The sequence below is a fragment of the Bacteroidota bacterium genome (genome assembly GCA_016721765.1).
Taxonomy (GTDB): domain Bacteria; phylum Bacteroidota; class Bacteroidia; order UBA4408; family UBA4408; genus UBA4408.
Genome location: JADKHO010000001.1, coordinates 1 through 57,671, shown reverse-complemented (window position 1 = coordinate 57,671; position 57,671 = coordinate 1). Strand labels below are relative to the sequence as shown.

The following is a 57,671-nucleotide window of genomic DNA, read 5'->3' as shown; positions in this document are numbered from 1 at the left end:
GCCGTTAGAATGGATGCCGAAATGAAAGATACCATTTTGTTTGATGGTAGAACATTTGTAAATCCTGATCCGGCAAAATCACGCAGTACACACGAGTTGGCGAATGCGCTTTTAGGAGGTAAACTTTCATATCCTACATTAGTGTATTTAGATGAAACTCTGAATATGTTGAGCCAAGTACCAGGCTATATGTCGGCTGAAAGTTTATTACCGGTACTGACTTATTTTGGTGAGAATAATCAAGGAAAAATAGCTTGGGAAGAATACCAAAAAAACTATTCGAAGAGTAAATGAACGAGTAAAAAAGATTCAAATTTTCGAACTACTGTTTTGGAAAACAACATCTAATGAGGTAAGAAAATTTGCAGCTCAAAAATATTAAATATCAATTTATGGCAAAGTTTGGTAAATGGTTGGGGGGCGGTTTGGGATGGGCTGTTGGTGGGCCTATTGGAGCAATTATAGGCTTCGCATTAGGTTCTGTATTAGACGACACAAAAGTAGTTGTAAATAGCGGAAATTTTCAGAATTCTACCCAAGTGGGTGATTTTAGTGCAAGTTTGCTTGTGCTTGCTGCAGCTGTGATGAAAGCGGATGGGGCGGTATTAAAAGCTGAATTGGAATATGTAAAGAAATTTTTTGTAAAGAACTTTGGTCTAGCACACACCCAAGAGCAAATGCTTGTGCTTCGTGAGCTGTTGAAGCAAGATATTCCTGTAAAGGAAGTGTGCACACAAATTCGTCAAAACATGGAGCACGCAGCGCGTTTGCAATTGGTGCATTTTTTATTTGGTGTATCCTCAGCTGATGGAGCTGTGCATAAAAGGGAAGTAGACGTGATTGCCGAAATTGCCGGGTATTTGGGTGTTAATTCCGCCGACTTTAATTCGTTAAAAGCAATGTTTTTTAGGGATGCAGAAAGCGATTATAAAATTCTTGAAATAGAAAAAACGGCAACAGACGAAGAGGTAAAAAAGGCGTATCGAAGAATGGCTGTAAAGTTTCATCCCGATAAGGTAAGTCACTTAGGCGAGGATATTCAAAAGGATGCGAAAGAGAAATTTCAAAAAGTGCAAGCTGCATATGAGCATGTAAAAAAGGAGCGCGGCATGAATTAGTAAATTTCGCTTAGCGCATTTTCAAGAATTTGGAATTGTACTGTTTGTTTTTTTGTGGTACTTGAATCGTTATAAAATAAAGCCCCGGTGTGTATTCGTTTAGTTCTTGTTGCAAGCTATTTTCACCTTCTTGTAATAGAATTTGTTTTGTGGTGAGCATTTTTCCATATAAATCATAAATCAAAAATTCGGCAGTAATTTCCTTTTGCGCGAAAATATTGATGTTGATTAAATTTTCGGCAGGGTTGGGAAATACGGATGTAATTTGAAGCACATTGTTACTTTCGGAGTTCACCGAAATAACATCTGAATAATGATATTCTCCATTAAAATCGGTTTGTCGCAAACGATAATAATTTACGCCATCAATGGGATCAAAATCTTTAATGGAATAATTTATCTCATAGTTTGTATTTCCTCCACCGTTAATCCTAAAAAGTGGCTCAAAGTCTTGTGCATTTGAACTGCGTTCAACCGTAAAATAATCGTTATTTATTTCTGTCTTTGTGGTCCAAGTAATTAAATTGTAATCGCCTTTATTCACCCCTTTAAATTGAAGTAATTCAATAGGAAGTGTTACAGACCCAGTTAGTGTTAAGTCCCATGTACATTTGTCAATGGACGATCCATCAAAAAGCAAATAGTAAAATGTGTTTGGGAGCAATGCTGTAAAACTTAGTGAAAAGGGTTTAGGGTCCGATTCTTTATCGTTCGATAAATCCTTTAATGAGTTGTAGCACGGACTAAGCGCTTTGCCCCAATTGGCACCACCTGCACAAGGAACAGTAGGTTTAAAGAGTGCCACTTGTAAACCAAAATCTTTCATGCATACTTGGTTGTAAACATTTAATACAACATTTCCTCCGGCAGCATTCGTAAGAAAGCGATAATACACTACATTGTCTATTGTAGGATTGCTGCTCAATGGAGTAGTGCAGTACATTGGTGCAATAGGGTCTTGGGTATCAACCGGAAATAATGGATTTGCAACCTGTGTAATTCTTGATTGCGTATTGTCGCCGCAAAATGTTCCTAAACCAATGGTGGGTGCAAAGGTGCAAGTATCTGCTGCATTAAAGGAGCAGTATTTTCGCTCCGAAACACAAATACCAAAAGTGCCGGAGAGGGGAACAGTATTGGCCCATAGCCGAACAAAATAAGTTACTCCCACAATAAAATCATTCCTTACAATTCGAGGCATTTTACCATTGTTGCTGAGGTTATCGTCGAAAGGGTTGGGATTGGGAAAAGTGGTTGGTGTAAGCGCATCAAGTGATAAGCAATCCGCTCCTCGGTAGATTGCAATTGCTCCATCCAGCATGGTTAAGTCTTTGGTGTCCACAATTAAGTAATTGGATGTTGCAATAAATTTAAACCACACATCGAGCGAAGAAGCTGAATAACCTGATGCAATAGTAGGAATCGGAGTAGTTGTGGAATTCGTGGACCCAACAGATGTGGTATAAAAATAGTTACAGGTATAGTTGGGCGTCAACAGCGTAGCACCATTGCACTCATCGTTAGTAGATTTAACGCAAATTTGAAAGTTGCCGGTTGTTAATGCATCACCTTCCACACGGATGTAATAACCGGTTGCAGCAGCTGGCAATCCTGCTAAAGTTAGTACTGCATTTTGAGTGTTTAAATTTCCTCCGGTGGAGGCACAACCAACGAGCGAAAGAGCAGCACAGGTTCCACTGTAAACAGCTAATTCAGTGGAAAATGGACTACAGCTGGAAACAATATTATCGACACTCACCAACATTGTAGTTTGCCCTGCAGGTTTTGTTACAAAATACCACACATCGTTTTCGCTGCTTGCCGGCGACCAACAAGCAGGTGCAGCGGGGCTACCTGTTGCTGTAGCACCAATTAAAGTTCCGGAAGTAGTGGTACAAAAAGCAATATTGTAAGGAATAACTCTTGCGCTGGCACACAAGTCGTTGGTTGGAAGCATGTTTACAATTGGTGAAAATGTGTAAACTTGAGCGGATTGAGGCTTTATATCAATTAAATTATTTTCATTTGTTTTTAAAACAATTGGATTAAGACTAACATCATCGAGGGCATAGTAATCTTCGAGACACGACCCGCTAATACCTATAGATGCTGATCCTTTAATGGGATTAAATCCTTCAGACCGATAGATAAACTCGATATAATTTCCATTTTCATAAAGTTTTACTTGCATCGAAATAACATCTTGATTGGAGGTATGGTTCCAATTCATCAATTTCCACTCGAGCGAAAAAATATTCTTGCCCACTGCATTTGGATCTGGAACCAACTGATAATTTACATTTCCAATGGTGCTGGTTCTCAAATCGTCCCATAGTGGCGCTAACACAGTACGCACAGGAGCACTTGATAAATCGTTGAGTGGATAAGTTAAAGTATTTGCTAAATCAAACGTCATCCAACCGTTAGAAGAAACTCTTAATTGCGTATAATTTGTTCCACCATACACAAATGTAAACCCAATTGGAACAGGCGCAGACAAAGCTTCATCCACCAGCGGACCCATAATTTGGGTGGGTGCGTTGTTGTAGGTATAAGAGCCAAGAGACGAGGCAATAAAGCTATAATTGAGTTGCCCTTTTGCTTTGGAATTACAAAACAAAATGAAAAGTACTAAAAAAGAAATTCTTACACTTGTTTTCACTTCAACTAAATCGAATTTTGGGCAGCCCTACTTCAAGTTACTTTAACATGGATTTGGTCAAAAAAGTTTCATATCGATAACAGTTGGATAAAGCTTGCCAATCCTACTATAAAAGTAGCAATTAAGTCATTCATCACAAGCATTTTTTGCGAAAAATATTAAATATTAGATGTTAAGTTAAAAAGTGACGATAAATGGATTGTCAAAAATAGCCGCTTGAATTGCAATAAATTAGCTGTAAAGTTGCGATTTGGTTTCGCACAATTTGTTAAAAATGCCTTGTTTGAAACTTAGTTAGAATTGATTCGTTTAGGATTGCGAAATCTCTTGTTTTGTGCTAATTTTGGAATTCATACAAACTTAAGATATCCTTAAAAAATTAAATATTTGAATATGAAAAATATGTTTTTGGCGCTAGGAATTAGCTTTTGCTGTGTTGCAAATGCCCAAGTTCAAACAGAATTTTATGCCAACGGTAATAAAAAAAGTGAAGGGGAGTATGCCAGTTCATCGGTAGGTGTAAATTTGGTAGTTGCTTCGGATGGTAGTACAAGACAAGCGCCTACACAACAAAAAAATGGTACCTGGAATTTTTGGTATGAAACCGGTTTAAAAAGTGCAGAGGAAAACTATTCAAATGGTGTCACCGCTGGAGTTTGGAAATCATGGTATCCTGATGGTGCAAAAAGTGCTGAAATTAATTATAGTACCGGTAAAGCCACCTTTTGGCATCCAAATGGAAAAAAGCAAAGTGAGGGTGAAATGTTGCAAAATAGAACCTTTAACGGCAAGTGGGTGGGATGGACAGAAGCAGGTGTAAAAAGCTATGAAGGGAATTATTTAATGGGCAAAAAAGAAGGAGATTGGCTTTGGTATGATGAAAGCGGCAAATTAGCATCAAAACAAATTTATGCAAAGGATGTTTTGATTGATACCCAAAAGTAAGAAGCCTAAAATTAACTATAACACAATAGCCTTATACCCTTATAAGGCTATTTTATTTTCCCAGCATTGGAGAAGCCTGTATTAAGTAAATCAACATTTTTAAGAGGTTTACAGTGTGAAAAGTCATTGTATCTCTACAAGAATAATTATGTTCAAAGAGATGCACTTAGTGCAACACAAGAAGCAATTTATTCGCGTGGAAATGCAGTTGGCCTTTTGGCACACAAGCTTTTCCCTGGCGGCATTGATGCTAGTCCTTTAAATAAGTTTAATTATGAGGATGCTATTGAAAAAACGGCAACGCTTATTCAAGCAAAAACTCCAATTATTTATGAAGCCGCTTTTCACGCTTCGGGAGTTTATGCTGCATTGGATATTTTGGAATTTACCAATGATGAATTTGTAGCTTATGAGGTAAAAAGTTCTGCAAAAATAAGTGCTGCATATATTATGGATGCTGCCTTACAGTATTATGTTATTACACAAAGTGGAATAAAGCTAAAAGATATTTTCATAGTGCATGTGAATACTAGCTACAAGCGAGCAAAGGGAATTAAACCTACGGAGTTTTTTATTAAAAAATCGGTTTTAAAAAAAATTCTTCCCTTGCAAGAACAAATCAAAGCGAAAGTTGAAAAGCTGAAGGAGGTGATAATTGCTTCTACTGTTCCGAACATCGCTATTGGCGAGCATTGCCATGTACCTTATTCCTGCGATTTTTTAGGCACATGCAGGGGGAGTATGGAGATGGATTCTGTTTTTTATTTAGGTGGGGCGAGCAAGCAAATCCTTTATGAATTATTTACTGCCGGGGTGAAGCGTATTCAGGATATTGGGGAGGATTTTAATTTTACTTCCGAACAGCAAATACAGTATGATTGTGCTAAATCAGGTAAGCCATATATCAACACAATCGCGATTAAGGACTTTGTAGAAACAATTAAGTACCCAATAAGTTTTTTGGATTTTGAATTGTTTATGCCTGCTATTCCTTTGTATGAAGGCACTTCGCCTTATCAACACATACCTTTTTTATATTCGATTCACCGAAAGGAGCATAAAAATGCATCGGAAGAACATCGTTGTTTTTTAGCTGAATCCGATAAGGAGCCTACTCGTGATTTTATTGATCAGTTGCTTGTGGACCTTGAGGATGAAGGTGACATATTAATTTTTGATGCGACGCATGAGATCAAAACTCTTCATAAGGCAATTCAACTTTTCCCGGATATAAGGATACCAATAGAAGCAATACTAAAGCGGATAAAGGACATATCGTATCCTTTTCAAAAAAAGCATTATTACACCACAGCAATGAAGGGTTCATATAGCATGAAAGCATTGCTTCCTGCCATTGCTCCGGAGCTTAGTTTTTCCAATTTGAAAATTCAAAATGGCGTTTCTGCACTTGCTGCCTTTGAAAATTTAAATAAGCAAGAGGATTTGTTTAAAGTGTTGGAAATTCGGGAAGCTTTGATTGAATATTGTAAATTGGATACTTTGGGATTGGTGAAAATATTTTCAAAACTGGAGGAATTGGCAGCCCTTGAGCGGATTGATTAATATAAAAAATAAGCATCACATAAATTGTAGCAAATGGTTAGCTATACAAAAATAACATCAGAGCACCTTCATTTTTTCAAAAAAGCAATTGGAGAACAATATGTATTTGAAGATGAGGAAAGTTTAACGAATTATTCGAAAGACGAAACAGAGGATTTACGCTATTTGCCCGAAGTTGTGCTAAAGCCAAGAAGTGTAGAAGAAATTTCTATTGTGCTCAAATATTGCAACGATAAAGTTATTGCAGTTACACCGCGAGGTGCAGGCACAGGGTTGAGCGGAGGGGCCTTGCCTATATTTGGTGGGGTAATTTTAAGTATGGAGCGCTTTAATTCGATACTCGATATTGATACCCGTAACCTTCAAGCAACCGTCGAGCCAGGCGTAATAAATCAAGTGTTTCAAGAGGCGGTGAAAGAAAAAAAATTGTTTTATCCGCCCGATCCGGCAAGCTTTGGCAGTTGTTTTTTAGGAGGCAATATTGCACACTGCAGTGGTGGACCCAAAGCAGTAAAATATGGAGTTACACGCGATTATGTGCTCAACCTTGAAGTGGTTTTTGCAAATGGTGAAATTGCTTGGACAGGCGCCAATGTTTTAAAAAATTCAACAGGATATAACCTCACACAATTGATTGTAGGAAGTGAAGGAACGCTTGGAATTGTTACCAAAATTGTATTTAAATTAATTCCACTGCCACAGCAATCTGTTGTAATGCTTGTTCCATTTTTTTCGGCCGAGAGTGCTTGCGCCGCAGTTTCGGAAGTGTTCAAGGCGGGTATTGTTCCTTCAGGGATGGAGTTTATGGAGCGTGATGCAATTGATTGGGTGCTTAAATTTATGGAGCAAGCTCCGGTAGAAATTAAAGCGGAGCATCAAGCACATTTACTTATTGAGTTGGATGGAAATAGTATGGAAATTTTGATGCAAGAGGCAGAAAAAGTAAGTGAATTGTTGCAACAATTTAACTGTGATGAAATTTATTTTGCCGATACGGAACAGCAAAAGCAAAAGCTTTGGATGATGCGCAGAAAAGTGGCTGAATCAGTGAAGGCAAATTCAGTTTACAAAGAGGAGGATACAGTTGTTCCGCGTGCTGAACTTCCACAATTATTGAAAGGAGTAAAGGAAATAGGAAGTCGCTATGGTTTTAAATCAGTGTGTTATGGACATGCCGGCGACGGAAACTTACATGTGAATATTATAAAGGGAGACATGTCGGATATAGATTGGAACTCTAAACTTACTGCAGGAATACGAGAAATATTTCAACTTTGTGTTAAGCTAGGAGGAACTATTAGCGGTGAGCATGGTATAGGCTTAGTTCAAAAAGGTTACATGGATATAGCCCTGAATTCAACCCGCATGAATTTTCAGCGGGGCATAAAAAAATTATTTGATCCCAATCATATCCTTAATCCGGGAAAAATATTGGATTAATTTATCTTACGAGCGTTACAAAACCTTTCTCTGTTTTAGCATCACCACTCGCTTCAAAATATTTTGCAATCCAATAATAGGTGCCATTTTCACAATCACGCCCATTGTTTTTTCCATCCCAACCCAGTAATAAATCACCCGATTTAAAAACTACTTTTCCCCAGCGATCGGTTATAGTTAGTTCGATGGGAGAATTAAATTCCTGGATGGGAGAAATGGGAATAAATAAATCATTTTCGGCATCACCATTTGGTGAAAAAACATTGGTGATGGTTGTTTCAATTTCCGGTTTCACTTCGGTGGTAAAAAATGCTTTGAGGCAAACATCTTTGTTGATGTTTATATAAATGGACGAATCCAAAGCCGAGTTATGGAGCGTATCTGAAGGCGAAACTTCCCAATGATCAAAGCGATAGTTTGGATTGGGAAGAGCTGAAAAATAAGTTTTTAATCCACCATAATACGTTCCGGTATCCGGCAACACCGAATAGGTTAGCGTGTTTACTTTTATTGCACCTGCTCCTTGTGGTTCCACATCCATGCAAACGGTATAAGGACCATCTAAATTATAGCAATTGTTCATACCCGTTTGAACGCCAACACAACGGCTGCTGATAAAGTTTTTTAAAGCTTGAACGTTTGCTTCCCATTGCGTTTGAGTTCCTCCCCAACGTGCAATTTGAGCAGGCATTTCGGGAGCAATAATGGCAATCATGCTATCGAGCAAACTCAACATATATTGGCAACTGAGCACACCATTTGTTAAATCGATGTAGCGACTCACATAGTATTGTTTGAAATCCGGATTGTCCAACAATTTTTTCATAATTTGTGTATGCCCTTGACCTCCCGGATTAGGCAAGTTTTCGGCATTGCAAGGATCTGCGTTTGGAGTTTGGCTCGGCACATTGGTGTAATTTACATAATGTTGAAAAGTAGCATCATTGTCCCATAATGCATATCTCCATTTTTTGGCTTCCCCATCCGGACTTTTTCCTCTCCACCACGATGTATTCCAATTGAGCCAATCCGTGCAAACAGTGTATGAATTTATGATAAAATAATCGGTTAAACTTTTTACGTTATATACGCTGTCTACATAATTGTAATTAGCGGGTACGGCCATGTTATTGGAATTAACAAAGCTTCTAAAAGCAGCCCAATCGGTAGTGGATTGCGTTCCGCCATATTCACTCCAAGTTCCTCCCCAGGTTTTTAAAAATTGTAAGGTCTTTTCGGGTTGATTGTAGTAATAATCGGTATAGTCGGAATCGTCGACTTTTTCGCGAATTTCGTAAACACCCCAATAATTACCATTCACATATACTATGCAGGATTCACTTGTGCGTGCATCAAGGTACATGTTACCGCGTTGTGCAAGTGTATGCACATAAGCATCGCGAATATGCGCACCACCTAACTCTCCTGAAAAATTACTATTCGGCGCACCTTCAAAGGGATAATTGTCGTTAGCTGCCGGTTTTAAAATTAAGCGTTGATAGGATTTGCGTTTTTTGAATGTAAACACTTTTGCATTTACACCATAGGTATATCCAAATTGATCGCGGGTGATGTAATCGATGCCTCGTTGTGGATACGCCCAAGAATCGTTTCCATGTTCATTGGAAGTACCGGTTGCTTCTGCTTTAAAGGCACCACTTCTGTCAAAATATTCCAAGGTAGTTACTGGGTTAATTTTAGTGCCGCTAAATAAGGTTGAAAGAGTAGAACCGCTCAATGAAATTACTGCAATGTCATGTACTTCATTAATGAAATAAGTATTCGTTTCAATAAAGCTGGGAGGGGCAGCACCAGCATTGTCAATTGATATGGCTTTTATTACTGTATTAGCAGAAACGGATATTGGGCCGGTGTAAGTTGTGCTAGATGGACTGGGATTGCTTCCGTCATCGGTATAATAAATGGTAGCATTAGGCGATGCGCAAGTCATGCTCACACTTATTGCAGCAGTGTAAAATCCGGCAATTAAACTCAGTACCGGTTTGGCAGTATATTCCAAATCGTCGCCAGCATTGCTGATTTTTGGAGTAGGTGAAGTGAACAAACTCCAAAGTGAATTACCATCTGTTTTTCTTCCACGAGAATGATTGGATTGAGCCGGTTTAGTAATAACCGAATCTAAAAAAGTACCGCTGGGGTCATAAAAAATGATAGGCTCATTTTTGGTTTGAGTTAATTTAAAATTTGCATGTACATTGGTTCCTACTATAGTGTCCATGCCGGATGCAAACACAATTAGATATCCTTGTGCAGGAATTGATACCGAGGGAAAAATCCATTTTAATGGAAGTGCAGCATCGTCGGTTAAACGATAGTTCGCTAAATTAACTGCCACATTTCCTTTGTTATAAAACTCAATCCAATCTTCATAATTCGTAAAATTATCTGCAAGAATTGAGGTGTTGGAACAAGAGTATTCATTAATTACAACTTGAGCAAAACAGTTGCAAATGCCTGAATAGAGGAACAGAATTATAAGGAGTATTTTTTGAAACTTCATTGGGTTGAGTTGAGAATATATACGATAAATATACTAAAATTATGAGCCCTTTTCCTTGTAAGCGTATTCTTTTAACAGAAGATGAATGTCACTAATAAGTTGTTCCACTTCCTTGGGATTAGTGCCATCGTAAAATCCGCGTATGTGTTTTTCCTTATCAATGAGTGCAAAGTTTTGAGTATGTATAAAATCATCCGGCCCACCATCACCTTGTTCAGCATTTAAATAATAGCCGGTACGTGCAATGTTATATAACTCTTTTTTATCACCGGTAACAAAATACCATTGGTGGGGATCAGCATGGTGTAAATCGGCATATTGAGCCAGAACGGGAACCGAATCGTTTTCGGGATTTACAGTATGGGAAAGGATTTTGACAGTAGGATTATTTTTAAATGCAAGGGCTACAGTTTCAAGTTGCGTGCTCATAATAGGGCAAATGCTTTGACAGGTTGTAAAGAAGAAATCAGTTACATAAATACAACCATCCATGTTTTTTTGAGTAATGTTTTTACCCTCTTGATTTATGAAACTAAAATCCTGAACCACATGAAAAACAGTGTCGTTAGTATACATACCACTTTTTAAAACCGTATCTACTTTTTGAACTCCATAAAAGGGAAGGTAACGAATGGGTTTTTTGCTGTTTGATTTTATATAACCAATTGTTAAGGCTGCCAATGCTGCAGTAATAAGAAGTGCAGGGACGAATTTATTTTTTATCATTTGAGAAATGTGGACTACAAAAGTATTGATTATTGTTGAGTTTTATAGATAGCATTAACCTGCTGAAATAAACACAGTAATGCTGCTTTGAATTTAAATAGTAACTTATTTTTTATATGAAAATACCCGTTTTGTTAGATGCAGAACGCCTTACTTTTTCATTTCCACCACCACTGGAGTAGGATTAGCGAATTCGATGGAATGCTTTTCGGCAATTTCCATAATTTTATAATTAACGATTTCGCGCATGTCGAGGTAAAAATCGTACTCAATGGTATCAATGAAATAAAGTACCATTAGGTCGATTGAGTTTTTATTTAGTTCATATAATCTCACTTGCCCTTCCTGCCTGGTTGGTGGGTTTTCAGCAATAAAAGTTTTAAGGTCGCTGATAAAATTTTTTAAGCTTGCCGCCGAATTCGAATAACTTAAACTCAGTACAAATTTTACCCGACGCAAGGTGCGGAGGCTAAGGTTATCCAATTCGGCTTCCACCATTTTTTTGTTCGGCACAGTAACATAACTTTTATCTAAAGTTCGAATTCGGGTACTACGGAATCCAATTTTTTCAACATTACCGGATATTCCTCCTATTTGCACCAAATCGCCAACAACAAAGGGTTTATCTAAAAAAATAGTAAAGGAACCCAATAAGTTTTCCAACGATTCTTTGGCAGCAAGTGCAAAGGCTAAACCTCCAATACCAAGTCCGGCGATTAAAGAAGCAATGTTAATGTTGCAAATACTACCTAAAATAAAAAAGAGCGAGAACAGCGCAATGATAACCTTAATGGATTCTTTTACAAAAGGCACCAATTGGTCGTCTACCTTTGACTCGGTGAGGGAGGCGCGGTGCAATAATATTACCCCGAAAAAATCAGTAATTCTTAATAAAATCCAAGTAATAGAAAGCACAATGGCACATTGGAAGGAGCGGAACATGAGCATGCGCACACCAAATTTTTCCTCCGTAACCAAGTGCCATTCCTGTGGAAATTCGAGGCGGTCGAAAGCAAAATAAAAGGAAATTAAAATTACAAACACTCCAAAAGGAGCTTTTAATAATTCCAGAAATTTATCGAAGCCAACCCCGGATGAATATTTTTTAACCAGTCGAAAAGTAAGCTGCGCCAGTACTTTTGATAGAAATCTTTTTACAATTATTCCCACCAGTAAAATGCCAATAAACCAACAATAGCTGCGCATACTATTGCCAAGAAAGTTATATTCTAAAAAAGAAATGTCCATATTAAACCAATTGCTTTAATGCAATTTCAAAAGCAGTTTCAGTGATTATTTTTTTGGTTGAATTTTTAATATATGTTTTGCGTAATGCATTGTAAATACAGGTGGAGGTATCTTGAAAAATGGCAGTGTCTGTAAGCGTTACATCATTTCCCATAAGGTAAGAAAAAACACGTGCCATTCCACAGTTTGCAATAAAATCGGGGATTAATGAAATTTTAGAATCGGCATATTCGGCAATAGGGCCAAAGAATATTTCAGAATCAGCAAAGGGAACATTTGCACCACAGGCAACCACTTCTAATTTGTTGCACATGAGGCGTTCCATTTGTTCAGCAGTAACAAGACGCGAAGCGGCAGCAGGGACGAATATTTCGGCTGGAAGGTCCCACACTCTTTTCTCCATTTCTTTTGCTGAAATTAATTTTTCGGCATGCAGTTGATTCCCTTTTTTGGTAACGAAAAGGTGACGAATTTCATCAAAAGTAAATCCTTCTTCCTTTATTAAACCACCTGATTTATCAGCTATTCCAATAATTTTAGCACCTTGTTGTGCCAAATAAAACGCAGCAGCAGAAGCCACATTGCCCCAACCTTGAATGACCACTGTTTTATCTTTAATTTCACCTCCATAAATAGAATAGAAGTGCCGAACCGACTCAGAAACACCATATCCGGTAATCATATCGGCTACTACATATTTTTTACTTACATCGGGCGAGAGGTTTTTATCTTGAATAACCAAACTAACACCAGTTCTCAGCTGTTGTATTTTTTTTGCTTTTTCTTTTTCATTGGCACGAAAGTGACCGTTAACTACACCTTCCTGTGGGTGTAGCAAGCCATATTTTTCGGTGATAGGAATAACTTCATGAATTTCATCCACATTTAAATCACCGCCGGTTCCATAGTAGTTTTTTAAAATGGGTGTTACTGCCTGGTACCAGCGATCGAGTACGCCTTTTTTACGACCATCGTTGGGATCAAAATTAATTCCGGATTTAGCTCCGCCAATAGCGGGTCCTGAAACTGTAAATTTTATTTCCATTGTTTTCGCAAGCGATTCCACCTCTCTTTTATCTAAGCCTTTGCGCATTCGGGTGCCCCCACCGGCAGCGCCACCACGCAATGAATTAATTACTACCCATCCTTCTGCTTCGGTCATAACATCCTTCCATTCGAATACAATTTGAGGTCGCTTATTTTCAAACTTTTTTAATAATTGCTTCATCGCTTTTTGAATTTTGTGCAAAGGTAGAAAACTCCTTCTTACAGCCTCCCTATTTTTAGTAGTGATTTTTTTTTACGAATTGAAACTTTTTTCTTTCAAAAATTGTATAATTGTCACAAATTTGTGATTCACATTTTTAATTCAAAATGAAAAAAACTGTTCCTGCAAAAAAAGCAAAAGTGAAAGGCGACAAAGATTTTGACGAATTAAGAAAGCCTGCTAAACTAAAACCGGTAAAATCAAAAGAACCCAAACGGACAAAAAATCCTAAACTCGATGATGAGGATTTGGATATGTTGGACGATGATTTGGGCTTGGATGATTATGAAGGTTCTTTAGACATTGATGATGACGATTTTTAGGATTGTCAGCATACATATATACAACCTCCTATATTGTCTGCAATTGCACCTGTAACTGATTTCAGACAATTTTTTTCCCCTGTACTTCTTAACACCCCCAAAAATGCAAAGAGTAAGGCCTCTTTGAATTCGATTAATTTTTTTTCAGGAACGACAACTGTTGCATGCGTGTGGTGTTGGATACGTTGTATCAAATAACGGTTATATGTTCCACCACCGGTGCAAATAATTTTTCCGGCATTTGACTTTATTGCCTTCGAAACTTGAATTGCTATGTGTTCGCAAAAGGTATTGAGTTTATCGGCTATTGGTAATTTGGAGCGATGTAAGAGCGGAAATATTTCATCCAACACCCATTCTTTTCCAAGTGATTTTGGGAATTGCTTTGCGTAAAAACTAAGCGCATTGAGTTCATTAAGTAGGTCTTTATTGAGCTTGCCCGATTTCGCGACTGAACCATTTTTGTCGAAGTTTTTACCCAGTTCAAGACTCAAGCTATTTAAAACAATATTTACCGGACAAATGTCAAATGCAATTCTATTGCGTTTTTGCTGAAAGGATATATTTGCAAAGCCTCCTAAATTAAGGCAGTAATCATATTCACCAAAAAGCAATTGATCGCCAATTGGAACCAATGGAGCACCTTGACCGCCGAGGGCAACATCCAATCTGCGAAAATCACAAATGGTTGTAAGTCCTGTAGCAGCGGCAATTGCAGCACCGTTTCCGATTTGTGAGGTGAATCCATTTTGTGGTTGATGAAAAATAGTATGCCCATGAGAGGCAATAAAATCAACCGTTAAGCCATGTTTGGCGATAAATGATTTTATTTTATTACCGGTAAAAAGGCCAAATTCAGTGTCTGCCTTCACAAATTCGAGAGCTGATTTTGTTTCTAATGCGGCCAAGCTATTTCTAAAGGGGGTGCTGTATTTAATACATTGCGTTTGTTGAATGGAATAGTTCCATCCCTTTTTTTTCTTTTCAAAAATGCAATACGCTAAATCTAGTCCGTCTAAAGAGGTTCCGCTCATAGCGCCAATTACATGAAATTTGTTTTTCATAGTCGTTCGAAATTGCTGGCTTGATTTAGTTTCAAAATGAAAGATAAAGTAAGCGGAATTATTACTGTTTTGTTGTGCTGAAGTGTTTTTTATTTAAGTTGTTTTCAAAGCTAAAATTTATAAGACTATAATTATTACTAAGCCAATCGCTTAAGATTTTTTTCGCAGTTAGCTAGAACAGTGCTGTATTCAGCTTCCTTAATCTCTAGCCAATGCAATTTAAAATCAAAAGTAAGGTCATAAATAAAATTCCGGTCAGGAAGAATTTTTGCCTTAATCAGGTGAATGGAATAGTGGTGTCCAATAATTTGTAATTCTTCAAATTCATCTTTAGAGAGCACTTTAAAGAAGGTTCGGTTGTGCTCGTATTTTCGGTAAACCGGATATTTTGCTTCCACATTTATTTTTTTTGTAAAATTACGAATTGTAATAAATCCCTGATGCAGCCCTTTTTAAAGAAACTAGCTACTTATATACATACTCATTATGCTCAGAATTTGAGCGAGGTATGTGTAGTGTTGCCGAGCCGAAGAGCCAAGGTATTTTTAAAAGAGCACTTGTCAAATGTATTTGATAAACCAGTATGGGCGCCGCAACTATATTCAATCGAAGATTTTATTTCAGAGCTTGCTGATGCTGAATCACTGGATAGTTTAAGTACGCTTTTTGAATTTTATACGGTGTATGTTGAAATTGAGAAAACGGAGGCTCAATCGCTCGATGATTTTTTACAATGGGCTCCCACCTTGTTGCAAGATTTTAATGAACTGGATCAATACCTTGTAAACGCTAAGGAATTGTTTGACTACTTAAGTGATGAAAAGGCTATTACCCTTTGGAATATAGATGGGAGCGCGTTAAGTGATTTTCAAAAAAAATATTTGAAATTTTGGAAATCATTATCTGAGTATTATCCAAAATTTATTGCCCACCTTAACTCCAAAAACCTTGTATACCCCGGACTTGCGTACCGGAAAGTTGCCGAGACTTCAGTGGAATTGGCACAAAGGAAGAATTGGCATAAAATAATTTTTGCAGGATTTAATGCACTCAATACGGCCGAAAGGAAAATTCTAAAATCGCTCGCAGAAGCTGAAATGGCTGATATAGTTTGGGACGCAGACGATTATTACCTGAACGATACGAATCAGGAAGCCGGCAAGTTTATGCGTGAATTCAAGGAGACATTGGGTAAATACAATAAGGAAAAAAAGTTTCTTTGGAATAGCAATTCGCTTTCTGAATCTCCAAAAAAAATTGTGATTGCCGGAGTGGCGCAACAAGTTAGTCAGGCAAAAGTAGCCGGAGATATCTTGGCCAAAATGAATACGGATGGAAATTATAAGCGCCATGCATTAGTGCTTGCAGATGAAAATTTGCTAATGCCGGTTTTGCATGCAATACCTGAATCGGTTGCAAAGTATAATGTTACAATGGGTTATCCGTTAAGCAATCTCTCCTTGCAGGGTTTGTTGGAAGCTATTTTTCAATTACACGAAAATGCCTTGGCGTATGCAAAAGAAGACGAGGGAATGGATGCTCGGTATTATTATCGAGATTTAAAAAAAATATTTTTGCACCCGAGTCTTTCTGCAATTTTTAAAACAGAGCAAGGACATTTTGTGGGTCAAGATTTTATACACTTTCTCGAAACGCAAAATTGGTTTTTTGTAAGTTATTCTCAAATTGAAACGTATTTCGCTTCATTTCAGTTTGCGGACCACAGCGCTTTAAAAGTATTGCTATCCCCATGGAATAATAAAGTGAGCAATTGTTTGGATGCACTGCTTCTATTGCTTACTCTCCTAAAAGAGCAAATCACACAAGGAAGCGATCCGCTTGATAGCGAAGTGTTATTTCATTATACAAAAACCATAAAGCGCATTCAGTCGCTTACCGAAACAGCTTCCATTGATGGGTTAAGGCAAATAAAAACAGTGCAAACCATCTTTAATCAATTGATAAAAGCACAACAAATTGCATTTGTTGGAGAACCGCTTGACGGACTGCAAATCATGGGAATGCTCGAAACCCGTACTTTGGATTTTGATACAGTTATTCTGCTTTCTGCGAATGAGGGGGTATTGCCGGTGGGCAAGAAGGAAAATTCCTTTATCCCATTAGAGTTGAAGAGTAAATTTGGTTTGCCCACTTATGCTGAAAAGGATGCAATTTTTGGATACCATTTTTACAGGTTACTTCAATGCGCACAAAGCATTTATTTGGTTTACAATACCGAAACAGATGAATTGGGAAATGGAGAGCGAAGTCGCTACATAAAGCAGTTGCAGCAGGAATTGCAAAAGGTTAACTCCCAAGTTCAAATTTCAGAACTACTTTACACAATTCCCTTGCTAGCTTCCACCGGTACTGAAAACATTGTGGTTGAAAAAAATGAGTTTGTTATGGAGCGCTTAGGAAACTTAATTTCGAGTGGTTTATCTCCTTCCTTGTTAAACACCTATCGCAATTGTTCCTTGCAATTTTATTTCCGTTACATAGCACGATTGAAAGAAAAAGAAGAACCGGAGGAAAGTCTTGATTCGGCTGCATTCGGGACAGTAATTCACAGTGTATTAGAACAGAATTATATTCCTCTTATCGGTAAAAATTTAAGTCAAGAATCGGTTCTGAAAGCGTTTCAAGATTCAGCGCAAAAGATTGAGAGTGCATTTAGGACTGAATTTAAATTGGGCGATTTAAAAAGCGGCAAAAATTTATTGAATTTAAAAGTGGCTGAGAAATATGTGGCTACTTTTTTAGCCGAGGAATTAAAATTTATTGAATGGTTGGACACCCAAAATCAACAACTAAAAATTTTGTCTTTAGAATCGGAGTATACCCATAACCTTGATATTGGGGAGCATTCTGTTTTACTAAAAGGCAAAATCGACAGGATTGATTCAATTGACAACCTAATAAGGATAATTGATTACAAAACAGGAGCGGTTAATGAAAGTAGTGATTTGAAGCTGAAGGCATGGGATGAGCTTCAGGAGGTGAAAAAAAATAAAAGTTTTCAGTTATTTATGTACGCCTATCTTTTTCATAAAGGCGATTTACACAAGGATAAACGAATAGTCAGCGGCATAATTTCATTGCGCAAATTGAGTGCGGGATTAATGCCTGCGTCCCTAAATCAAAAAGAGGAGTTGGATGCTCAACTATTACTGGAATTTGAGCAAGAGTTGAAAACGCTAATTGCTTCCATTTTAAGCCCGGAAACAAGTTTCAATCAAACCGTTGATTTGAAAGTATGTGATAACTGTGCTTATAGTCAAATTTGCAATAGATAAGTCAAGTATGAACTTAACTGAATTAATATCAACTAAAGCAATCAAAGCAAAGGAAAAGGTGGATACAATTGCATTGCTGCTAGTAAGTGGGCAACTCCATGCGAAGGAATTGCTTAAGGAAGCAAGTAAGTTAAAAGCTGCTGATAAGGCTAATTGTATTGAAGCTATGGAAGTGGCCACCAAAATAAATCCGGAATTAATTAGTGGAAAGTATTTTGATTTTGTTATTCATGCTTTAGCGGATGAGGAGCCACGTGTGAAATGGGAAGCAGCGCGGGTAATTGGAAATACTGCAGCTCAGTTTCCGAAAAAAATTTCGGATGCAATTCCACATTTGTTGCAGCAAAGCAATCATAAGGGTACTGTTGTGCGCTGGAGTGCGGCTTTCGCGCTAGGAGAAATATTAAAATTAAAAACCAAGCTAAATGCAACACTCATTCCTGAAATAGAATTGGCAATGGAAAAAGAAGAAAAAAATAGCATCAAAAAAATATATTTAGCTGCCTTAAGAAAAGCTAAAGTCAACGGGTAAATTTATATCCTACGCCGCGAATTGAGTGAAAATATTTTGGTTCTTTGGGATTGCTTTCAAAATATTTTCGAAAAGCCAAAATGTAATTGTCGATTGTTCGTGAAGTAGGTAGTGCCTCAACTTCCCATATTTTTTCGAGTATTTCGTCTCTGGAAACTACTTGGTTTTTTCGTTCAATCAAAAGCTTTAATAAAAGCAGTTCTTTTTTATTCAATAAAAATTTTTGCTCATTTAACCCAATTACTTCATAGGTTTTAAAATTTACATGAAATGCATCAAAACTAAATTCTGAAAGTTCTTTAGGGTTTTCTGAATAAGAGCCTGTTCGCCTTAACAGATTTTTTACACGGAGCAGCAGTTCTTCTAAATTAAAGGGCTTAGTCAAGTAATCATCCGCTCCCAATTTAAGTCCCTCCACCTTATCACTACTTGAATTGCGAGCGCTTAAAATTAAAATCGGAATGGTTTTGTTTTGGTCTCTAAATAAATCACAAAGTGTTAATCCATCAATTTCAGGAAGCATAATATCAAGGATTACTAAATCAAAATCAAAGGATTTAAATTTATGCAAGGCAATTTTACCGTCACCGGCATGTTGTACTTCATAGCCTTCAAACTCTAGATTTAATTGTATCGTTTGTGCGATGTGACTTTCGTCTTCTACTAAAAGTATGGTTGGTTTTGACACGAGGAATTAATTAGGCGAAATTGATTTTTACCAGGGTCAAAATTACTATAAAAGGTTTGTAGTTTACTAAGGATAAACTTACATTTGACAAATATTTATTGACGTTATATAACAAACCTATAAAATGAAAAAAATTTTACTTTATTCACTTGGAATAGTGGCTTTCTTGTCAAGCTCCGCTCAAGCGCCTAAAAGAAGTTGTGGTACAATGGAAAGCCTTAAAGCTGAAATTGCAAAAGACCCTTCCTTAGAATTGCGTATGCAACAGCTTGAACAACAAACGCAAAATTATATTCTTAATCAGGGTGGAAGTGCCAATAAAACGGCTGCTTTAGTAACAATTCCGGTGGTAGTGCACATTTTGTATAAAAACCCTTCGCAAAATCTTTCAGCAGCAAGAATACAAACACAAATTGATGTGTTGAATAAGGATTATTCCAAAACGAATAGCGATACCAATCTTGTTCCTTCACCTTTTAAAGCATTGATTGGGGATGCTCAAATTCAATTTGCACTGGCAGTGCGTGATCCGCAAGGATTGCCTACAACTGGTATTACAAGAACCCCAACAACAATAAGCTCATTCGATTTAACATTAAATCAAGCTAAATACACTTCTCTAGGCGGGCACGATGCTTGGGATCGTAACAGTTACTTAAATTTATGGGTGGTTCCAGATATTAATAATGCCGGAGTTTCAGGTATTTTGGGTTATGCACAACCACCGGGAGGAGCTGCAGCAACAGATGGAGTGGTAATTGGTTACCAGTATTTTGGAACAACCGGTGCAAGTGCGCCATTTAACAAAGGTCGAACATGCACACACGAGGTTGGGCATTGGTTAAATTTAAGGCACATTTGGGGAACAAATGGTCAAGCATGCGGTGCAAGTGATGATGATGCTGTAACAGATACACCAAAACAAACGGAAGAAAACTATGGGTGCCCAACTTTTCCATTAATTGTTGCAAATGTTCCTGCAGGTTTTGGAGGTCCATCTTGTTCGGGAACAACACCCGGGTCAATGTTTATGAATTATATGGATTATGTTGATGATGCGTGTATGCAAATGTTTTCGATTGGTCAGGTTACTCGCATGACTGCGGCCGTTAACGGTCCGCGTGCTACTTTATTTAATTCTCAAGGCTTAGTGCCGGTAGTACTTCAAACTGTTGATGCTGCGCTTAACTCTGTAACTTCTCCAACAACAGGTTCCTCTTGTTCTACCAGTATTATTCCTTCATTTACACTGAACAATTTTGGTACGGATACATTAAAATCAGTTACCATTAATTATGAATTAGATGGTGGAACAGCAGCAACGCAGTCTTGGACAGGAAGTCTTGTTTCGCTTGGATCTTCTGTAATTACCTTGCCGGCACTTACCCTTACCCCCGGTTTTCATAATTTTTTAATTTATACATCCAATCCGAACGGTGCTACCGATTTAAATACTTCCAATGATTCTGTAACTGTAATTTTTACAACGGTAAATCCACCAACATCCATTGCTATTACATCCGGCAATACTTATGTCGAAGGTTTTCAAAATGCTACCTTTCCTCCTACAGGATGGACACGAAACAATCCGAATAACAATAACACTTGGACGCGTGTTGGTCCGGGAGGCTTTGGAAATTCTACTTTTTCGGCACGAATGGATAATTACAGCGGCTCGAGTATTGCCGGCCAAATCGATGAATTGAATACACCAACATTTGATTTAAGTACCGGTGGCTCAAATTACTATTTAACATTTAGTGTTGCTTACGCGCAATACGATGCAAACAGTCCTGATTCGTTAATTATTTTTACTTCTACGGATTGCGATCAAACTTGGGTAAGAAGATATGGCAAAGGAAAAGGGAGTCTTGCTACCAATGGTGGAACTTTTGTAACGGCTGCAGGATTTGTACCAAGCGCTTCACAATGGAGAACTGAAACCGTAAACTTATCTTCCTTGCAAGGTGCATCACATGCAAAGATTCGTTTCCAAAATAAAAGTGGTTTTGGAAACTGGTTGTATGTGGATGATGTGAATGTTACAACCTCACCGTTGTCAGTATCTAACGGAATAGAAGCAGTAGAAGGCTTTGCAATTTATCCGAATCCTTCGAATGGAATCTTTACCCTAACTGGTAATTTTAAAAGCAATGGCAAAGTAAGTGTGAAAGTGTTTAATATGTTGGGCAAGGTTGTTTATAACGAAAGCAAATCAGAAGCTAATAATCAAAACTTGACTATTGATTTAAGTGCCCAAAGTAAGGGTGTTTATTTTGTAGAAATAAGCAATGGTAACGAAAATGTAACTAAACGCATAAGCATAATTGAATAAGCTTTTTTATTGAATAGCCTGAAAATACTGCTAGTACGAAAGTAACGCAGCTTATTTTCAGGCTATTTTTTGCTTGTTTTTTACCGCTTTTTTGTAAGTTTAGCACTGTATTTAATCACACTAAAATGTTGACCACCAAGAAATACATCTTACAGTTCCTCTTCACTCTGCTGGTAGGTAGATCCTTTGCGTATGAGGTTTTTGAAGATATTGTGTATGAACCGTCAAGTATAAATTACGAAGGACTTTCTACACCACAAATTGCAGAAAGTGCAAACCGAGCGTTTATTGCCATTAAGAATTACCATTCCAAAACGGCGCAAGAAATTTTTGATTCAATTCTCCTTATCGATAAACATAATGTGCTTGCGGTGTATGGCCTTGCCTATTGCAAATTTGCAGATGGAGACTATGAAAATTCTATTGAAATATTAACTCCATTAATAAATGTAAATACTAAAAATGGCGCATTGTATTCCTTGCGGGGAAGAAATTATATGGTGCTTGAAAATTTACCGGCAGCCATTGATGATTTTCGGAAAGCTTGTGAATATGGTAACGATGAAAAGGATCGTTTGAGTTTAAGTGAATGTTTGTTTTATTCGGGCGATTTTGCAGCTTCTACGACTGAGGCGGATAAATACATTCAAGTGCAAGCAGCCAAGCCGGATGGTTATTATGTAAAAGGACTTGCACAAAGCGAATTAAAGGACTTTGTGGCCGCTAACGAAACCTTAAAAAAAGCGGTTGATATGGATCCTGAGAACAGTGCATCCTACGTACAAATGAGTCGAAATTTTTTAGAATTGAAGGAAGCAAACAAGGCAATGAAAAACATTAATAAAGCCATAGAAGCTGATTCGAAAAACAGTCAGGCGCTTGATTTACGAGCCGAATTAAAATACATTAACCACGATTACGCCAATGCCATTATTGATTGCAATACGGTTATTAAATTGGATAACGAAATTAAATACGCTTATCTCACCAGAGGAAAATCCTATCTTAAATTGGGGTTAAAAAAGGATGCTTGTGCGGATTTAAAAAAGGCGGTTGAATTAGGGAATACCGACGCACAGGAATTGATTGTGAAGAATTGCAATTAAACTATTTATTTACCAGAACAGGTTGCTTTTTCGAAGACTATGAAGGTGCATTCCTTTTTTTGTGTTCAATAATTTTACTAATTGTTGTTCGGTTGATTCCTTAATGTCAATTTTAGCTTCCTCACTTACGGAAATGGCTTGCTTCATGTGCATATTTTCAAGAGTAATGCTAGACACTAAAACACTCAGATACTTCATATATTTTGAGTCGTACCACATGTAACTGTGATTACAATTCACAATTTTTTGAATTCCTTCAAGTGTATTTTCTTTTGGCAAAGCAGTGGTGTATCTATAGAAATTGAAATTAATAGTAGTGACATCATACTTTTTAAAAAGTTCCCAAAAGGTAGGATCTACGAGTATTATATCAATGTCACTATTAATGAAAAGTTTGTAACTCCTTGAAAATAATTCCATTCTTTTTAAGTTTCGAAATTCATTCAAGTTATTACTTTTTAAATCGTCCAAAATCATTGTATTATTAATTGAATCAATTCGGAATGAATTCCGAATAGTCCTATAAATAATTCCCGATTTATCATTGGAAACATTCCCTAAATTTATTCGGTTTGTTCCTTGCAGGGCACCCACCGAAAAACTGCTTATAACATGCAAATTCATCTGTCGCAAGGAGGTATAAAGTGAATCTTTACGCATTGCAGTAGCGAAGGTTCGATGGTTTATAGTACTGAAGGAAAGATATTTGTCCAGCAAGACATTGCGCTTGGATGTATCATTCGCGTAACTCAGCGCATTAGATAAAATACACTCCGGATTGTTACCTTTTAAACTTAAATTGTAAAAATGAGTAAATGCTTCGTTATAGGTTGTAAATGCTGGTGATTCTCGCCAATAGTATTTTGCTTTAATTTTCATACCATCATTCGGGTCAATTGGTAAAATATCTATATCAAAATTATCAAATAAAGAAGCAGCTATATGAATTTTAGTTGTTTTTCCCTTTTCAAAAATTGTGTCATAGTAACAATCTGTGATGAAATTTTGATTCCATTTTTTTTTATCGAAATAACAATACCGCCTAATCCCCTCTAAAAGGTAATAATAATAGCTGCCATTTTCGGGATCAAAAATATGATAGATGAATGCATTTTGAATGCAGGAAGCAAAATTATTTTGGGATAAATAATCATCCAACACTTCTAGTTTGCTTTCATTTTTAAATTGTTGAAAAAGAGAATCATTTAAGATAAAATTACTTCCTAATTTGTTGCTATTATTTTGAATGAAATGGGTAATTATTTCTTTTCTTTTTTCACTGCTCGGATGAGTGGTTTCACTAATTTTTATTTCTACAGGAGAATTTTTTAGGTAGTTTTTTTCGAGACGAGAAAGGATATCATTTACGTGTAATAGTCCTTCCACTGAATAACCGGCATCGCTCATCCATACCATACCAATCGAATCGGCTGCTAATTCACTTTCTATACTGTTTTTGCTAAATGCGTTCCTGTCTTGGAAAAACCATCCGTCATATTTATGATTCAAAAAATTTAAATAATAATTTATTGAATGTTTTAAATAATAATGGGCAACTTCATGTGCCAAAATTCCCGCAATTCCTGCTTCATTTCTTAGAAATGGCATTGTGCCCACATTAAAGAAAATTACACCTGTTGGACTAGAATAGGAATTAAAATCTCCGGCTTTACTAATATAAACATGAAGCATATTTTTCCCTTTAAGCTCTGCTGGCAAAATCTTTTCAAGAATGGAATTCAAGTAGTTTTCAAAATTATTCCAATCGGTATAAATTTGACCGCTTGCCAGAAAATAGGATATATCGATAGCATGCTCATTCGCAAACTTAAAACAATTATCGGCCTTCTTACTAAACTTGAGCTCTTCAGGAAATTGTGAAAAAATATGTTCCCTTAAGGGTACGTGGTCCAAATAAAATTTCTTTGGTAAGCTATCTATATAGCTTCTGTGAAATTCATTCGTGTTTTGAGCAAATCCAATTTTGACCACTATTAAGAGGAGGAAGAATGCCCACTTCATGAAATAAATTCAATGTTTTAGCTGTAAATTTAAAATAATTTTTAATCAATGAAAATGCATTGCTATCTTTGGAAGTAAACAATTTTATCTCATGCTAAAAATACTTTCTGCTACACAAATTCGAGAAGCAGATGCATGCACGATTGAGAATGAGCCAATTTCATCTGTCGAACTAATGGAACGTGCAGCCCAAAAATGCTATGATTGGCTGAAGCAAAAATTTTCTACTCAGTTCGAATTTCTTGTGTTTTGTGGTAAAGGAAACAATGGTGGCGATGGGCTTGCAATTGCGCGTATGCTGCGTGAGAATAACTATCAAGTAAAGGTTGTGTTACTTGCACCCCCAAACGAATTAAGTGTTGATTGCCGTAAAAATTATGACCTAATGGCAGCAAGGTATTCAGCTACACTTTTAGAATTTACTGAAATTTCAAAACTTAATCCGCTCAAAAAGAATACAATTATTTTGGATGCTATTTTCGGCACCGGATTAACAAAAGCAATTGAAGGTACTAATTTGGCGGTGATAGAATGGATTAACACATCTCGCGCAAATGTTGTATCTATTGATATTCCAAGCGGAATGTTTGCTGATTTAAATGAAGCAAGTACTCAAACCCTTTGCGTTCGAGCCGACTATACTTTAACTTTTCAATTTCCTAAATTAGCCTTTCTGTTCCCGCAAAGTGGCGCTGCGGTGGGGCAAATGATAGTGTTGGATATAGGCTTGGATGCTTCTTTTATTGAAAAAGCGCCTAGCTCATATTTTTATACAGAGCAAATAGATTGTGAGCAACTGCTGCGCAAACGAAGCGCATTTTCACACAAAGGTAATTATGGGCATGCACTTATAGTAGCGGGCGCAGAAGGTAAGGTGGGGGCTGCGGTGCTAAGTACACATGCTTGTTTGAGATGTGGGGCAGGATTAGTGAGTGCCTTAATTCCTGTGGAAGCAAAAAATGTACTTCAAGCAAGTTTGCCCGAAGCGATGCTGTTTTCAGGTGAAGATTTTGATAAACCAACGGCACTCTCAAAGTTTTCTTCCATTGGTATTGGTCCAGGAATTGGTTTGTGTGATCAAGCTGCAAAACGTGTTAAGTACTTAATTCAAAATTATGCTGCAACTATTGTTTTTGATGCTGATGCCATAACTATTTTGGCAGAGAATAAAACCTGGTTAGGATTTCTTTCAAAGCATACTGTTTTTACACCTCACCTTAAAGAGTTGGAACGATTGGTGGGAAAGGCTGATAATGATTTTCATCGCTTGGAACTTGCTAAATCTTTTGCCATAAAATATTCAACACATCTAATTATAAAAGGAAAATACAGCTGCATTGTTTGCCCAGATGGAAAATGTTATTTTAATTCAACGGGTAATGCCGGCATGGCTAAGGGGGGAAGTGGAGATGTTCTTACCGGCATACTTACAAGTTTATTGGCGCAAGGTTATTCGATAAAAGAAGCTTGCATCTTGGGAGTGTATATACATGGAAAAGCTGGCGACATAGCCGCCAGCCTTTTTTCCGAAACGGCAATGATTGCCGGTGATATAATTGGGAGTTTGCCCGAAACGTTTAAACTGCTTTCACGGAAAGATACCCAGTGATTGGTAAGCCACACCAAGTTTATTAATTCCACTTACAAAAGCCGCAGTTCTTAAATCAGAAATTTTTGGATTTTGCTTTTTAATGTTTCTAATTTCATTGTAGGCATGAATCATGGTTTCTTCTAAACCCGAGCGCACCAAATCAATTTCATCGGCACCATGAAACAAAATTTGTTTTTGCTTTGTATCTAATGATTTGCCCGTGATATCTTCAACCACTTTAATTAATTGCATGTTGGTAGTTTCCTGAAAGCGTTTCTCCATGCGGCCAAAGCGCACATGCGAAAGATTTCTCAACCATTCAAAATAAGATACGGTTACACCTCCCGCATTCAAAAATAAATCGGGAATGATGAGCACATTTCTTTTATTTAAAATGTCTTCGGCATCTTTTGTTACAGGACCATTTGCACCTTCCGCAATAATTTTTGCTTTAATGCGTGTTGCATTTTCTTTTGTAATTTGATTTTCAAGTGCAGCCGGAATCAAAATGTCGCAATCCATTTCAAGCAAGTCCATGGAGTTCTCCACGTTTTTTGCTTTTTTAAAATTTAAGATGGAGCCACTCGCTTTTCTATGTTGAAATACTTCTTCTACATCTAATCCATTCGGATCATAAATTCCACCTTCTCGTTCTGCAATCCCAACAATGATTCCACCACCTTCGCCACAAAACTTAGCTGAATAGTAACCTACATTTCCTAAACCCTGTACAATTATTCTCTTTCCTGCAATACCCGGTGTTAGCCCTAATTCCTTCATATCTTCGGCATTATTGAGTGCTTCGCGGGTTCCAAAATAAACACCTTGTCCGGTTGCTTCTGTTCTACCATTTATTCCTCCCTGTCCAAGTGGCTTTCCGGTTACACAACCCAAAGCATTCAAATCGTCGTATTTAAAAGTGGAATAAGTATCGGCAATCCAGGCCATTTCACGCGGACCGCTTCCATAATCCGGTGCTGGAACATCTACAGAAGGGCCTATCATATTTTTCTTTATCAATTCGGTGGTGTAGCGTCGCGTGATGCGCTCGAGTTGTTTTAAACTAACTTTTGAAGGATTTACTTTTATGCCTCCTTTGGCTCCACCAAAAGGAATGTCGGTTACAGCACATTTAAAAGTCATTAGTGTGGCCAATGCTTTTACTTCATCTTCATCCACAAAATCGCTGTAACGGATACCGCCTTTTGTGGGCGTTTTGTGATGACTGTGTTGCACTCTAATTCCTTCCATTACCTGCACTTTACCATCTACTTCATAAGGGAAGTAAAATTTGTAAACGCTATTGCATACTTTAATCTGATGCAACAAGCCCGGTTCAAAATTGGTGAAGGCTGCTGCTTTGTCGAAATATGAAAGTACATCGTTGTAGAAGTTACTTCCGCTGTTTGATTCTGCGCTCATAGGCTCTTTTTTATAGGTTTAACTTGAAGTAAAGTTATACTTTTTATGCATCAAATAGTTTTTTTTAGCAGAAAAATCAATGCTAAAAAAAGGCCTGTGCTTAGGAAGGAATAAAGTACAATTTTAAGGGTTTGTTTTCTGTCGAGCGCACGCCAAGTTTCATCATCAACCTTTGTTTTACGCGATTTTACAGCGTTAAAGTTATAGATACTTTTCCATCCAAAAACGATACAGAATTTTTGACGCAATTGAAATATCAGTATAAAGGTATAAGTTGCAATACATGCAACAATTGAAAATGTTACAACGGGAAAGGGAAGAATAAAAAATAGTAGCGTACTAAAGAGGAGTAAGACTAGCGCTAATTTTAACTTGGATTTTCGTCTATTAATTTCAGCCGGGCCGATGTTGCAAACGCCGGGAATATAGGTGTTTTCGCTCACAACTCTTATTTCAAATACCGCTCGCGAATCACCTGTAAGTGATGCAGCTCATGGCCGGCAATTGTAAATATAATTGCTCTTACCGACATGTCATTTCCATTGGCATTACCTACTTGCGAAAGGGCTTGTTCGTCAAAACTTTTAAAGAGTGCCAAGTGCGATTCACGCACTAAATTGTATTCGTGCACTAAATTGTAAAAGGAGCGTTTTTCGAAATTGGCGGCAGCCACATAATCGTTTTCTTCAAAACCGGGTAAAGGAGTTTTTTCTTTACGGGCAAAGCTCAGCGCACGGTATCCAAAAATACGTTCGGTGTCAATTAAATGACCAATAATTTCTTTAATCGACCATTTACCCTCAGCATACCTGTAGTTTTCTTTATCCTCAGGTATTTCCGATAAAAATGCCTGCATGGCAATAATCTGATTTTCGAGTGCTTTAATGGGATTATCGCCCTTTACTAAGTCAATGTAGCGCTGATAGTAAGGAGCATATTCGTTGGGTTCAGGTCTTCTCATTTCAATGAATTGCTTAATTTGACTTACAATTTATCCAATTCTGATTTTACAAATTGTGCCAATTCGCGCACATAATTTTCTGAAAAATCAAAGCGTATTCCGGCTGTTTCATAAATCTCACCGATTGATTTTGTGTATCCAAGTTTTAATGCTGCGGTATATTCACTAACAGCCTTGTTGGCATCTTTTTTAAAATTACGCCAAATGGCAATTGCCCCGAGTTGTGCCATCCCGTATTCGATGTAATAAAACGGTACTTCAAAAATATGTAATTGTTTTAGCCACATACTTGCTTTTACCGATTCAAGTCCGGTCCAATCAATTATTTTACTTCCAAATTCTGTTGCAATAGCCAGCCAAGTTGCAGTGCGTTCGGCTTGTGTATGATTGGGGTTTTCATACAACCAATGCTGAAATTTATCAATGGTTGCAACCCATGCAAGTGTAGAAAGCACCTGCTCTAATTGCTCTCGCTTAGCACGTTTAAGCTCCTCCTCATCCGTAAAAAATAAATTCCAATGCTCCATCGAAATTAATTCCATAGTCATGGAGGCAAGCTCTGCAACTTCTGAGGGGGTACTTTTAAAATCGGTTAATTCTAAATTATGCGTTAAAAAATTATGCAAGGCATGTCCGCCTTCGTGCAGCATGGTAACCATATCACGATGCGTACCTACTGAATTCATAAATATAAACGGAACACCTACTTCATATAGCGGGTAATTGTATCCTCCTGGAGCTTTGCCTTTGCGGGAATCCAAATCCAGGTATCCCATTTCTTGCATCACTTCTATACAGGCACCAAAATAGGGATTGAGCTTTGTAAAACTGGCAATGGTTTTATGCACTAAATCGTGCGCATCGTTGTAAGGTTTTAATGCAGGTTTTCCGGAAGTATCTACCTCCATATCCCATGGCCTTAAATCACTTAGCTGCAGCGCTTGTTTTCGCTCCTCATCTATGCGTTCTTCCAGCGCTAAAAGGCTGTTTTTAATAGAGTCATGAAAGCGGAAGCAATCTTGAGCGGTGTAATCAAATCGCCCCATGGCGTCGAACATGTAGTCTCTAAAATTGGCATACCCAGCGTTGAGTGCTACCTGATGTCTTAATTTCAACAGCACGTCAAACAAGGCATTGAGTGCGTCAGTATCTTTTGCTCTGCGCGCTACAATTAACCGATAAGCTTTTTCACGTTTTTCACGATCCAGTTCTTTTAATAGCAAAGATGCTTGTTGCAGAGTAATTTCTTTGCCTTCCCATTCAATGGTCATAGCCCCTGTAATGGCAGCATATTTTTGCTGTTCATTTTGCAATTGACTAAATAAGGGAATATTCTCTTCTCTAAAAATTTCAAGACTCTTTTTCACTGCACGAATGTATATGCGGTATTTGTCTTGATTTAGTTGTTCTAGAAAGGGAGAGGCAATTAATTTTTTGTTGAGCGCATTGGAATAAGGAGCAATTTGTGGTTCAATTTCTGAAACAAAATACTGGTACCTGTCAAGCAAAGATTTATCATCCGTTGAACACGTCATTTTAATGTATCTCCACCCTAAATCTTCACTCACGTATGCTTCCAATTCACTCCGGTCGCGCATCCATTTTTCGAGTTCAGCGCTTGACGCAATGTTACGCTCGGCCAAATCTTTAAAATAGGGTTCAATATCCGCCCAAGTTGTTAGGGATATTGTTTCCTTAAGAAATGCTCTTTTATGCTTCACCGGCTGTGCGGTTTGCGTAAGCTCCATGCTAAAATAATTAAAGAGATTAAGCTCCGGTTTTACGAATGGTGGAAGTTGATTTTGCCTTTGATCCGCTGCTTTTTACGTTTGCGGTATTGGTGTTGGTTTTAGCTATTGGTATTGCCGTTTTTTCCTTTGCTTTCAATGCTTTTAGTGCTTTTTCTTCGGCTGTATCATCGCTGTTTTTATCTTCCTCCACCACTTTTAAAAGGTCGTTTTTTTGCAATAAATTATACCAGCTAATAACTTTTTTAATATCCGAATCGTGCACTCGGTCTTTATCGTATTCGGGCAATACTCCTTCAAAATATTTTTTTAATTCTTTGATGTCGGCTTTAGAATCGATAGCAGGTCCGCTCTTTTCTTTGTCCATTATTTTTTGCATCACATCTTTTAAGGCGATGTCTTCACTTACTCCAAAAATGCTGATTTCTTCTAAAGCACTGATGCGGTAATGTGAATAAGCCGGCATTCTCTTTTTATCAATTAGCGACTCCACAATAACTCCGTTTTTTGATTGGGCTACAACCTTGTATAATCCACTGAAGCCCGCAATTGTAATAATTCCACTTAAATCCATAGTATGTTTAAATTATTTTTAGTGATACAAATGTATAAATTTTGAGGGTGTAACAAGCCTTTTTGAGCGGCTGTTAACAATTATTCTTCACCCGCACTTTCGTCTACATCGAGGTGAAAGCGATGTAAAAAGTTATGAAATATGGGCGAAAAAAATACGGCGAAAATGGTTAAAAAGGCAATGCCGCTAAACAATGCATAACAGGAGGCAAAGATTTTACCGGTTGCGGAAGTTAAGGTATCTACAGGTCCCATACCGGTTAATATCATTGAAGCGTTGAGCAAAGCATCCACCCATGTTAGGGAGCATAAATAATGGTAACCCATCATTCCAATACCTAAGCTAAAAGCGAGTAAACTCATCGAAAAACCTACACTTTTTAAAATTCTTTCCCGGTATTGTGCTTTACTTAATAGCGGTTTTGTTTTTATTCTTGACTTTTCCATTACTTTTATACGCTGATTAGTTGCATCAAATTTAATTTTAAAACGGCTATTCTCACTTATGAAGTTTATTTTTAAAATTATTGTTTCTGCTTTAGCTGTAATTATTACTGCTTATTTGTTGCCGGGTGTTAAGGTAATAAGTCCGCTTACAGCAGTTATTGTTGCGGCGGTACTTGCTTTTTTAGATGCAATTGTAAAGCCGCTAATGATTTTGCTTACCATTCCCATTACCATCGTTACGTTAGGTCTTTTTTTGATTATTATCAATGCCTTGATGATTTTGCTTGCCGATTATATTGTGGATGGTTTTGAAGTAAATGGATTTTGGTGGGCATTGCTCTTTAGTTTCATACTCACAATTGTTACCTCTTTGCTCGAAAGTTTTGCCGGTGAGCGAAAAAAACAAGAGGATTAGGATTTCTTATTTTTAATGAGATGGCTTTAAGTTGCCATCTAAAAACACATTCCCATGTTCCAATTAGGACACTACAACACATTAAGGATTGCGCGCAAAGTTGATTTCGGAGTTTTTCTTACCGATGGCACTGATGAGGTGTTATTGCCCAAAAAGAATCTTACTCCCGAAATGGAAATTGGTACCGAAGTAGAAGTGTTTATCTACAAGGATTCCGAAGACCGCACCATTGCCACAGTGCAGCGCCCTTTTGCGGTGGTGGGTGAATTTGCTTATTTATTAGTGAAGGAAGTGAATACCATTGGCGCCTTTTTGGACTGGGGTTTAGAAAAAGATTTGCTGGTGCCTTTTCGCGAGCAAGATAAGTTATTGGAGGCAGGAAAGCGATATGTGGTCTATATTTATGTGGATAAACTTACCAAACGCATTGCTGCATCCGCCAAAATAAATCGTTATGCCAAAAACGAAGAAATTAATTTGGCAGAAAACGAGGAAGTAGATGTGCTCATTTTCAAAAAAACTGATTTAGGCTATGGGGCCATCATTAATAATTTATATCAAGGCTTAATTTACAAAAATGAAGTGTTTACAGAGCTCACTATTGGCGATAAAAGAAAGGCTTGGATAAAAGCTATACGCGAAGACGGAAAAATTGATTTGCGCTTGCAAAAGGTAGGCTTTGAACTATCAGACGATGCGCAAGAATTAATCATGCAAAAATTAAAAGAAAAGGGCGGTTTTCTGGCACTGCACGATGGCAGCGACCCTCAGCTCATCACCAAAGAATTGGGCATGAGCAAAAAAACCTTTAAAAAGGCAATTGGTGGTTTGTTTAAATATAAATTGATTACGATTGAAGGGGAGGGGATAAGGCTGGTGCAGTAATCAATTTCTTCATTTCGTAGCTTAAAATTCAACTTGGCATAAATGAATGATTGGGATACAAAATAAAACTCACACCCGCAGCCCAATCACCAAAATATCATCCACCTGAAATTCTTTTCCTTTCCAAATTTCGACAAAATTTTGAAGGTGAAATTTTTGTTGTGACATAGGTTTATCGGCTACTTGTAGAATTGTATCACGGAATTTTTTAGCCGTTAATTTTTTTCCATGCTCTCCGCCAAACTGATCAGCATAGCCATCGGTAAATAAATAGAGGGCTTCACCTTTTTGCATTAAAAACTCGTGTGATTCAAAAATTTGGGTATCCTCTGTGAATCCGCCGATAGCGCATTTATTAGCTTTAATAATTTCTATTTCCTTTGTATTTCTGAGTATCCATAAGGGATTATAAGCTCCGGCATACTTCACCCAATTGCTAGATAAATTTATAGAGCACAAACTTATATCCATCCCATCGCGGGAGGTGGTTAAGTTTTGTTTAAGCGCTTTACGTATGCCGTGATGCAAAAGGGATAATATTTGTGAAGGATCAACAATTTCTTTTGCAATAACAATTTCGCTTAAAATGGTGTTTCCAATCATGCTCATAAATGCTCCCGGTACCCCATGTCCGGTGCAATCGGCAGCTGCAATAATATGATATGTTGTACCATTTTTTTCGACCGAACCAAACCAATAAAAGTCACCACTAACAACATCTCGAGGCTTATATAAAATAAAGGAATCGGGAAAAACTTCATGAATGATAGATTCCATCGGAAGTATAGCTTGCTGAATGCGTTGGGCATAATTGATGCTGTCTTTTATATCGGTGAATGCTTCGGAAAGTAATTCGTTGGTATGTTTTAATTCAGTTGTACGCTCTTCTACTTTTTCTTCCAACTGTTTTTTCTCGTTAGCCAACTTGGATGTTCGCCATTTAATATAAATCACAAGCGATGAAAAAATTAATATAACGCCTATTGAAATAAACCACCAGCGTTGCCAAATAGGGGAATTAATGCGAATGGTATAAGCGATATCCTTTTCGCTCCAAATTCCATCTCCATTAATTGCCTTTACTCTAAATGTATAAGTTTTTCCTGAGGGGATATTTGAATAAATGGCTGTAGCGCTTGCAGAAAGAGTAGACCATTTTTTGTCAAATCCTTCGAGTTGATAAGTGTATTTTAAATTGTCGTCAACGGCTATTGCCTGAAAAACAAATGTTAAGTGATTGTCCTTATAGCTTAAATCAAGATTCAAAGGCAAGCTTGTTTTTTGGTCAGTAGTGAGGGTGTATTTTTTCCAATCCACTATTTGGTTAAACAAGAGTATATCTTCTAGCACCAATGCGGGTGGCGTCGTGTTTTGAAAGTCAAGTGAAGGACTGTATTTTGACAAACCTTTTGTTGTTCCGGCCCAAATTATTCCATTGTTATCAATATAAAGAGAGTTAGACGACATAAACAAACTTCCTTCCAATCCATTTTGTTCTGTAAATATTTTGATGGAATCAACTGTATAATCCGTTTTTAGTTTTAGTCTGTTTAATCCATTGGTTGTGGCCAGCCATAAAATGTTTTGAGCATCCACCTTAACTGAATAAATTAAATTTGAACTTAACCCATCTTTAGTTGAAAGAGTTGAAAAATTTTTACCATTGAAACAGCTCAAACCACCTTCTGCACTTGCAAAAAAAAGCGCTCCATTTTTATCTTCTCCAATTCCATAAATAGTATTGTCGGCTAAGCCGTCGGCAGTGGTATAATTTTTGAATTTATTACCGTTGTAACTATACACTCCTCCTTGGTAGGTGCCAATCCAAAGTGTGTTTTTACTGTCCATAAAAATGCTAAGCAGGTTGTCGTTTGTAAGACCTTCATTACGGCTATAATGGCTTACTTTATCAGAATCGACTTTAAATAAGCCTTGCCCGTAAGTTGTAATCCACATAGAATTAGCCGCATGAATTATTCCATAAACCGGAGTTGACAATTGAATTCCGTCCAACTCAAAAATGGATTTTTCAAGCTTGAAATTTTTCTTTTTATCAAGAATAAGGATTCCTTGATTGGCACTTCCCAACCATATTTTTCCCAAATTATCAGTAGCAATAGAATTTACGTCAAAATTTGTCAATTCAGGTATTTCGGTAATTTTCTTAAAACGATTCCCGTCGTAATAGCTCAAACCTAATGCTGTTCCGCAGAGCAATGTCCCATCCTGAGTTTGATTTAAGCTTTGAACTGTTTTGGTAGGCAAGCCTTCTGATTCATTAAAATTCAATATGGCATCATTTTTAAAGATGCAAAGGCCTTGTTCGGTTCCAATCCAAATATTGTTGGAATTATCGGCAAACAAGGAATTAATTAAGTGTGAAGGTAAACCAACAGCTTCGTCGTAGATAGTGATTTTATTTTCGGAATATTTGAGTAAGCCGTGCTCCCAAGTCCCAATCCAAATATTTCCTCTTGTATCTTCAATGAGTTGACTAACATAGTCTCCTTGCATTTCTTCCGCCAGATTCAAGGTGCTAAATGTTCCATCTTTAAACAACGAAACCGCACCATTAGTAGTTCCTAGCCACAGGGTATGCTTTTTATCTTCGAGGATACAAAATATATTATTAGATGAAAGCCCATCTTTTTTTGAATAGGTAATGCAACTGATTTTGTTTTTTGGAATGCTTGACTTTTGGATTTTGCACACTCCATAATGATACGTTCCAAGCCAATAGTTTTTTTCATGATCTTCAATAATTGAAAATACGGAATCGGTTGGAAGTCCATTAGCGCGTGTTATTTGCTTAAAAGTACTGCCATTGTAGACGATTAAGCCACCACCTTCTGTGCAAAACCAAACGTTTTTTTCGGTATCTTCATAAATGGAATATACCTTATGATTTAACCCGCTATTTTTTAAAATAAAAAATTTTATCCCATCAAATCTTGCTAATCCTTCAGTAGTACCAACCCACAAATTTCCACGACTGTCTTCAAGCACCGCTGTTACATCACTTGAAGGTAGTCCATTTGATTTGTGATAACTAATAAACTTACTTCCATCAAATCGATTTAAACCACCCTGAGCAGCTATCCAAATATATCCGGTCTTATCCTGACAAATATTCAATACATTAATATTTACCAAGCCATTTGAGATACTGTATTTTTTTAAATTGTAATGCTGGGCATTCGCAAAGGATGCAAGGAGTATGAAAAAGAAAATGAGAATGCGTTTATAAAAACCCATACGATTTGTGCATATTTCAAAACTATACAATTTTTTTAAAAGAGCACTTCTCTCAATACAAAATCAAAAAACCTTCGCAGTATTTTAAAGCAAAGGTTTTTCTTGGTTATAAAATTTCAATATACAACAAATTCACTAAAATCAGCTAATCAGCTAATCAGCTAATCGGCTAATCAGCTAATCAGCTAATCAACAAATCAGCTCACTCCACCACCAACTTCTTCCTTACTTCAAAATCACTCCCTTTGCAAATCACCGTATAAACACCGTGTACAAGCATGCTAATATCAAGTGTAGTGTTTTTTTCTTTGCTATCAGCATCAAGTTTACTAACTGCAACTCTGCCTAAAACATCATACACCTGAACGCTATGTAAATTTAAATCTGATAAAATAGTAACGCTTTCTTTGGAAGGATTCGGAAACATTTCAACCCTTTCTTCACTTAAATTATCATTTTTAATTCCACCAAGCGCTCGGTTTTTAATGTTACTTCTGGAAGTGGTAATTCCACTTGCACGAGCAGTTGGCGTGCAGATATAACTTCCTAAATCAGCTAAAATCCTATAACTCGAATAGGAATATGCTGCATAATTCGGAGCAATAATTGTTCCGGTTACACTTCCGGGATTTGTATTTATGGTTGTCCAAATTCCTGTGGAACTATCCAAACGCTGCAACAAATACTGTTGCACCAAAGTGGCAGATTGATTTTGAATATCGTAAGGGGTATACTGAAAAATCCCGTTTTGAAAATCGGTTAACAAAATGGTAGTATGAAAATCGCTCAAGCTACTTACAGTGCCGCATACATCCACAGTTGCCAATTTGTATCTGCGAATATTTGCTTGTGGGTCAGCTGTGGGATCCACATCAGTATATTCGCTCAACTGATTATAACTAACCGAAGCCACATAATTGTAATTGCTTGCATCCAATCTATATATTCTAAAACTATCGATATAAGTAATAAGCGGATCTTTTTCCCAAACAATTAAATTGTGTTCTGAAAGCGAATCCACTGTTGTTAAACAAATAGAAGGCGCAGCTGTTGGGTAAGTCACCACTCCAATTGTAAAAGGCAATGTTGTAGAACAAGCGTTTGAATCTCCTAATTGCACCGTGTAAATACCGGGACCAATTCCGTTGATACTTGAAGTAGTATCAGCACTTGACCAAAGATAAGAATAAGGAGGTGTACCACCGCTTGGTGTAAGCAATGCACTACCATTGTTAATTATACAGCTGGAAGAAACTAATGATAGGGTTCCCGTTAAATTCGCAGGCTGTGGAATGAATACAGTAGCTAACGTTTGCGCATGAACCGAATCTTCCATGTAAACTGTATAAGTGCCTGACGAAAGACCAGTTGCCGAAGATCCATTACCACCGGAAGGTGTCCAAGAATAAGTATAAGGCGCAGTTCCTCCACTTACCGAAACGGAAGCATATCCATCCTGCCCTCCATAACAACTTGTTCCTTTTATCGAATCCACATGAGGAACCAAGGTTGTTCCTAATAGTTCAAATAGAGGCCTAATCCAAACCCCTTCAGTAGTTCCTGCATAAATAAAACTACCAATACAAGTTAATGACCTAACAGTTGAATTCACTGGTAATCCGGTATCAACAGGCATCCATGTGGAGCCACTATTTTGCGACATATACACTTTATCAATAACTCCGATAAAGATATTGACACCCATTGTCGAAATAGCTTCAACACTGTATCCCGAATTGTACCACTGCACCCAGGAGGAGCCATTGTTTGAGGAAAAAAATACACCATAATCTGTACCGGCAAGCATGCCGCTTCCACTAGGTTCAAGTGCGTAAACTGCTGCGCCTGAAAGGCCCGAATTCGCTGGCCCCCAATTTGTGCCATTGTTAGTAGAAACGTAAACACCATTTGAAGCAGTACCTGCAAAGAGTGTAGTCCCAATAACTGCAATGGAAAGAATATCATTACCGCTCAATCCATTATTAATGCTTACCCAACTCACCCCGTTGTTGTTCGAATAATAAACACCTGAGCCTGAAGATGAGCCACAATAAATATTAGAACCGTTAAAAGCAATGCAACTGATATTTGATTGCCCAATTAGATTGTTTGCTGTCCAGTTGCTACCACCATTTACGGAAGCATACAAGCCACTTGAAGTACATGCATAAAGCATTGCCCCATTCAGCGCGACTTTATTAATTATTAAGTTGGAGAGACCATTATTTAGCTTAGACCAATTACTTCCATTTGTGCTGGAGTGAAAAACTCCTGCTGTTGGAACACTGGCATAGAGGTTGGATGAGTTGCCGGCCAAACTGAATATTTCTGTGGAGATTAATCCGGTGTTTTTTTCCATCCAACTCGTTCCATCATTTTGAGATAAATAAACTCCATTTCCACCCAATCCTAAAAATAAATTACTACCCCAATTAAAGAGTGATTGTGGAAAGAGGATGAAGACAGTTGGATTTATATTTGTCCAACTAATTCCATTGTTACTTGATACAAATACTCCATTGCCACCGCAAGTAAATAACTTTGTGCCGATAAATGCAATGCGATTAAAATAGCCTGACAAGCCTGTGCTTATTAAACTCCATGATGCTCCATTATTACTTGATGAAAAAATTCCATTTTCGGTACATGCATATAGGATGGAACTGTTTTTATTTAGTGACAGAACATTTTGATTTCCCAAACCTATATTTGCTGTTGACCAGTTGGAGCCGCCGTTAGAGGTGAAATAAATACCTCCCCCGTAGGTGCCAACAAAAATGGTTGATCCATTAATTAGCACGGAGTTAATATTGGAAGTAGATAGCCCGTTAGTTATATCCATCCAAGAACTCCCAAGATTGGAAGATAAAAAAACACTGCTTGATGTTACAGCAATAACAGTGTCACCGCTAGCTGCCAATGCTTCAATGGAGGATGAGTTTAACACACTCGGCGAAGTCCATGTTGAACCTTGGTCATTTGTATAAAAAATTCCACTATTTGAAGTGCCTACAAATACATGGTTTTTAGTTGTTGCAATTGAATAAATTCCTTTGTTTGCATAGCTGAAATTTATTCCTGTGGTAATATTCAACCAGGTATTACCATGGTTTGCAGATTTAAAAATTCCTGAATTTGTTCCCGCGTAAATTGCAGTGCTATCGGCCGCAAATGCGTAAATTTTCCCTCCTTCCGGTCCGTTGGTTTGAACCCATTGTGCTTGAACCGAAGAATAAAGAAAAAGGGCAAAAAGAAATAGTGCGCATTTTTTAAACATGGCCGACGTTTTAATGGTGAATAAGAAGAGCTTTAAATAATAAATGTAATTCTAAAAATAGAATTAATTAAGCTAAGATAACAATTCTTGAAATGTATTTATGGCGAACAATTCCAATACTGCTTCACTTCTCACATCAATAAAATAACACATCCACAAATCACCATATCAGCTAATCCGCATATTGACACATCAGCTAATTATTTTACCACCGTAAATAATTTACTCCTAAAGTTTTCCAATTGAATTGTATAATTCCCGGCGGCAAACGTTGAGAGACTGATGTCAGTTACCTCAGCATTCAACTTTCCTTTTACTACTACATTTCCGGTTTGGTCATAGATGGAATAACCTTGGCCAAGCATATTAGCATTTGTGGTTATGCTAATTTTATCTTTTGCCGGATTGGGAAATACAAGAAAATCAGAACTATTACCAGGTAGCGCAGTCACATCGGTGATTGCAGTGTACAAGCCCATAATTTCTGATGCACTCAATGCTCTGTTCCAAATACCTATATCATCAATATTTCCTTTAAAGTTTTGACCTGTGCTTCCGGTAGTTCCAAAATAGAGGGGATCGGTGCTATAGTTTACAGGACCGGTAATTGCTAGGCTTCTTACTAATTGCCCATTAATATAAAACTTCAAAGTGCTGCCGTCATAAGAACCGGTAATCATGTTCCAGGTATTGTTCATTACTGAATCAAGGGTATTGTAAGTTAAATAGGTTTTGCGCTGTGTGCCACCTATTGAAGACGCAACTTCAAAAGGCTGGTAGGGCAGGTTGCATAAGGTGCAGCTTGTTTTGGTTGGTTCATACAAAATGTATGAATTGGAGCTTGTGGAAACAATTCGTTTGGATATAATGTTGTTATAAATGGTTGGGTCTGTAACATATTCCCATGCCGATACAGTATAATTTCCACTGTGCATTAAACTATTATCAGCCACTTGAATTTTAGTCCCATTCACACCATTAAAATAATAAGCTGCATTGGGCACATTATTTCTATCAGCGGCTAATGTTGCAGCAGTTACTACACCATTCAACCCATTTCCACTTTGATCGTTTGCATTACCATTAAAAGGCCACCAGCCAACTAAACCAGAAGTTGGGACGTAGGATGGTATCTGAGCTAGTGTCAATAAGCTAAATGCAAAACAGCATAATCCGGTAGTAATTATTTTTTTCATTGTTTAGATTAATTTATTAGATTCTATTCAAACCTAAAAATACAATTATTTTAAGAATGACTAGACTTAAAATAATGGATTGTTTTTGAAAATATACCTGTTGGAAATTTATATTTGCTTTTATAGGCTCTTGTTGCTAATCAGAAAATCAACGCATCATCTCACTCCACCACCAGCTTCTTCCGCACTTCAAGCTCATTTCCTTTGCAAACAACTGTGTAAACACCTGCATTTAAATTGCCAACATTAATTATTGAACAACCTTCTTTCATGTTAGTGCTTTGAAGGGTTAAAATGACCCTCCCTAAATAATCATACACGAGTATAGAAGTTAATTTAATATATTCCGGATACATTATAGTTACAGCATCTTTAGCTGGATTAGGAAGCAAATGAAAAGTAGCTTCAATTGCTTTTGTAACTGGTGTTCCTACTATATTTTTATTTTTAATATTACTTCTTGAGGTTGTAATCCCAGCAGCGGTTCGAGCGGTTGGGTTGCATTCAGTATTCCAAACCCCTTCTACTTTCCAGCTTCCATTCGGATAAGCCGCATAATTCATATCATTATAATTGGTAGAGGAAGCACTTAATGTTTGAATCAAAACCCAATTGCCATCGCTTAAATTATCGCGGTAAAATTTATAATTCGTTAATTGTGAAATGGGCACTGCTTGGCCTTCAATCTTATATTCACTCCAGTTAAAATTTCCATTATTATTGTCTTGAAAAAAGATGCTTTGATGATAAGGAGATGCTGGTCCCATATTGCCACACACATCTTTTACGGCTATTTTATAGCGCCAAGTGCTCGCATTGGGATCTCCGTTAGCTTGATAGAGATGGCGCAGTGTGTCCACAAATAAACTCATTGAGTCATAAGGAACAACACCAATCAAAGCATAATTATTATTGGCAGTATCTCTATAAACACAAAATGTATCGCTTGAAAACTGGGGTACATTTTTTTCCCATGCAATCACATTAAATTTCGAAAGCGAATCAACAGTAACTACACAAATCGGTATCGATACAGGAGATGGATTCACTAACACTAGTTCGCTTGTATCGATGCACGTATTAGCATTGGTAATGATAACACTGTAATTCATTATGCTATCTGATTGTGATATATTATAAAGCGAATCAGTAGCACCTACAATTGGTGAATTGTTTAATTGCCATTGATAAGAATAATTGGAAGCATGATTAGCATGAAGTGTAAGCGTATCACCACTACAATTAAATGGAACTCCGCTATAACTTATAACTGCATTCGGATAGGCATAAATTTTTACTTCCATTTCATCATCCGAAAGATAGGCGTTCGTAGAATCGTATTGCGTCCATTTTAAAACGTAATTGGATTCAGCATTTCCTGAAAAGGTAGAACTAGCACTACTGCTATCACTAAAGCTTCCTCCCATGCCTGAAACTATGGTCCAGATTCCATTAGCATCTCCTAATTCGCCTGCGTTCAATTGAACAGGATTTGGATAACAACTAGTTTGGTTGGTTCCCGCAAAGGCAGATCCACGTGTCACATAAACTAAATAATCTTCTGTTTCGCCCCAGGTATACCCGCCGCAGGATGGTTGATTACCAGATATACCGTCTCTTAAAATAATGCGCAATCCGGTAATTCCTAATTTGCAATTGTAAGGAAGTAAACAATTGCTCGATATAAAGTTTACAGCTGCAGAAACAGTAGTACCTGAATAAATTAATTCATCATAATCACTGAAAATTCCATCGTGATTTAAATCTAAAAATACCTCTGCTAAACTCTGATAAAAAGGAAGTCCATTTGTAATTTGATGTATGGCTATGGGATAAGAAATACCTTGCTCAAATGTATCAAGTGGTAAAGAATAAAAATTTGTATAGGTATTTACTGCAGTGGTGTTAGAAAGCACAGGAGTTGCAATTCCATTTTGAAGTTGACCGAAACTAAAACTTCCAATATCTCCATAAATTGATCTTTCTGCAAAAGATGGACAATAACAATTAAGATATAAATTCATATTCACAACACAGGCCAAAGAGGTATCCACTGCCCCGCCATTTGAGCAGCTTGCAATACAGCGATAGTAGGTGCGTATACTTTGGTTTGTTGAATAATAACGCTTTGTGGCTCCGGGTATATCTTGCCACAATAGGCTGTCGGCTGAGCTTTGCCAGCGGTAGTTTAAGCCTACAGCGGGTGTGTGATTTGCAAGTGTTAACACAATTGGGGTATTTAAACAAGCCAATGGGGGATTGCTAATTGCTGTTCCGGCAGCCGGTATTCCGCTGCAAGGTGAACTGACACCAATGGTAATTTCATAATCCTCTGTTTCGCCTGATGGAAGCATAGTGCAGGCATCTGATGAAGTAAATAATGCACCTCTGCTACGAATTCTCATGCCTGTTTTACCGGGAATTGCATTTGCTGGAATAGTAATTTGTATTGTTTTGGCGCTCTGACAACTTGTGGTGCATATTGGATTCCATTCATTAGTACTATAAATATTGTCTTGATTATAATCAATCCAAACACCCATCCAGGTGGGCGCCCAAGCATTACCAATATATGGTGCAACAGTTAAATCATAAGAGATGCTTTGATACAAAGTAGCAGTAGTGTTGCCGCTAGGTGGAAAAGTAGATAGCTGGCTACCATTAAAAAAAGTACAGTTGCTATCAAAATTGTTTAAAGTGGTACCAGCTATCGAAACCTGACTGATGTAATAAACTGCGGGGCATGCGCCTCCTCCTAAATTTTGTACACAATAACAACCTGAAGGTTTCAAGCTAACCTTGATGGCTATTGAAGTATCCGCATCTGAATTGCAATAAACAATGCAACGGTAATATGTTGAGCTCAATAAAGAGGTAATTAAAGTGTCTGAATTGGCTCCAATAATTGATGTCCATAAAGCACTATCACTTGAAGATTGCCATTGATAAAATAATCCGCTGGAGGGCATGCTGCCTTGCAAACTCAAGGTAAATGGCACATTAGCGCAGGCAGAAGTTTGGCTTGAAGCAGTAGTGCCGGCACTAACCGCATTAATACACACTATAGCTGGCCCAATTGTAATTATATAATCTTCCGTTTCTCCCGAGTTAAAATTGGTACAGGCATCCGCTGCTCCGTTTGTATCGCCTAATGCTCTTGATCTTATTCTCATTCCGGTTTTACCCAAGACAGCATTCATGGGTATTCTTATTTGAACGGTTGCTGGAGAAAGATTGTCGTTGTTAATCTGAAACCATTCAAGTGAAGAAAATATATTGTCTTGATTAAAATCAATCCAAAGTGATTTTATCGAAGCTCCTGCATGACCGCCGGAAACACTAAATTTATAAAAAACACCTCTGTTTAAGACCGCGGTTGAATTTCCGGTATCTGCAAAAACAGATAGGTAACTCGAATTAATTGTAGTACATACATTATTTGAATTATTTAAACTGGTATTCACAATTGTAACATTACCAATATCGTGGTAGGAATTAATGCAATCGGAGCCCCCAAGATTTGATGTACAATAACAACCTATTGACTTTAAATTTACTTTTACTACGTCAGAAGTGTCGCTGCTGGAAAAGCAAAATAGTAAACAACGGTAATAAGTGCTTGCATTTTGTGAAACTTGAATACTATCTGAAACAGCGCCAATCAGTGAAGTCCAATTAATACTATCCGGCGAAGATTGCCATTGATACTGAATATCACTCGTGTTAGTATTTCCTTGCAAGCTCAATTCGAATGAACTGTTGCTGCATGCGTTTAAAGTTGAAGAAATTGCGGAGCCGGCATTTAGTGCAACATTGCACGTTAAGGGAGGAGCAATGGTAATAATATAATCTTCGGTTTCACCGTAAATAAATTGAGTACATGCATCTGTTGCACCGTTGAGTGACCCATTTGAATTACTTCTAATTCTCATACCGGTTTTTCCTGTCAATGCAGCAGGTGGAATCGAAAATTGCACAGTAGAAACTGCAAAGCCGGGTGCTCCCACTTGAAGCCATTCAGAAGCAGCAAATACTCCATCTTGATTGTAGTCAATCCAAACCGAATTAATTGGTCCTCCATTTATTGTCGAAACCGATAAAGTATAAATCAACCCTTTGTTTAAGGTGCATGTTGTATTTCCAATTTCCGGAAAAACCGAAATGTAATTCCCGTTAAAACTAGTACATATAGAGTGTGAATTGTTAAGGGTGGTATTAGAAATACTTACATTGCTAATAGCTAAACTAGCACTAGCGCAAGATGTTCCTCCTAAATTGGCAACACAATAGCAGTTACTCAATTGAGATTGCACTTTAATCGCTATTGAAGTATCAGCGTCAGCACTACAATGTAAAATGCAACGGTAAAAAGTGCTTATAGTTTGAGAAGTGGTAATGCTTGCTACACTTCCTAAAATTAAAGGATTCCACACACTGCTATCTGATGAGGATTGCCATTCATACAGTATTCCAATTGTTGATGTATTTCCTTGTAGGCTCAACGTAAATGGTAAATTATTGCAAATGGTGCTCTGACTTGCCACTGTGAAGCCGGCATTGAGGGGATTTGCAGTGCAAGGTAATGATGCAATGGTAACAGTATAATCTTCAGTTTCGCCAAAAACAAAATTACTGCATGCATCGCCAGCACCATTTGGAAAACCAGCCGAATTTGTTCGAATGCGCATTCCGGTTTTTCCTGTCAAAGCGGTAAATGGAATGCTAATTTGTTTGGATGATATTGCAGATCCAATAGTACCCACCTCAAACCATTCTGAACTCGAGAACATGTCATCTTGATTAAAGTCAATCCATGCAGAAACATTAGGTCCCCCATTTACTGCAGTTACCGATAGATTGTAGCCAACACCTCTATTTAGCGTAGCTGTGGTACCACCTGATTCTGGAAATGTACTAATGTTGCTGCCATTCACATAATTGCAAGTACTTGTAGAATTGTTTAGTGTAGTGTTAGAAAGCGTTACATTACTTATGGTAACCGACGCCGAAGGACAACTTGCCCCTCCTAAATTGGCCGTGCAATATTGTGCCGAAACAATTTTTGAGAAACAGATTATAAAAGTAATCCATATTAATTTTTTCATTTTCTGGTAGGTTTTTTAATTTAAACTAATGTTAAAATGGATTTTTTTTTGGCAGATAAAGTATGGAATAAAGAAACGAGAAATAGTGAAACATAAATGTAGTTTTTGAATCGCTCTTTCAAGTTTAAATTAGTTAAGAAGTAATTATACTTGGTTATTCCCACATGAATAATTTAATTACGGATGCATGAAAACAATAGCTAAGTTATGTAATTATACTTACGAAAGAAATTTTAATTCGATTTTTATGCATGCATCTTGTCCAATTATATTGGCACTTTGTTCTAGTGCTTGGTTTGAACTGCAAAACACATTTGAATTTATTTTCATTTTTTGCGATGGCAGTGTCTTACTGTTTCATTCTTAATCATTCTTAATCATCCACAAATATTTATGTACTATTTAAATAAACCCGCAAAATCGAAATTTGTAACTCATTGAAATATATAGCAAAAAGGAGGTTAAGTGAAAAGAAATAATTTTTTTTTCAAATTAATTTTGAGCAAAACAAAAAGTATCTATATTTGCATTCCCAAAAAAATAAGGGGTTTAGGACCTCAACTAGTTAAAAATTTAATTGGGAGCTTAGCTCAATCTGCCATAGGTGGAAGCATCAGCCCAAGAGATGCAAGAGCAAAGAAAAAAATTGGGAGCTTAGCTCAGCTGGTTCAGAGCATCTGCCTTACAAGCAGAGGGTCACTGGTTCGAACCCAGTAGTTCCCACTTCACAGGGCAACAACTCAAAAAAAGTTTGTTGCCCTTTTTTATTCCTTCCAGAATCCTTGATACTAGCGCAAAGTTTAAGAATCACTTCATTCACTTTTGTGGTTCGAACTCGATTATTTTCAAACTTGAATTTTTCTGGAAATATCGAACCAATGATTCGCTGTTTTATTTGGGTATCTGCCTTCTCGTAAGCAATATCAAGGTTTAGAATAACATTCTTGCAGGTATCGATAATTTTATCGTGTGAAATGGGTGCTGGGCTAAATTTGTTTTGTTCCTGAGATAAATCCATAATTTCCCGCTCAAATTTTGTCTTCATTTCATGGTATTCTAAAGAACTAATATCACCATCCAACATAAGCATTTGGGCATTTTTCAATCTTAATTTATTCTTCTCAATATCTGTGGCAACTTTGATTCGCTCGGTATTATTATTACTTGAGTTGTCCTTTAACCTTTTTGAAAGGTTCTTCATGAAGATGTTAATCTCTTGAGAATTGAGTCTAAGTGATTTAAGCTTTTGTGTAAATGCAGCGTTTGTATCAATGGCATTTATACGCTCCTTACACCCTTTTAGGCAATGGTAATAATAGAATTTATCTCCAGAACGACCAGTAGAGCCTGAGCCTGTAAGTGTTCTGCCACACTTAGGACAAATTAAATGCCCCCTTAAGGGTAACTCATCTCTGTAAGTGCTAATTTTATTGGGCATATTTCTTTTACGACCTGTTAAGATATCTTGCACCTTATGAAAGGTTACTTCATCAATTATTGCATCGTGAATCCCATCTACCCATTGAGCAGACTCATTTTTATATTTAGCAATAAAAATTTTACCGATATAGGTTTTGTTTTTTAAAGCTGCGGCAAAAGCATTTTTTGTGAGTTTAAGCCCTTCACTGCTTAGCATCCTCCTTAACTCTTCAATATTGTAAACACCCGTTGAAAATTGCTGAAATGCTTTTTTAATAAGTGCTTCATTTTTTCCTCCTTCAGGAACAATAATTGGTTTGTTTTTATCGTCTCTTGTGTTTTTATATCCGAAAGGTGAATTGCCAAGCCAACGTCCTTCTTTTTTTGCCCTTCGCATTCCCCTAATTACATTCAATGCACGTCTGTCATTATCCACTTCTGGAGATACAACATACAATGCTAACATTAATTTCTGTTCAGGAATATCCAAATCAAGTGGCTGCTCAATTGCTTGTGCTTCAACTCCTAATTTTCTGAGTGCTTTAATGGTGATGTATGTTTCAGTTGCATCCCGAGAGAATCTATCCCATTTAATAAATAATATATAATCTACCGAGTTTTTGTTAGTCTTGAGGTAGTCCATAATAGTTAGCCATTTTGGACGGTTGAATGATTTACCACTTTCATCATCGTGGTAAAATCCAAGCACCTCAATATTTTTTTGCTCACAATATTTATACAGCCTTTCCTTTTGGTCGGCAGGGCTGTAACCATTGTTTTGCTCATCGGTGGATACTCTCGAATAAAGAATAGCTGTTTTTTTCATCTTGATAAGTTAACCGCTCCGCACATGCGGAGCGGGATTTTTATTAATTATTTCCTCTTTAAATTTTGTAGTATTTCATTCATTTCGTTAACTCCTGTGTTTTCAATAATGGCTATTGCTATTTCAGCCAAATTATCTAGCCAGTCTCTCAATTTTAATAATTCTTCGTCAGTATAATTAACTGCACCATCATTAATAATTTTGCGGCATTCAGCGAGTGAAAGTTTTGAATTACCCAGTATGGGAAGATTTTCTTTTCTGTTTTTTAGATTACTACCATTTTCTTTTAGAGTTAGGTTTGACATTGTAATAACAAATAAGGTACAGGTCTGAGCTGTGATTCAGGGGCTGCACCGTTTTTATTATCCTGCTTGTGGCAGGTGATATTCTTTTTGATTTCATTAGATTCAATTATAGCTTTACTTTAATAGTATTCTCTATATGGGAAACAACACCTTTGTGACTTTTAATCGTAATGTTTTGGTAAGCCCCCTTCTTCATGATGTCCATAAGTTGGGATTTTGCATCTTGTGTTTTACTCATCTCTAACTCTTTCATTTTTTTGTCCTTAAAAATCACCTTGATGGAATCATACTCACCTGAGTTAATCAAATCCAACAGGTTAATTTCATTGGGTTGCAAAATTTTTAATTCTGTCATCACATGAGTAATATGTTCACTATATCCAGTCAGGAAGTTTTTAAGGATAGTCGTTAAGGAAATACTAATATGTAAATCATTAATTACCTTCAATACCTCCTCCTGAGTATTGAGATTTTGGTAAGGATGAATTATTACCGATCCATCTTTAAAGATTTCTAGCTTTATCTGTTCGTTTAATTGAATTGCATGATTTATCGCATAATAAAATTGTGTGATTTTTTTATTGGTAGGTTTCTTTTCTATTTGAGCATAGATCTTTTTCAATTTTTCCCTTTCCTCCTTAGAATAATTTTTAGTAATTATTTCAAATTCATCAGGGTTAGCTTTTATATTTTCCATATAAGGCTTCATGTTAAATGGTTGAAACAAGTTTTTTTTTGCTGCCTTAATGAGCTTTGTTGAAATGCCTATTTCCCTTAATTCGTCAACAGTCTTAATCCACATAAAATCAATAAAATTGAAGTTGCGCCATTTGCCCCCAGCGCTACGGTTAAAACTTAAAATACCTTGCTTATCCCAATAGGTGATATTTGTATAACTCACCCCCAAATCCTTAATTGTAAATCTCTCTTCCAACAGGAAATCTGTAAGCTTTTCAAGATTAGAAAATGTTGGTTCAGCTCCCCAGAATGGAGCAATGGATATATTTTGATTCATCATTAGTTAAATATTGGGTATGAATAATATTATATTTAATACAATAATAAATATAATTTATGTAAGTATACACATTTTACTAAAAAGTTTATGCTTTGTGTTTTTAATTTTGGTTACAAAGTTGTTGAGCTACAGTTAGTTTATAAAAACACTTGACAAAGATTACAAACACAATATTTACAGACCTCTTTCATTATATTTCCAAAGTTTTGATGATAATTCCGCTAACATCAAAGAAAATAGTAGATAATTCTAACCAACATTTATGATGTTACCACAATAAGAATCAATTATTCTCGGCTATTGCTAATCGCAAACTGATTCTAACAATAAATTTCTTTAGGATACTTAAGTATTTCTTTAGGGAATGATGGTTTTACTAATCAATAGCGCTAAGTAATTTCCGAATTACTGATATTGCAATGACTTTAGCTAACTAATAACTTAATATAAACTCGTTTTAATAGAATTATATTTCATCAAAACACATTTTTACTTATCAATTACTCATGCATTTGTGATAATAACTTATCAATAACTCATTCTTTCGTGATAATAACTCATCAATAACTCATTCTTTCGTGATAATAACACATCGATAACTCATTTTAGCAGATGATAACTCATTACTAACTCATTTTAACGAGTAATAACTAATCAATAACTCATTTTAGCTGATTGATTACTCATTAATTACCATATTTTTCGGTAGTATAAAGTAGATTGTGTAAACAGTTTTAGAGTGCGCCCAATACTGGCTGGCGCGGAGTGGAGCGTAGCGAAACGGAGCGCCAGCCAGTATTGGATTTTAACGTAACTTTAAAACAAATCATACAATGGACAAGAACAAAACGAAACCGGGTGAGCACTTCCCCAAAGGTTTTTTCAAGCAGTTTAAGAACAAGGAATCCTTTCAGGAATATTTTAATTCTGTTTTCAAGCAGGGCATTGAAGAGATGCTTCAATCCGAGCTAGATGAGCATCTTGGCTATTCAAAACATACTAAGGAAGGCTATAACACTGGTAATAGCAGGAACGGTTCTTTTCCAAAAACAATCACTACCGAGAATGTTGGGGAGGTCCTATTAAACATTCCAAGGGACAGGAACGGAGAGTTTGAACCTCAGGTGATCAGTAAAGGCCAAACCATCAGTAGCAAAATTGAAGATGCTATAATTGGTATGTATAGCCGGGGTATGACTACTTCTGATGTACGTAAGCAGGTAGAAGATATTTATGGATTACAAATTAGTGAAACCACCGTTTCCAATATCACCGAAGGCATAATGATATCTGCCAAAGAGTGGCAGCAGCGGCCTCTGGAACCTGTCTATTTTGCCGTATGGATGGATGGTGTTGTTCTCAAGATTAGAGAGGATGGAAAGGTGATAAATAAATGTGTTTACATTGTTATTGGACTTACACCAGATGGAATGAAAGAAGTCCTTGGGTTTTGGATTGAAAAAACAGAATCAGCTGCCTTCTGGATGACAGTTCTCACCGATCTAAAGCTGCGTGGAGTAGAGGATATTTTAATCGCCTGTACAGATAACTTAAAGGGCTTTACTCAGGCCATAAAAGCAGTATTCCCTGAAGCTGTAACACAACTCTGCATAGTGCATCAAATCCGCAATAGCTGCAAGTTTGTAGTGTGGAAGGATAGAAAAGAATTTTGCCTGGACTTAAAAAATATTTACACCGCTATAAACAGAAAAGTTGCTTTAGATGAGCTCGAAAAATTTAAAATAAAATGGCAAGCCAAGTACAAATATGCAATCACTTCATGGGAAGAAAACTGGGATAATTTAACCACCTATTTTGAGTATCCTCTGGAGCTTAGAAAGCTCATCTACACTACAAATACTATTGAAAATCTAAATCGTGGTATTAGAAAATACACCAAAACTAAAACCCAGTTCCCAAATGAAAATGCCGCAACAAAATCAATTTATTTATCCATAAAAAACATCGAGTTTGCTTGGGGTAAATCAATCAAGGATTGGGGAATAATACTGTATCAGTTTTTAATTATCTTTGAAAGCAGATGCCGTCTCTAGGCTGTTTACACAATCTACTTTACACTCTCTATTTTTCTTATTATTTTGAAAAAAATACCAGAATTAAGCCCATTATTTCCTCAATTGGCAAAGATATTTACGTTGTAATCTACAATTTTAAACCATAAACTGAATTATCGATGAAGTTCATGCATTGCGGATAATTCGGAGATACAAATTTCAATTAATTTCGATAGCAATTGGATACCATTTTGATGCCATTTCGATACTATTTGGATGGCAATTGGATGCAACATGATAGTTATACATACTATTTGGATACCTTTTGGATGCTCTTTCGTTAGATTTTTGCTCACATTGAAGCTTTATCGGTTTTCTTTTTCAATAATTTAGTTTGTTTTCAGCTTTATCAATAACAAAATGTATTTTATTCTAAAAGTCATTATTAATAACTCTGAAATATTTAATATTAAAGGCTTGGCAACTCTTCAGGATATTCAAAAGTTTGCCAGTAGTTTCTTAATTAATGTAAAAGGGCTCTGTGTGAGAGACTGAATAATGTCAAATCTACTTTTACAATAAATGAAGTTTTTATTAATCTATTACAATTCTATGCCTTAATGAATGTGAATTATCAGAAATTACAAGCTGATACACACCCTTTTTAAAGTTTGAAATATCCATTACGTATTTGTAATTGATTTTTCTGCTAAAAACAAGTTTCCCTGTCATATCGTACATTTTCATTAAAAAAGTTTCACTGTGACTATTGGATTTTAAGAGAACATTTAATTTGTCACTTGCCGGTGTTGGGTAAACCTGAAGTGTTAAATCGGCATCAATAACAATTAAACTTTTATCTTGATTGGCCTTTTTAAGTCTGTAGTTTTGAGCACAAGCTGTGTCACACTGGGAGTAATATATTGTTTTAAAAAGTTGGACAGAATCATTTGATGATTTGACGTATACTTTCATGCGAAATGTTGAATCTATTTCGAAACCAATTGGCTCATCATTTCCGATTACCATGTCGTTGTACATTGCTTTCCAATACATATTCCCCGCAGTATCATATTTTAAAGTTACAACATCATAGTCAATTCCGTTCCAACTTTTTCCAATTACATATAAAAAACTATTATCATCCATAAGAATTGCATAAGATGAGTCAGCACCACCATTTTTACCATCAAAAATTTGTTCCCAAATTATTGAATTTGTTGAGTCAGTTTTAGTTATATGATAATTCAATGAAACGGAATCCATGTTAGAAGAAACACTATAAATATTACCTAAGTTATCATAAACAGTTTGGTGGATAAGCGGCACTACTGGCGATACAAAAGTTTCAATAATCGTATCTATATTCGCTTGGGTATTGCCAATTGTTTTGAATTCTCGATTGCCAGAAGATTGAATTTTTATGTAATCATCAAATTCAAAAAGACTAATTGCGCCACTTTTAAGTAATTGCTCCGTTTCAATTTGTGAAATCCAATTGTTTAAAAATTTAATTTGTTCTTCTTTTAATTTTAAGCATGGAGCCAAACTATTCAAAAATTCTTAAGGCTGCTTCATAATCTCCAATCAATCTATATGTTGTTGCTAAATCTATTGAATAATAAAATTCCTTTAGGTCATCATCCTTTTCTCTACTCAATTCAATCAATCTACTTTCTGCTTTTAAAATTTTTGCACAATACTCATTACTTTCATCTACTTTGGCAATTTTATCTTCTATTATTAATACTCCAAATAATTCCTTTAGTTTTAAATATGCAAATTCTGTTTCCCAATTAATCCGACTTTCTTCATATGTAATTGATTTATTAAAAATATCATAAAACATTGAAAATGAATTAACAAAATTATCGCTATTCGATTCGTCAACAGATAACGTTAAAGCAGATTTCAAGGCATCGTTCATAGGAGTATTCCAGAAGTTTTCGCTTTTAACAGGAGGGCATTTTGGACAATAGTTAATTGGCAAGCCAAGCCCATAATAATTAATTGGGTCTGGGCTCGGGCCTTCTGCACAAACATTAAAATTTGGAGAATCATCAATAATATTAATTCGCCCTGTCAATGAATTACCAAGCAATGCAATATATGTCAGGTTACTTGGTAAGTTGGGTTTTGTAATCGGTAAAGGCTCATCTACCCATTTGTTATTATGAGCGGGAATAAATTTTTGTCCTGTGAGGGAATTGATGCTATATGTATTTATACTTCCAAGCATGACAGAGCCTTGATTTAGAATCGGGTTGTCTACAGTAAAATCATTGTATCCATTTTCAAGATTAATTTGATTTGTAGTTGTAAAGTTTATACTGTTTCCTCTGTCGGAAACTGTTATTACCTCCAAACCTATAGCCAGACGGGTTATTTATTAGTGGACTAACATTTAAAGATACATTATTCCACAAGTACATCGAATTGGTAGAGGCTGTAATATTGCAGCATTTTAGATTTAACCAACTTGTTCCCTCATAATAAATTCCTGTTTTATATGAACCAAATTGACTTTTATGAAGATTACAGTTGTTCATATAGGTGGCTGATGTTCCTGCTGATGAAATTTTTATGGCCTCATCGAAATTATCACCCATATCTTTTATATCAATATTCGTAAAATAATTTGGGGTGCTCGAGTTAACACCAGTAATTGGGAAATGACAGTCAATAAATTGAATGTTTTCCAGCATAACCCCTTTATCTTCAAACTTAAAAGCATTTAAACATCTTTCAAAAGTACAATTGTATAAACGTAACGTTTTAGCAGTTCCCCACATCAAATATGCACTGAGTCCATTTTTCAATGCAACAAAATTTACATTTTCAATATGATGGTTAGGAACTGCGCAAACCCAAAACCATCACCACCACCATGTTGCCCAGATATACTTGTGGCTTTTAAATTGTCTAAACGATAACTTGATGCCATTAGCCAACTTGCATCCCTTCCAAACTCAATTAAGCCATCTTTAATAACCTGAATACTTAAATTATCATCGGCTTTTACATAACTCTGTGCCACCACTTCTGCAACTTTATCTGTTTTACCATTCCCTTGTAGTGTTATTGAATTAATAGCGTCTCCATGTAAATTAATATCACCATTACCGACCCAATTTAATTTAAATCCAAAATATCCATCTCCGCTAAAATGCAACCAGCTTGAGGTTGCAGATTAATTATACCTCCAAATTGCAAGGTAGATTCTTCTCCGTTCAAATTAATGTGAGCATTTTGACGGTAATTGAAAACATAATCATTTAGTTTTATTTTACATTGATTGCTCGTCAAATTAGCATTCCCATTAATAATAAATGTGCCAGTATTTAAATGCATTTCACCGCCCGTAGATGCTGAACCCTTATCAAATAAAATGGTTCCGTTTGTGGGAATATTTATATCGCAAATACCCTGAACATCAAATAAAGAATGTTCTCCTTGAAGAATTATTTGGGCACCCGGTTCTATTATTAAGTTTACGCCTTGTTCAAGAATCAATTTTGAGTAATCTTCAATTTTAATGCGAGATCCGCTTCTTAAGTATAAGTTATCACCACTATGAAAAGTAACAACTGCTTTATTGGAAAACGCATCGTCGCCTAAAATAAATACTCCACCAGCCTTAATATCAATAGTTACTCCACAATCACAGGTTTGCACTTCGAATGTAGAACCTTGAATTGGAGGATTAACTCCTGCAGGAGGCATAGGACTTGTGGCAAAAGAGAAGTCGGCATTTGTATTTCTATTGATTAATAAAAAACCACCATTGTCAACAGTGCAATTGGTCAGGAATCGATTTTGGATGCGGCACATATTATAGGTGCCAGCATTGGGTGAAGATGCATTCAATAAAAACGGAAGTGTTGGCTCACTATTTAATATTTCTTTATGTGCCCAATCCATATTACCGGCTGGTGCTGAGTTGCCTGCGGTTAATCCTGACTCTAATTCTACATGTAATTTATTTGTTGATGAGGCATAATAAGCATCAAATGGATATTGAGGGCTTGGTAGATTATCAAATTGAATAGTTGAAGATACATTAGTAGTTAAACTTGGGTTACCGAACATACCCAAAGCACTTACTGTTGGAATGAAACTTTCATGAGGATTAGATGGTTGACCTGTTGGATTAGCATCTGCTGAACCCCCTAAGCCATATGAGCTGGGGTCTGCAACCGTTGCGTTGTATTCAACAGCTATTTGTTCAGCAGTGTACCTGCAGCCACCTGGTGCATTATCCCAACTTTCACTTCCAGCTGCCATATTTTTGTTTTACTATCAAATAAAAATGAAGCACTTGCGCATGCAGCACATGACATAGTGCCTGCAAGTATTGTTGATGGATTAGGGCCAAGGCCGGCAGCGGAATTTAGGAATCCTGCTGGAAAACAAGCTAATGCAGCTGTTTTAAATGCCTTCCGTGAAAAAGTCATGCTGCCACTTTGGTCAATTGCATAGCAATCACCTTTCATAAAAGTAGTGTTTAAACATAGGGATGGCGTCCATTCTGTTTTTAACAATTGCTGCCCCGCAGATAAATTATCCTGTTCAGACCCAAACTTACTTCCACAGGCCACTGCAACTTTTCTGCATTTTTGAGGAAATCCCATTCCATCAATTTCAGCCTGATAATTAATCCTATCTGTGAAAGTATAACTATTCCCATCATCGTAATGCTTAACAAGCAATTGGCGAGTTGCTGGTCTATTTAATTTTCTAATAAGTTGTTGCTGTGCTGAAATGCTTCCACCATTTCGACCATTGTGTGCAAAAAATTCCAGCCATTGTTGTAGACTAATCGGAATATTAGCACCATTATGAGGAGAATCAAAGGAAATATAATTTCGAACGCAATGTTTAAGATTGTGCTGCTCCATATAGTCGAGTGCGTAACGAGCTGTTTGCCCTCCCATACTTGCACCCAAAACTACTGTTGGTTGATGAGCATATCCTCCGCTTGCTTGACGTGCTTTTATTGTATTTAATATTTCCACAATAACTATAGCACTGCGTTGAATATAATCAGCGCCATCGTAAAAGTCAACAAACATAATATCAGTATCCTTCATTTAAAAGAGCATTTAGAATCTCAAGAGAATGGATAAACTCTATATTTCCCTTCAAGTAATTTGTTGCATCCGCTTGGTCATAACTTCTACCCCAAAACTCACACCAGCCAATATCCCTGTTTCGAATAATCTTGTTCCCATCGCTCATTGATGTCTCTGCACCAAAATCAACCTTCCACAAATACAAATGGCTTTTACTAACTGACCTTTAGGATGTCCGACTCCTAAGCTATATAAACATTTGCAAAGCCAAAGCCTGAAGCATGAGAAATTTGTGAAAATGGCAAAATGGTAAGGATACAGGATATTCATAGTTTGCTCCAAAGTATGGAATCATTGACGAAACAGCAATATTTTCGTCAATAGGAGGATATCCATTTGGGTTTGTTAATGCATCATAAGCTCCGATACAATATTCAATCGAAGAAGTGGCAGAAGCTTTTAAGTTTGTACCATTAGAATTTATTAATTTAACTCTAATATTTTTAGTATTGTTATTTGAATAATTTATTAGAATTTCATTACCAAAATTTACAATTCGATAGCCAACACCATCATCGAAATCAATTTCAATTTGTGCTGGGTCTGGTTGGTTGCTAATGAAGAAATCTCGGCTTAAGTAAAATTTTACATTTCCCTCCAACAATTTTTCCTTTAGGGGAGCAGCACTAAAAATAATTCCTTGTTCAAAGGGATCTGAGTTTCTAGGAAACACATCATAGAATTTTCCATTAACTACAGAAATAAGACTATCGGTAATTGCATTTGATTTCAACTTATCGTATTTACAATTTATTATAAGTATCTGAATTCTATTGTTGACTTGTATTTCATATGATGCCCTCTTAACAATAGTATCATGTTGGAATTGCAATAGGGCTTAGTGAGAAACTCAGTATATCACCCAAAATTGAAAGTGTGTAAAATTTTTAGTCGGTCTATTGTCATTTCCATTATAATGCCCGTCAAAAACAGAATCAAAAACAGGAAAAAGTAGATTACTTTGCATTCCACTTTTATTTAAAAAATGAGTAATGCTATCAGATTGGGCAAATAGGCATGTACTTGCAATTAATTGGATTAACAATCCAAAAATCACTTGGGTAAGTTTTTTTTTCATTTCGAAGTGTTTAAGTTTAATAATTAATATCTACAGTTATAGTATCAAATGGAATTGGTGTAAAGTTAAAGGGATGGTTTATAGCTATATTGTTCTTGGTTACAGTAAAGGAGTAGCTGTAATTAAAATTGCCAAGAAACTCATAGT

The 57,671-nt window shown here is 36.7% G+C and carries 44 protein-coding genes, 1 tRNA gene and 1 pseudogene (1 of these 46 running past the window's edge); 15 read left to right on the top strand and 31 right to left on the bottom strand.

Annotated features, from left to right (window positions below):
• Both IPP32_00230 and IPP32_00225 read left to right on the top strand, forming a co-directional pair.
• Nucleotides 1-294: the 3' portion of a DUF255 domain-containing protein gene (locus IPP32_00230; GenBank protein ID MBL0046517.1), read on the top strand. Its footprint begins 249 nt before the window's first position; the window shows 294 of its 543 coding nt (coding positions 250-543); its start codon lies beyond the left edge, outside the window; it ends in the stop codon at nt 292-294.
• A gap of 98 nt (nt 295-392) precedes the next feature.
• Nucleotides 393-1,118: a TerB family tellurite resistance protein gene (locus IPP32_00225; protein MBL0046516.1), complete on the top strand. Its 726-nt coding sequence runs from the start codon at nt 393-395 to the stop codon at nt 1,116-1,118.
• A 10-nt stretch (nt 1,119-1,128) separates the two neighbouring features.
• Here IPP32_00225 and IPP32_00220 read toward each other — a convergent pair whose 3' ends face one another.
• Nucleotides 1,129-3,780, bottom strand: a complete 2,652-nt coding sequence (locus IPP32_00220) for a T9SS type A sorting domain-containing protein (GenBank protein ID MBL0046515.1) — start codon at nt 3,778-3,780, stop codon at nt 1,129-1,131.
• 393 nt (nt 3,781-4,173) lie between these two features.
• On the opposite strand from IPP32_00220, the gene IPP32_00215 reads away from it, so the two are divergent.
• From IPP32_00215 to IPP32_00205, 3 genes are all read left to right on the top strand, one after another.
• A complete protein-coding gene (locus IPP32_00215; GenBank protein ID MBL0046514.1) occupies nt 4,174-4,725 on the top strand; it encodes a hypothetical protein in 552 nt (183 codons plus the stop codon).
• Nucleotides 4,726-4,791: 66 nt separating this feature from the next.
• A complete protein-coding gene (locus IPP32_00210; protein MBL0046513.1) occupies nt 4,792-6,288 on the top strand; it encodes a DUF2779 domain-containing protein in 1,497 nt (498 codons plus the stop codon).
• A gap of 33 nt (nt 6,289-6,321) precedes the next feature.
• Nucleotides 6,322-7,728: an FAD-binding protein gene (locus IPP32_00205; protein MBL0046512.1), complete on the top strand. Its 1,407-nt coding sequence runs from the start codon at nt 6,322-6,324 to the stop codon at nt 7,726-7,728.
• A 1-nt stretch (nt 7,729) separates the two neighbouring features.
• Here the strand turns inward: IPP32_00205 and IPP32_00200 are convergent, their stop codons facing one another.
• The 4 genes from IPP32_00200 to IPP32_00185 all read right to left on the bottom strand — a co-directional run bounded on the left by IPP32_00200 (nt 7,730) and on the right by IPP32_00185 (nt 13,451).
• Nucleotides 7,730-10,249, bottom strand: coding sequence for a CotH kinase family protein (locus IPP32_00200; GenBank protein ID MBL0046511.1), 2,520 nt, complete (start codon nt 10,247-10,249; stop codon nt 7,730-7,732).
• Between the two features lie 39 nt (nt 10,250-10,288).
• A complete protein-coding gene (locus IPP32_00195; GenBank protein MBL0046510.1) occupies nt 10,289-10,975 on the bottom strand; it encodes an SCO family protein in 687 nt (228 codons plus the stop codon).
• Nucleotides 10,976-11,125: 150 nt separating this feature from the next.
• On the bottom strand, nt 11,126-12,223 hold the full coding sequence (locus IPP32_00190) for a mechanosensitive ion channel family protein (protein MBL0046509.1): 1,098 nt from the start codon (nt 12,221-12,223) through the stop codon (nt 11,126-11,128).
• A 1-nt stretch (nt 12,224) separates the two neighbouring features.
• Nucleotides 12,225-13,451 (bottom strand): amino acid dehydrogenase, encoded by a 1,227-nt coding sequence (locus IPP32_00185; GenBank protein MBL0046508.1) that lies wholly within the window; start codon nt 13,449-13,451, stop codon nt 12,225-12,227.
• A gap of 146 nt (nt 13,452-13,597) precedes the next feature.
• Here IPP32_00185 and IPP32_00180 point away from each other — a divergent pair, with 146 nt between their 5' ends.
• A complete protein-coding gene (locus tag IPP32_00180; protein ID MBL0046507.1) occupies nt 13,598-13,813 on the top strand; it encodes a hypothetical protein in 216 nt (71 codons plus the stop codon).
• A gap of 5 nt (nt 13,814-13,818) precedes the next feature.
• On the opposite strand, the gene IPP32_00175 is transcribed toward IPP32_00180, so the two are convergent.
• Entirely contained in the window at nt 13,819-14,877 is a 1,059-nt protein-coding gene (locus IPP32_00175) for an anhydro-N-acetylmuramic acid kinase (protein MBL0046506.1), read from the bottom strand.
• A 137-nt stretch (nt 14,878-15,014) separates the two neighbouring features.
• On the bottom strand, nt 15,015-15,275 hold the full coding sequence (locus IPP32_00170) for a hypothetical protein (protein MBL0046505.1): 261 nt from the start codon (nt 15,273-15,275) through the stop codon (nt 15,015-15,017).
• A gap of 42 nt (nt 15,276-15,317) precedes the next feature.
• Between IPP32_00170 and IPP32_00165 the strand changes: the two genes are divergently transcribed.
• Both IPP32_00165 and IPP32_00160 read left to right on the top strand, forming a co-directional pair.
• On the top strand, nt 15,318-18,173 hold the full coding sequence (locus IPP32_00165) for a PD-(D/E)XK nuclease family protein (GenBank protein MBL0046504.1): 2,856 nt from the start codon (nt 15,318-15,320) through the stop codon (nt 18,171-18,173).
• Nucleotides 18,174-18,180: 7 nt separating this feature from the next.
• Nucleotides 18,181-18,705 (top strand): HEAT repeat domain-containing protein, encoded by a 525-nt coding sequence (locus IPP32_00160; GenBank protein ID MBL0046503.1) that lies wholly within the window; start codon nt 18,181-18,183, stop codon nt 18,703-18,705.
• On the opposite strand, the gene IPP32_00155 is transcribed toward IPP32_00160, so the two are convergent.
• Nucleotides 18,695-19,393 (bottom strand): response regulator transcription factor, encoded by a 699-nt coding sequence (locus tag IPP32_00155; GenBank protein ID MBL0046502.1) that lies wholly within the window; start codon nt 19,391-19,393, stop codon nt 18,695-18,697. The genes IPP32_00160 and IPP32_00155 overlap by 11 nt on opposite strands.
• Before the next feature lie 124 nt (nt 19,394-19,517).
• Here IPP32_00155 and IPP32_00150 point away from each other — a divergent pair, with 124 nt between their 5' ends.
• Nucleotides 19,518-21,728: a T9SS type A sorting domain-containing protein gene (locus tag IPP32_00150; GenBank protein MBL0046501.1), complete on the top strand. Its 2,211-nt coding sequence runs from the start codon at nt 19,518-19,520 to the stop codon at nt 21,726-21,728.
• Between the two features lie 125 nt (nt 21,729-21,853).
• Entirely contained in the window at nt 21,854-22,834 is a 981-nt protein-coding gene (locus tag IPP32_00145; protein MBL0046500.1) for a hypothetical protein, read from the top strand.
• Between the two features lie 9 nt (nt 22,835-22,843).
• On the opposite strand, the gene IPP32_00140 is transcribed toward IPP32_00145, so the two are convergent.
• Complete coding sequence (locus IPP32_00140; GenBank protein ID MBL0046499.1) at nt 22,844-24,856, bottom strand: M48 family metallopeptidase; 2,013 nt, start codon at nt 24,854-24,856, stop codon at nt 22,844-22,846.
• Between the two features lie 91 nt (nt 24,857-24,947).
• On the opposite strand from IPP32_00140, the gene IPP32_00135 reads away from it, so the two are divergent.
• Nucleotides 24,948-26,465: an NAD(P)H-hydrate dehydratase gene (locus IPP32_00135; protein MBL0046498.1), complete on the top strand. Its 1,518-nt coding sequence runs from the start codon at nt 24,948-24,950 to the stop codon at nt 26,463-26,465.
• On the opposite strand, the gene IPP32_00130 is transcribed toward IPP32_00135, so the two are convergent.
• From IPP32_00130 to IPP32_00105, 6 genes are all read right to left on the bottom strand, one after another.
• Nucleotides 26,445-27,869, bottom strand: coding sequence for a Glu/Leu/Phe/Val dehydrogenase (locus IPP32_00130; GenBank protein MBL0046497.1), 1,425 nt, complete (start codon nt 27,867-27,869; stop codon nt 26,445-26,447). The genes IPP32_00135 and IPP32_00130 overlap by 21 nt on opposite strands.
• A gap of 50 nt (nt 27,870-27,919) precedes the next feature.
• Nucleotides 27,920-28,312, bottom strand: coding sequence for a hypothetical protein (locus tag IPP32_00125; protein MBL0046496.1), 393 nt, complete (start codon nt 28,310-28,312; stop codon nt 27,920-27,922).
• A gap of 5 nt (nt 28,313-28,317) precedes the next feature.
• Complete coding sequence (locus IPP32_00120; GenBank protein MBL0046495.1) at nt 28,318-28,830, bottom strand: DinB family protein; 513 nt, start codon at nt 28,828-28,830, stop codon at nt 28,318-28,320.
• Nucleotides 28,831-28,853: 23 nt separating this feature from the next.
• A complete protein-coding gene (locus IPP32_00115) occupies nt 28,854-30,578 on the bottom strand; it encodes a M3 family oligoendopeptidase (protein MBL0046494.1) in 1,725 nt (574 codons plus the stop codon).
• A gap of 19 nt (nt 30,579-30,597) precedes the next feature.
• The gene (locus IPP32_00110; protein MBL0046493.1) at nt 30,598-31,152 is read right to left on the bottom strand and encodes a DUF5606 domain-containing protein; all 555 of its coding nucleotides are present in this window, start codon (nt 31,150-31,152) and stop codon (nt 30,598-30,600) included.
• A gap of 80 nt (nt 31,153-31,232) precedes the next feature.
• On the bottom strand, nt 31,233-31,598 hold the full coding sequence (locus tag IPP32_00105; protein MBL0046492.1) for a hypothetical protein: 366 nt from the start codon (nt 31,596-31,598) through the stop codon (nt 31,233-31,235).
• 58 nt (nt 31,599-31,656) lie between these two features.
• On the opposite strand from IPP32_00105, the gene IPP32_00100 reads away from it, so the two are divergent.
• Both IPP32_00100 and IPP32_00095 read left to right on the top strand, forming a co-directional pair.
• Nucleotides 31,657-32,013, top strand: a complete 357-nt coding sequence (locus tag IPP32_00100; protein MBL0046491.1) for a phage holin family protein — start codon at nt 31,657-31,659, stop codon at nt 32,011-32,013.
• Nucleotides 32,014-32,067: 54 nt separating this feature from the next.
• Nucleotides 32,068-32,898 (top strand): GntR family transcriptional regulator, encoded by an 831-nt coding sequence (locus IPP32_00095; protein ID MBL0046490.1) that lies wholly within the window; start codon nt 32,068-32,070, stop codon nt 32,896-32,898.
• A 69-nt stretch (nt 32,899-32,967) separates the two neighbouring features.
• On the opposite strand, the gene IPP32_00090 is transcribed toward IPP32_00095, so the two are convergent.
• From IPP32_00090 to IPP32_00075, 4 genes are all read right to left on the bottom strand, one after another.
• Nucleotides 32,968-36,153, bottom strand: a complete 3,186-nt coding sequence (locus IPP32_00090; protein MBL0046489.1) for a SpoIIE family protein phosphatase — start codon at nt 36,151-36,153, stop codon at nt 32,968-32,970.
• A 202-nt stretch (nt 36,154-36,355) separates the two neighbouring features.
• Nucleotides 36,356-39,430: a T9SS type A sorting domain-containing protein gene (locus IPP32_00085; protein ID MBL0046488.1), complete on the bottom strand. Its 3,075-nt coding sequence runs from the start codon at nt 39,428-39,430 to the stop codon at nt 36,356-36,358.
• 200 nt (nt 39,431-39,630) lie between these two features.
• Complete coding sequence (locus IPP32_00080; protein MBL0046487.1) at nt 39,631-40,626, bottom strand: T9SS type A sorting domain-containing protein; 996 nt, start codon at nt 40,624-40,626, stop codon at nt 39,631-39,633.
• 161 nt (nt 40,627-40,787) lie between these two features.
• Nucleotides 40,788-45,731: a T9SS type A sorting domain-containing protein gene (locus IPP32_00075; protein MBL0046486.1), complete on the bottom strand. Its 4,944-nt coding sequence runs from the start codon at nt 45,729-45,731 to the stop codon at nt 40,788-40,790.
• Nucleotides 45,732-46,379: 648 nt separating this feature from the next.
• Between IPP32_00075 and IPP32_00070 the strand changes: the two genes are divergently transcribed.
• A tRNA-Val gene (locus IPP32_00070) sits at nt 46,380-46,454 on the top strand.
• Here IPP32_00070 and IPP32_00065 read toward each other — a convergent pair.
• The 4 genes and pseudogenes from IPP32_00065 to IPP32_00050 form a co-directional block, all read right to left on the bottom strand.
• Nucleotides 46,414-47,169 (bottom strand): recombinase zinc beta ribbon domain-containing protein, encoded by a 756-nt coding sequence (locus tag IPP32_00065; protein ID MBL0046485.1) that lies wholly within the window; start codon nt 47,167-47,169, stop codon nt 46,414-46,416. The genes IPP32_00070 and IPP32_00065 overlap by 41 nt on opposite strands.
• Nucleotides 47,170-47,517: 348 nt before the next feature.
• Nucleotides 47,518-47,976, bottom strand: a pseudogene (locus IPP32_00060) (recombinase family protein).
• Between the two features lie 47 nt (nt 47,977-48,023).
• Nucleotides 48,024-48,281, bottom strand: a complete 258-nt coding sequence (locus IPP32_00055) for a hypothetical protein (GenBank protein ID MBL0046484.1) — start codon at nt 48,279-48,281, stop codon at nt 48,024-48,026.
• Nucleotides 48,282-48,387: 106 nt separating this feature from the next.
• On the bottom strand, nt 48,388-49,299 hold the full coding sequence (locus IPP32_00050; GenBank protein MBL0046483.1) for a MerR family transcriptional regulator: 912 nt from the start codon (nt 49,297-49,299) through the stop codon (nt 48,388-48,390).
• An 833-nt stretch (nt 49,300-50,132) separates the two neighbouring features.
• On the opposite strand from IPP32_00050, the gene IPP32_00045 reads away from it, so the two are divergent.
• Nucleotides 50,133-51,353 carry an IS256 family transposase gene (locus IPP32_00045; protein ID MBL0046482.1) on the top strand — a complete coding sequence of 407 codons (1,221 nt, stop codon included), beginning with the start codon at nt 50,133-50,135 and terminating at the stop codon, nt 51,351-51,353.
• Nucleotides 51,354-51,908: 555 nt separating this feature from the next.
• Here IPP32_00045 and IPP32_00040 read toward each other — a convergent pair.
• The 8 genes from IPP32_00040 to IPP32_00005 form a co-directional block, all read right to left on the bottom strand.
• The gene (locus IPP32_00040) at nt 51,909-52,862 is read right to left on the bottom strand and encodes a T9SS type A sorting domain-containing protein (protein MBL0046481.1); all 954 of its coding nucleotides are present in this window, start codon (nt 52,860-52,862) and stop codon (nt 51,909-51,911) included.
• Nucleotide 52,863: 1 nt separating this feature from the next.
• Nucleotides 52,864-53,679: a hypothetical protein gene (locus tag IPP32_00035; protein ID MBL0046480.1), complete on the bottom strand. Its 816-nt coding sequence runs from the start codon at nt 53,677-53,679 to the stop codon at nt 52,864-52,866.
• Nucleotides 53,615-54,133: a hypothetical protein gene (locus IPP32_00030; protein ID MBL0046479.1), complete on the bottom strand. Its 519-nt coding sequence runs from the start codon at nt 54,131-54,133 to the stop codon at nt 53,615-53,617. Before IPP32_00030 ends, IPP32_00035 begins: the two co-directional genes overlap by 65 nt.
• Before the next feature lie 11 nt (nt 54,134-54,144).
• A complete protein-coding gene (locus tag IPP32_00025) occupies nt 54,145-54,486 on the bottom strand; it encodes a hypothetical protein (protein MBL0046478.1) in 342 nt (113 codons plus the stop codon).
• Nucleotides 54,447-55,598 carry a hypothetical protein gene (locus IPP32_00020; protein ID MBL0046477.1) on the bottom strand — a complete coding sequence of 384 codons (1,152 nt, stop codon included), beginning with the start codon at nt 55,596-55,598 and terminating at the stop codon, nt 54,447-54,449. The genes IPP32_00025 and IPP32_00020 overlap by 40 nt, the downstream gene beginning before the upstream one ends.
• Nucleotides 55,532-56,404, bottom strand: a complete 873-nt coding sequence (locus tag IPP32_00015; protein ID MBL0046476.1) for a hypothetical protein — start codon at nt 56,402-56,404, stop codon at nt 55,532-55,534. The genes IPP32_00020 and IPP32_00015 overlap by 67 nt, the downstream gene beginning before the upstream one ends.
• Before the next feature lie 229 nt (nt 56,405-56,633).
• Nucleotides 56,634-57,179: a hypothetical protein gene (locus IPP32_00010; protein MBL0046475.1), complete on the bottom strand. Its 546-nt coding sequence runs from the start codon at nt 57,177-57,179 to the stop codon at nt 56,634-56,636.
• 117 nt (nt 57,180-57,296) lie between these two features.
• Entirely contained in the window at nt 57,297-57,524 is a 228-nt protein-coding gene (locus IPP32_00005; GenBank protein ID MBL0046474.1) for a hypothetical protein, read from the bottom strand.
• Between the last annotated feature and the right edge of the window lie 147 nt (nt 57,525-57,671).

Excerpts from the sequence above, each read along its gene's own strand:
- IPP32_00225 (MBL0046516.1), top strand. The coding sequence starts at position 393 with ATGGCAAAGTTTGGTAAATGGTTGGGGGGCGGTTTGGGATGGGCTGTT.
- IPP32_00215 (MBL0046514.1), top strand. The coding sequence starts at position 4,174 with ATGAAAAATATGTTTTTGGCGCTAGGAATTAGCTTTTGCTGTGTTGCA.
- IPP32_00205 (MBL0046512.1), top strand. The coding sequence starts at position 6,322 with ATGGTTAGCTATACAAAAATAACATCAGAGCACCTTCATTTTTTCAAA.
- IPP32_00200 (MBL0046511.1), bottom strand. The coding sequence starts at position 10,249 with ATGAAGTTTCAAAAAATACTCCTTATAATTCTGTTCCTCTATTCAGGC.
- IPP32_00195 (MBL0046510.1), bottom strand. The coding sequence starts at position 10,975 with ATGATAAAAAATAAATTCGTCCCTGCACTTCTTATTACTGCAGCATTG.
- IPP32_00190 (MBL0046509.1), bottom strand. The coding sequence starts at position 12,223 with ATGGACATTTCTTTTTTAGAATATAACTTTCTTGGCAATAGTATGCGC.
- IPP32_00185 (MBL0046508.1), bottom strand. The coding sequence starts at position 13,451 with ATGAAGCAATTATTAAAAAAGTTTGAAAATAAGCGACCTCAAATTGTA.
- IPP32_00180 (MBL0046507.1), top strand. The coding sequence starts at position 13,598 with ATGAAAAAAACTGTTCCTGCAAAAAAAGCAAAAGTGAAAGGCGACAAA.
- IPP32_00175 (MBL0046506.1), bottom strand. The coding sequence starts at position 14,877 with ATGAAAAACAAATTTCATGTAATTGGCGCTATGAGCGGAACCTCTTTA.
- IPP32_00165 (MBL0046504.1), top strand. The coding sequence starts at position 15,318 with ATGCAGCCCTTTTTAAAGAAACTAGCTACTTATATACATACTCATTAT.
- IPP32_00160 (MBL0046503.1), top strand. The coding sequence starts at position 18,181 with ATGAACTTAACTGAATTAATATCAACTAAAGCAATCAAAGCAAAGGAA.
- IPP32_00150 (MBL0046501.1), top strand. The coding sequence starts at position 19,518 with ATGAAAAAAATTTTACTTTATTCACTTGGAATAGTGGCTTTCTTGTCA.
- IPP32_00145 (MBL0046500.1), top strand. The coding sequence starts at position 21,854 with ATGTTGACCACCAAGAAATACATCTTACAGTTCCTCTTCACTCTGCTG.
- IPP32_00140 (MBL0046499.1), bottom strand. The coding sequence starts at position 24,856 with ATGAAGTGGGCATTCTTCCTCCTCTTAATAGTGGTCAAAATTGGATTT.
- IPP32_00135 (MBL0046498.1), top strand. The coding sequence starts at position 24,948 with ATGCTAAAAATACTTTCTGCTACACAAATTCGAGAAGCAGATGCATGC.
- IPP32_00130 (MBL0046497.1), bottom strand. The coding sequence starts at position 27,869 with ATGAGCGCAGAATCAAACAGCGGAAGTAACTTCTACAACGATGTACTT.
- IPP32_00120 (MBL0046495.1), bottom strand. The coding sequence starts at position 28,830 with ATGAGAAGACCTGAACCCAACGAATATGCTCCTTACTATCAGCGCTAC.
- IPP32_00115 (MBL0046494.1), bottom strand. The coding sequence starts at position 30,578 with ATGGAGCTTACGCAAACCGCACAGCCGGTGAAGCATAAAAGAGCATTT.
- IPP32_00110 (MBL0046493.1), bottom strand. The coding sequence starts at position 31,152 with ATGGATTTAAGTGGAATTATTACAATTGCGGGCTTCAGTGGATTATAC.
- IPP32_00105 (MBL0046492.1), bottom strand. The coding sequence starts at position 31,598 with ATGGAAAAGTCAAGAATAAAAACAAAACCGCTATTAAGTAAAGCACAA.
- IPP32_00100 (MBL0046491.1), top strand. The coding sequence starts at position 31,657 with ATGAAGTTTATTTTTAAAATTATTGTTTCTGCTTTAGCTGTAATTATT.
- IPP32_00095 (MBL0046490.1), top strand. The coding sequence starts at position 32,068 with ATGTTCCAATTAGGACACTACAACACATTAAGGATTGCGCGCAAAGTT.
- IPP32_00090 (MBL0046489.1), bottom strand. The coding sequence starts at position 36,153 with ATGGGTTTTTATAAACGCATTCTCATTTTCTTTTTCATACTCCTTGCA.
- IPP32_00085 (MBL0046488.1), bottom strand. The coding sequence starts at position 39,430 with ATGTTTAAAAAATGCGCACTATTTCTTTTTGCCCTTTTTCTTTATTCT.
- IPP32_00080 (MBL0046487.1), bottom strand. The coding sequence starts at position 40,626 with ATGAAAAAAATAATTACTACCGGATTATGCTGTTTTGCATTTAGCTTA.
- IPP32_00075 (MBL0046486.1), bottom strand. The coding sequence starts at position 45,731 with ATGAAAAAATTAATATGGATTACTTTTATAATCTGTTTCTCAAAAATT.
- IPP32_00065 (MBL0046485.1), bottom strand. The coding sequence starts at position 47,169 with ATGCCCAATAAAATTAGCACTTACAGAGATGAGTTACCCTTAAGGGGG.
- IPP32_00055 (MBL0046484.1), bottom strand. The coding sequence starts at position 48,281 with ATGTCAAACCTAACTCTAAAAGAAAATGGTAGTAATCTAAAAAACAGA.
- IPP32_00050 (MBL0046483.1), bottom strand. The coding sequence starts at position 49,299 with ATGATGAATCAAAATATATCCATTGCTCCATTCTGGGGAGCTGAACCA.
- IPP32_00045 (MBL0046482.1), top strand. The coding sequence starts at position 50,133 with ATGGACAAGAACAAAACGAAACCGGGTGAGCACTTCCCCAAAGGTTTT.
- IPP32_00020 (MBL0046477.1), bottom strand. The coding sequence starts at position 55,598 with ATGGCAGCTGGAAGTGAAAGTTGGGATAATGCACCAGGTGGCTGCAGG.
- IPP32_00015 (MBL0046476.1), bottom strand. The coding sequence starts at position 56,404 with ATGAAGGATACTGATATTATGTTTGTTGACTTTTACGATGGCGCTGAT.
- IPP32_00005 (MBL0046474.1), bottom strand. The coding sequence starts at position 57,524 with ATGAAAAAAAAACTTACCCAAGTGATTTTTGGATTGTTAATCCAATTA.